At 62.2% G+C, this 56,536-nt stretch carries 53 protein-coding genes and 3 pseudogenes (1 of these 56 only partly in view); 38 read left to right on the top strand and 18 right to left on the bottom strand.

What is annotated here, in order from left to right; genetic code table 11:
* Nucleotides 1–149: 149 nt before the first annotated feature.
* The 6 genes and pseudogenes from ugpC to BKP54_RS23690 form a co-directional block, all read right to left on the bottom strand.
* Nucleotides 150–1,216 (bottom strand): annotated as a pseudogene (ugpC, locus tag BKP54_RS23715) (sn-glycerol-3-phosphate ABC transporter ATP-binding protein UgpC).
* Between the two features lie 10 nt (nt 1,217–1,226).
* The gene (locus BKP54_RS23710) at nt 1,227–2,060 is read right to left on the bottom strand and encodes a carbohydrate ABC transporter permease (RefSeq protein ID WP_025428193.1); all 834 of its coding nucleotides are present in this window, start codon (nt 2,058–2,060) and stop codon (nt 1,227–1,229) included.
* Nucleotides 2,061–2,064: 4 nt separating this feature from the next.
* A complete protein-coding gene (locus tag BKP54_RS23705) occupies nt 2,065–2,997 on the bottom strand; it encodes a sugar ABC transporter permease (protein WP_025428192.1) in 933 nt (310 codons plus the stop codon).
* A gap of 100 nt (nt 2,998–3,097) precedes the next feature.
* A complete protein-coding gene (locus BKP54_RS23700; RefSeq protein WP_025428191.1) occupies nt 3,098–4,357 on the bottom strand; it encodes a sugar ABC transporter substrate-binding protein in 1,260 nt (419 codons plus the stop codon).
* A 67-nt stretch (nt 4,358–4,424) separates the two neighbouring features.
* The gene (locus tag BKP54_RS23695) at nt 4,425–5,597 is read right to left on the bottom strand and encodes a PLP-dependent transferase (RefSeq protein WP_025428190.1); all 1,173 of its coding nucleotides are present in this window, start codon (nt 5,595–5,597) and stop codon (nt 4,425–4,427) included.
* The gene (locus BKP54_RS23690; RefSeq protein ID WP_025428189.1) at nt 5,594–6,310 is read right to left on the bottom strand and encodes a FadR/GntR family transcriptional regulator; all 717 of its coding nucleotides are present in this window, start codon (nt 6,308–6,310) and stop codon (nt 5,594–5,596) included. Before BKP54_RS23690 ends, BKP54_RS23695 begins: the two co-directional genes overlap by 4 nt.
* Nucleotides 6,311–6,455: 145 nt before the next feature.
* On the opposite strand from BKP54_RS23690, the gene BKP54_RS35345 reads away from it, so the two are divergent.
* On the top strand, nt 6,456–6,710 hold the full coding sequence (locus BKP54_RS35345; RefSeq protein WP_025428188.1) for a hypothetical protein: 255 nt from the start codon (nt 6,456–6,458) through the stop codon (nt 6,708–6,710).
* Between the two features lie 168 nt (nt 6,711–6,878).
* On the opposite strand, the gene BKP54_RS37355 is transcribed toward BKP54_RS35345, so the two are convergent.
* From BKP54_RS37355 to BKP54_RS23670, 4 genes are all read right to left on the bottom strand, one after another.
* Nucleotides 6,879–7,220 carry a M24 family metallopeptidase gene (locus BKP54_RS37355; protein WP_348626758.1) on the bottom strand — a complete coding sequence of 114 codons (342 nt, stop codon included), beginning with the start codon at nt 7,218–7,220 and terminating at the stop codon, nt 6,879–6,881.
* Nucleotides 7,133–7,981 (bottom strand): M24 family metallopeptidase, encoded by an 849-nt coding sequence (locus tag BKP54_RS23680; protein WP_348626757.1) that lies wholly within the window; start codon nt 7,979–7,981, stop codon nt 7,133–7,135. Before BKP54_RS23680 ends, BKP54_RS37355 begins: the two co-directional genes overlap by 88 nt.
* A 228-nt stretch (nt 7,982–8,209) precedes the next feature.
* Complete coding sequence (locus tag BKP54_RS23675; RefSeq protein ID WP_198956869.1) at nt 8,210–8,896, bottom strand: XRE family transcriptional regulator; 687 nt, start codon at nt 8,894–8,896, stop codon at nt 8,210–8,212.
* A gap of 192 nt (nt 8,897–9,088) precedes the next feature.
* Nucleotides 9,089–9,781, bottom strand: coding sequence for a GntR family transcriptional regulator (locus BKP54_RS23670; protein ID WP_025428185.1), 693 nt, complete (start codon nt 9,779–9,781; stop codon nt 9,089–9,091).
* 122 nt (nt 9,782–9,903) lie between these two features.
* On the opposite strand from BKP54_RS23670, the gene BKP54_RS23665 reads away from it, so the two are divergent.
* From BKP54_RS23665 to BKP54_RS36135, 4 genes are all read left to right on the top strand, one after another.
* On the top strand, nt 9,904–11,271 hold the full coding sequence (locus tag BKP54_RS23665; protein WP_025428184.1) for a glutamine synthetase family protein: 1,368 nt from the start codon (nt 9,904–9,906) through the stop codon (nt 11,269–11,271).
* Nucleotides 11,268–12,581, top strand: a complete 1,314-nt coding sequence (locus BKP54_RS23660) for an FAD-binding oxidoreductase (RefSeq protein WP_025428183.1) — start codon at nt 11,268–11,270, stop codon at nt 12,579–12,581. The genes BKP54_RS23665 and BKP54_RS23660 overlap by 4 nt, the downstream gene beginning before the upstream one ends.
* Before the next feature lie 379 nt (nt 12,582–12,960).
* Nucleotides 12,961–13,875 carry a transglutaminase family protein gene (locus BKP54_RS23655; protein WP_057206544.1) on the top strand — a complete coding sequence of 305 codons (915 nt, stop codon included), beginning with the start codon at nt 12,961–12,963 and terminating at the stop codon, nt 13,873–13,875.
* A gap of 133 nt (nt 13,876–14,008) precedes the next feature.
* The gene (locus BKP54_RS36135) at nt 14,009–14,158 is read left to right on the top strand and encodes a hypothetical protein (RefSeq protein WP_025428181.1); all 150 of its coding nucleotides are present in this window, start codon (nt 14,009–14,011) and stop codon (nt 14,156–14,158) included.
* Nucleotides 14,159–14,174: 16 nt separating this feature from the next.
* Here BKP54_RS36135 and BKP54_RS23650 read toward each other — a convergent pair whose 3' ends face one another.
* Entirely contained in the window at nt 14,175–14,567 is a 393-nt protein-coding gene (locus BKP54_RS23650; RefSeq protein WP_025428180.1) for a nuclear transport factor 2 family protein, read from the bottom strand.
* Nucleotides 14,568–14,613: 46 nt separating this feature from the next.
* Complete coding sequence (locus tag BKP54_RS23645) at nt 14,614–15,231, bottom strand: TetR/AcrR family transcriptional regulator (protein WP_025428179.1); 618 nt, start codon at nt 15,229–15,231, stop codon at nt 14,614–14,616.
* 113 nt (nt 15,232–15,344) lie between these two features.
* On the opposite strand from BKP54_RS23645, the gene BKP54_RS23640 reads away from it, so the two are divergent.
* The 7 genes and pseudogenes from BKP54_RS23640 (at nt 15,345) to BKP54_RS23610 (ending at nt 22,566) form a co-directional block, all read left to right on the top strand.
* Nucleotides 15,345–16,442, top strand: coding sequence for an extracellular solute-binding protein (locus tag BKP54_RS23640; RefSeq protein WP_107028053.1), 1,098 nt, complete (start codon nt 15,345–15,347; stop codon nt 16,440–16,442).
* A gap of 112 nt (nt 16,443–16,554) precedes the next feature.
* Nucleotides 16,555–17,418 (top strand): ABC transporter permease, encoded by an 864-nt coding sequence (locus BKP54_RS23635; protein WP_025428177.1) that lies wholly within the window; start codon nt 16,555–16,557, stop codon nt 17,416–17,418.
* Nucleotides 17,418–18,209, top strand: coding sequence for an ABC transporter permease (locus BKP54_RS23630; protein ID WP_025428176.1), 792 nt, complete (start codon nt 17,418–17,420; stop codon nt 18,207–18,209). The genes BKP54_RS23635 and BKP54_RS23630 overlap by 1 nt, the downstream gene beginning before the upstream one ends.
* On the top strand, nt 18,206–19,306 hold the full coding sequence (locus BKP54_RS23625) for an ABC transporter ATP-binding protein (RefSeq protein ID WP_025428175.1): 1,101 nt from the start codon (nt 18,206–18,208) through the stop codon (nt 19,304–19,306). Before BKP54_RS23630 ends, BKP54_RS23625 begins: the two co-directional genes overlap by 4 nt.
* Nucleotides 19,307–19,310: 4 nt before the next feature.
* A complete protein-coding gene (locus BKP54_RS23620) occupies nt 19,311–20,045 on the top strand; it encodes an MBL fold metallo-hydrolase (protein ID WP_025428174.1) in 735 nt (244 codons plus the stop codon).
* A gap of 16 nt (nt 20,046–20,061) precedes the next feature.
* Nucleotides 20,062–21,495, top strand: a complete 1,434-nt coding sequence (locus BKP54_RS23615) for an aldehyde dehydrogenase family protein (RefSeq protein ID WP_025428173.1) — start codon at nt 20,062–20,064, stop codon at nt 21,493–21,495.
* Nucleotides 21,496–21,721: 226 nt separating this feature from the next.
* Nucleotides 21,722–22,566: pseudogene (locus BKP54_RS23610) on the top strand (DMT family transporter).
* A 108-nt stretch (nt 22,567–22,674) separates the two neighbouring features.
* Here BKP54_RS23610 and BKP54_RS23605 read toward each other — a convergent pair.
* Nucleotides 22,675–23,853 (bottom strand): aminotransferase, encoded by a 1,179-nt coding sequence (locus BKP54_RS23605; protein ID WP_084815024.1) that lies wholly within the window; start codon nt 23,851–23,853, stop codon nt 22,675–22,677.
* An 18-nt stretch (nt 23,854–23,871) separates the two neighbouring features.
* Nucleotides 23,872–24,918, bottom strand: coding sequence for a LysR substrate-binding domain-containing protein (locus tag BKP54_RS23600; protein WP_025428170.1), 1,047 nt, complete (start codon nt 24,916–24,918; stop codon nt 23,872–23,874).
* Between the two features lie 222 nt (nt 24,919–25,140).
* On the opposite strand from BKP54_RS23600, the gene speB reads away from it, so the two are divergent.
* The 11 genes and pseudogenes from speB to BKP54_RS23545 all read left to right on the top strand — a co-directional run bounded on the left by speB (nt 25,141) and on the right by BKP54_RS23545 (nt 35,056).
* Entirely contained in the window at nt 25,141–26,202 is a 1,062-nt protein-coding gene (speB, locus tag BKP54_RS23595; RefSeq protein WP_025428169.1) for an agmatinase, read from the top strand.
* A gap of 111 nt (nt 26,203–26,313) precedes the next feature.
* Nucleotides 26,314–27,090 carry a transporter substrate-binding domain-containing protein gene (locus BKP54_RS23590; protein ID WP_225906283.1) on the top strand — a complete coding sequence of 259 codons (777 nt, stop codon included), beginning with the start codon at nt 26,314–26,316 and terminating at the stop codon, nt 27,088–27,090.
* Between the two features lie 64 nt (nt 27,091–27,154).
* Nucleotides 27,155–27,823: an amino acid ABC transporter permease gene (locus BKP54_RS23585; protein WP_025428167.1), complete on the top strand. Its 669-nt coding sequence runs from the start codon at nt 27,155–27,157 to the stop codon at nt 27,821–27,823.
* The gene (locus BKP54_RS23580) at nt 27,820–28,467 is read left to right on the top strand and encodes an amino acid ABC transporter permease (RefSeq protein WP_025428166.1); all 648 of its coding nucleotides are present in this window, start codon (nt 27,820–27,822) and stop codon (nt 28,465–28,467) included. The genes BKP54_RS23585 and BKP54_RS23580 overlap by 4 nt, the downstream gene beginning before the upstream one ends.
* Before the next feature lie 73 nt (nt 28,468–28,540).
* Nucleotides 28,541–29,620, top strand: coding sequence for an ABC transporter substrate-binding protein (locus BKP54_RS23575; protein ID WP_025428165.1), 1,080 nt, complete (start codon nt 28,541–28,543; stop codon nt 29,618–29,620).
* A gap of 119 nt (nt 29,621–29,739) precedes the next feature.
* The gene (locus BKP54_RS23570) at nt 29,740–30,777 is read left to right on the top strand and encodes an ABC transporter ATP-binding protein (RefSeq protein WP_084815023.1); all 1,038 of its coding nucleotides are present in this window, start codon (nt 29,740–29,742) and stop codon (nt 30,775–30,777) included.
* Nucleotides 30,774–31,628, top strand: coding sequence for an ABC transporter permease (locus tag BKP54_RS23565; protein ID WP_025428163.1), 855 nt, complete (start codon nt 30,774–30,776; stop codon nt 31,626–31,628). The genes BKP54_RS23570 and BKP54_RS23565 overlap by 4 nt, the downstream gene beginning before the upstream one ends.
* Complete coding sequence (locus tag BKP54_RS23560; protein WP_025428162.1) at nt 31,625–32,425, top strand: ABC transporter permease; 801 nt, start codon at nt 31,625–31,627, stop codon at nt 32,423–32,425. Before BKP54_RS23565 ends, BKP54_RS23560 begins: the two co-directional genes overlap by 4 nt.
* Nucleotides 32,422–33,202, top strand: a pseudogene (locus BKP54_RS23555) (carbon-nitrogen hydrolase family protein). Before BKP54_RS23560 ends, BKP54_RS23555 begins: the two are co-directional and overlap by 4 nt.
* A gap of 214 nt (nt 33,203–33,416) precedes the next feature.
* The gene (locus tag BKP54_RS23550) at nt 33,417–34,370 is read left to right on the top strand and encodes a ring-cleaving dioxygenase (protein ID WP_057216142.1); all 954 of its coding nucleotides are present in this window, start codon (nt 33,417–33,419) and stop codon (nt 34,368–34,370) included.
* 122 nt (nt 34,371–34,492) lie between these two features.
* Nucleotides 34,493–35,056 carry an NADPH-dependent FMN reductase gene (locus BKP54_RS23545; RefSeq protein ID WP_025428159.1) on the top strand — a complete coding sequence of 188 codons (564 nt, stop codon included), beginning with the start codon at nt 34,493–34,495 and terminating at the stop codon, nt 35,054–35,056.
* 248 nt (nt 35,057–35,304) lie between these two features.
* Here the strand turns inward: BKP54_RS23545 and BKP54_RS23540 are convergent, their stop codons facing one another.
* Both BKP54_RS23540 and BKP54_RS23535 read right to left on the bottom strand, forming a co-directional pair.
* Nucleotides 35,305–36,861, bottom strand: a complete 1,557-nt coding sequence (locus BKP54_RS23540) for a VOC family protein (RefSeq protein ID WP_025428158.1) — start codon at nt 36,859–36,861, stop codon at nt 35,305–35,307.
* A gap of 95 nt (nt 36,862–36,956) precedes the next feature.
* Entirely contained in the window at nt 36,957–37,814 is an 858-nt protein-coding gene (locus tag BKP54_RS23535; RefSeq protein ID WP_025428157.1) for an SDR family NAD(P)-dependent oxidoreductase, read from the bottom strand.
* Between the two features lie 212 nt (nt 37,815–38,026).
* Here BKP54_RS23535 and BKP54_RS23530 point away from each other — a divergent pair, with 212 nt between their 5' ends.
* Nucleotides 38,027–38,782, top strand: coding sequence for a Crp/Fnr family transcriptional regulator (locus BKP54_RS23530; protein ID WP_057220857.1), 756 nt, complete (start codon nt 38,027–38,029; stop codon nt 38,780–38,782).
* A gap of 71 nt (nt 38,783–38,853) precedes the next feature.
* Here BKP54_RS23530 and BKP54_RS23525 read toward each other — a convergent pair whose 3' ends face one another.
* On the bottom strand, nt 38,854–39,366 hold the full coding sequence (locus BKP54_RS23525; RefSeq protein WP_025428155.1) for a DNA starvation/stationary phase protection protein: 513 nt from the start codon (nt 39,364–39,366) through the stop codon (nt 38,854–38,856).
* Between the two features lie 271 nt (nt 39,367–39,637).
* Here BKP54_RS23525 and BKP54_RS23520 point away from each other — a divergent pair, with 271 nt between their 5' ends.
* The gene (locus BKP54_RS23520; RefSeq protein ID WP_025428154.1) at nt 39,638–40,015 is read left to right on the top strand and encodes a response regulator; all 378 of its coding nucleotides are present in this window, start codon (nt 39,638–39,640) and stop codon (nt 40,013–40,015) included.
* 163 nt (nt 40,016–40,178) lie between these two features.
* On the opposite strand, the gene cysQ is transcribed toward BKP54_RS23520, so the two are convergent.
* The gene (gene cysQ / locus BKP54_RS23515; protein WP_025428153.1) at nt 40,179–40,955 is read right to left on the bottom strand and encodes a 3'(2'),5'-bisphosphate nucleotidase CysQ; all 777 of its coding nucleotides are present in this window, start codon (nt 40,953–40,955) and stop codon (nt 40,179–40,181) included.
* Nucleotides 40,956–41,183: 228 nt separating this feature from the next.
* Between cysQ and BKP54_RS23510 the strand changes: the two genes are divergently transcribed.
* The 13 genes from BKP54_RS23510 to BKP54_RS23450 form a co-directional block, all read left to right on the top strand.
* On the top strand, nt 41,184–42,434 hold the full coding sequence (locus BKP54_RS23510; RefSeq protein WP_025428152.1) for a sarcosine oxidase subunit beta family protein: 1,251 nt from the start codon (nt 41,184–41,186) through the stop codon (nt 42,432–42,434).
* A 185-nt stretch (nt 42,435–42,619) separates the two neighbouring features.
* Nucleotides 42,620–42,898: a sarcosine oxidase subunit delta gene (locus BKP54_RS23505; RefSeq protein ID WP_025428151.1), complete on the top strand. Its 279-nt coding sequence runs from the start codon at nt 42,620–42,622 to the stop codon at nt 42,896–42,898.
* Entirely contained in the window at nt 42,895–45,852 is a 2,958-nt protein-coding gene (locus tag BKP54_RS23500) for a sarcosine oxidase subunit alpha family protein (RefSeq protein WP_025428150.1), read from the top strand. Before BKP54_RS23505 ends, BKP54_RS23500 begins: the two co-directional genes overlap by 4 nt.
* 10 nt (nt 45,853–45,862) lie before the next feature.
* The gene (locus BKP54_RS23495) at nt 45,863–46,417 is read left to right on the top strand and encodes a sarcosine oxidase subunit gamma family protein (protein WP_025428149.1); all 555 of its coding nucleotides are present in this window, start codon (nt 45,863–45,865) and stop codon (nt 46,415–46,417) included.
* A gap of 243 nt (nt 46,418–46,660) precedes the next feature.
* Nucleotides 46,661–49,087, top strand: a complete 2,427-nt coding sequence (locus BKP54_RS23490; protein ID WP_084815022.1) for an FAD-dependent oxidoreductase — start codon at nt 46,661–46,663, stop codon at nt 49,085–49,087.
* A 291-nt stretch (nt 49,088–49,378) separates the two neighbouring features.
* A complete protein-coding gene (locus BKP54_RS23485; protein ID WP_057206532.1) occupies nt 49,379–50,281 on the top strand; it encodes a branched-chain amino acid ABC transporter permease in 903 nt (300 codons plus the stop codon).
* Between the two features lie 4 nt (nt 50,282–50,285).
* Complete coding sequence (livM, locus tag BKP54_RS23480) at nt 50,286–51,671, top strand: high-affinity branched-chain amino acid ABC transporter permease LivM (protein WP_084815021.1); 1,386 nt, start codon at nt 50,286–50,288, stop codon at nt 51,669–51,671.
* Nucleotides 51,671–52,558: an ABC transporter ATP-binding protein gene (locus BKP54_RS23475; protein WP_025428145.1), complete on the top strand. Its 888-nt coding sequence runs from the start codon at nt 51,671–51,673 to the stop codon at nt 52,556–52,558. Before livM ends, BKP54_RS23475 begins: the two co-directional genes overlap by 1 nt.
* A complete protein-coding gene (locus BKP54_RS23470) occupies nt 52,555–53,280 on the top strand; it encodes an ABC transporter ATP-binding protein (RefSeq protein ID WP_025428144.1) in 726 nt (241 codons plus the stop codon). The genes BKP54_RS23475 and BKP54_RS23470 overlap by 4 nt, the downstream gene beginning before the upstream one ends.
* A 24-nt stretch (nt 53,281–53,304) precedes the next feature.
* Nucleotides 53,305–53,649 (top strand): DUF6867 family protein, encoded by a 345-nt coding sequence (locus BKP54_RS23465; RefSeq protein WP_025428143.1) that lies wholly within the window; start codon nt 53,305–53,307, stop codon nt 53,647–53,649.
* A 115-nt stretch (nt 53,650–53,764) separates the two neighbouring features.
* Nucleotides 53,765–54,883 carry a branched-chain amino acid ABC transporter substrate-binding protein gene (locus tag BKP54_RS23460; protein ID WP_025428142.1) on the top strand — a complete coding sequence of 373 codons (1,119 nt, stop codon included), beginning with the start codon at nt 53,765–53,767 and terminating at the stop codon, nt 54,881–54,883.
* 226 nt (nt 54,884–55,109) lie between these two features.
* Nucleotides 55,110–56,084 carry a D-glycerate dehydrogenase gene (locus BKP54_RS23455; RefSeq protein ID WP_057206530.1) on the top strand — a complete coding sequence of 325 codons (975 nt, stop codon included), beginning with the start codon at nt 55,110–55,112 and terminating at the stop codon, nt 56,082–56,084.
* Nucleotides 56,085–56,201: 117 nt separating this feature from the next.
* Nucleotides 56,202–56,536, top strand: partial view of an urease accessory protein UreD gene (locus BKP54_RS23450; protein ID WP_025428140.1) — the 5' portion only. Its footprint extends 499 nt past the window's final position; 335 of the gene's 834 nt are visible here — the first part of the coding sequence; it begins with the start codon at nt 56,202–56,204; its stop codon lies off the right edge, out of view.

Genomic DNA, 56,536 nt, shown 5'->3' with positions numbered 1-56,536 from the left:
TACTTGCTTCTCTCAATTGGGCGCCACGGGCGGTTGATACTTGCGACGGCATGACGGTACGCCTCGTCCGGAAGATGTCAATCTCCGGTCTTGGGCGATATCGCTCGCGCCGCGTCACTTTCCGCCAGCCGCTACGGCCGGCGCGGCAATCAGACCCGATTGCCGGCGGCGTCGAAGAAATGCAGTCGCTCGGGCGCAGTCGTACCGGGATTTCGCCGGCTGCATTGAGGAAAGTGCGGTCGTTGGTAAAGGCCTTGAAGCTGGCCTTGCCGAAGGACAAATGCAGGATGATGCCGAAGCCGGTTGGTTCGACCAGGTCGACCGTTGCCTTCAGCGCATCCGGCGCCGTGGTGCCGAGCTCGACATGTTCCGGCCGAATGCCGAGCGTCGTGCTGGCCCCGTCAATCAGTTCCGCATGCACTTGCGCCGGAATGGTTACGCCGCCCGCAGTCTCGAAACGTGGCGCTTCGCCGTTTCGGTAGGTGCCTTCGAAGAAGTTCATGCCGGGCGAGCCGATGAAGCCGGCAACGAAGAGGTTTGCCGGACGGTCGTAGAGATCGAGCGGGCTGCCGACCTGCTGCACGAAACCGCCGTTCATGGCGACGATCCGGTCGGCAAGTGTCATCGCCTCGATCTGGTCGTGGGTGACGTAGATCGAGGTGGCGCCCAGATCCTTGTGCAGCTTCTTGATCTCGGCGCGCATCTGTTCGCGCAGGCGCGCGTCGAGGTTTGACAGCGGCTCGTCGAAGAGAAAGGCCTTGGGTTCGCGCACGATGGCGCGGCCCATGGCGACGCGCTGGCGCTGGCCACCGGAAAGGGCGCGCGGGCGACGCTCGAGCAGCGGGTCGAGACCGAGCTTCGACGCAGCACCGGAGACGACGCTGGCGATCTTTTCCTTGGCCGTCTTCCGGAGCCTTAGGCTGTAGCTCATGTTGTTGGCGACCGACATATGCGGATAGAGCGCATAGGACTGGAACACCATGGCGATGTCGCGGTCCTTCGGGGCCAGTTCGTTGACGCGTTTTCCGGCGATGCGGATTTCGCCTGACGTCACGCTTTCAAGGCCGGCGATCATGCGCAGCAGGGTGGACTTGCCGCAGCCGGACGGGCCGACCAGCACGACGAATTCGCCGTCGCCGATCTTCAGGTCCACATCGTGCAGGACCGGGTGGATGCCGTAGGATTTACGGATGTTGGCGATATCGATGGAAGCCATGGTGGTATCCTCAGCCTTTGACCGCGCCGGCCGTCAGGCCCTGGACGAGATAGCGTTGAATGAGCAGGAAGAAGAGGCAGGCCGGGATCAGCGCCAGCACGCCGGCGGCCATCATCTGGCCGAAGTCGACCGAGAATTTCGACACGAAGGACAGCAGCCCGACCGGAAAAGTCGCCTGGTCGTTGCCCGAGATCAGCATCAGCGAAAACAGAAGCTCGCTCCAGGCAGCGGTGAAGACGAAGCCGAGGGTTGCGGCAATGCCCGGAAGCGTCAGCGGCAGGATGATCTGGCGGAAGGCCACGAACTGGGTTGCGCCGTCGATCATCGCCGCCTCTTCGAGATCCTTCGGAATACCGTCGAAGAAGGACTGCATCAGGAAGGTGGCAAACGGCACGTTGAAAGCGGTGTAGACGATGACGAGGCCGGTCAGGCTGTTGGTGAGGCCGAGCGGCGACAGGATCTTGAAGATCGGTGCGACGAGCATGACGAGCGGGAACATCTGCGTCAGCAGCATCAGCGCCACCAGCCAGTACTTTCCGCGGAAGTTGAAGCGCGACAGCGCGTATCCCGAGAGCGAGGCAAGGATGGTGACGATGATCGCCGTCGAGCCCGAAACGATCAGGCTGTTTTTGAAGAACACCGGGAAGGCGCTGTGGCGCAGCACGAAATCGAAATGCTCGAGGCTGGCGCGCGAAGGCCACATCCGAATGCCTTCGGAGTAGAGCAGGTCGTTGGGCGTGACTGCGACCTTCAGCAGCCAGTAGAGCGGGAAGAGCGCGAAGGCGATATAGGCGAGGATCGCCAGTCGATGTGCGGCTACGAGAAGGATGGGTTTGGCGCGCATGGTCTCAATCCTTGCTCAGCAGCCATTGGCGCAGGATGACAATCAGCATGGAGTAGGCGAGCAGCAGTGCCAGAAGCACCAGCGCGATCGCCGAAGCGTAGCCGAAGTCGAGCCGCTTGAAGGCCTGGGTGAAGATGTAGCTGGCGACGATCTGGGTGCGATCGGCCGGACCGCCATTGGTCATGACGATGATCAGGTCGGCGAAATTCGAGATCCAAACGGTGCGCAGGAGAATGGTGATGGCGATCGTCGGCGCCAGGAAGGGCAGGGTGATCGACAGGAACCGCTGCACCGGGCCGGCGCCGTCGATGCTGGCGGCTTCATAGAGATCACGCGGGATCGCCTGGAGGGCGGCAAGCAGGGTGATGGCGAAGAACGGGATGCCCCACCAGACATTGGCGATGATCGGCCCCCACATCGCCAGATGCGGATCGGAAAGGATGTTGGACGGCTCGCTCATGATGCCGAGCGCGTAGAACCAGTGTGGCAACGGTCCGACGACCGGATTGAACAGCCAGGACCAGTTGAGACCGGCCAGGAAGCTCGGCACCGCCCAGGGCAGGAAGACGAGCGCCTGCGCCAGGCCTCGGCCGTAAAACGGCTTGTCGAGCAGCAAAGCGAGGATCAGCCCGAGGAAAAACTGCAGGAAGACCGAGGCGCCCGTCCACCACAGCGTGTTGCGCAGCGCCCGGTAGAAAGCCTGGTCCTGCGACAGCGCCCGGAAGTGGTCGAGGCCGATGAAGGCGCCGGAGAATGGATTGAGCAGCTGAATATCGCGGAAGGCGTAGGAGACGCCGAGCGCCAACGGCACCAGCATGACGGTGACGATCAGGATCAGCGCCGGCGCGCTATAGAGATAGGGCGCAGCACCATCGGTGATACGCTTCATCAGCGGCCGGCGTGCGGGCAGGCCGTCATGGCGGGCGGCATAGGCCATCGGTCGAAATTTCCCCTGTGCGGCCGCCGGTTTTTTGGCGTGCCCTGTTCTCAACATATCGAGTGACCGGCGGCGGTGAGGTCCGCCGCCGGTCGAAGGCTCACTTCTTGGCGAGGTGCTTCTGCTGCGCCTTGGTGAGGTACTCGGCCCACTGGTTGGCGAGATCCGTCGGCGTGATGTCGCCGAGTAGGGCTTCCTGCGTCGTCTTGATCGCCAGCGAATCCTTGAAGAAGGCGAATTCTTCGAGGTAGGTCGGCATGACCGTCAAAACGACGTCCTTGTCGGCAAGCTCGTCGAACCAGCCCTTGAACTGCGGGCTCGCATAGAACGGATCCTTTTCCGCCGCCTTGTGGACGGGCAAGGCACCGGTGCGCTTGTTCCACTCGATGTTGCCTTCGGGCCCTTCGAGCGTTTCGATCAGCTTCCAGGAGAGGTCCTTGTTCTGGCTCGCCGCAAGCATCGACCAGCCGGCAAAGCCGATGGTGGTGAAGGCCTTGCCGCTCGGTCCCTTCGGCATGGTGGTGACGCCGAAATCTTCCGACTTCATCCGCTCGGCAATGGCGATCAGCGCGTCCGGGTCCTGGTCGAGGAAGGCGCAGGTGCCGCTATAGAAGCCGGCGACGATTTCGTTGAAGCCCCAGTTGACGCTGTCCTTCGGCGCCAGCCCCTTCTTGTAGAGGTCGATCACCCAGGTGAGACCGTTGACCCAGCCTTCGCTGTTCATGGTCGACGTGCCGTCCTCATTGAAGAATTTGTTGCTGCCGGCCATGGTCGCGCCGAACATCACCCAGCCGTTGAGGCCACCAGGACCGCCGCGCAGGCAGTAGCCGGATTTGCCCGGCAGCTTGGAGACGGCTTCCGATGCCTTGACGAAATCGTCCATGGTCTTCGGCGGTTCGCTGACGCCGGCCTCCGACAAGAGCTTCTTGTTGTAGAACATGGCGCGCAGATAGAAGCCGTAGGGCAGCATGTAGGCGGTGTTCTTGATGTCGCGGCCGAGCTCGAGCGTACGCTCGGTCAGGCCCGGCGTGTGCTCCCACTTTTCGAGATAGGGCTCGAGGCTTTCAAGCATGCCGTTGTTGGCATAGAGCGAAAGCCAGGTGTCGGGCATTTCCATCACGTCGGGCAGCTCGCCGGCCGAAACCATGGTCGCGAACTTCTGGAAGGCTTCGCCCCAGGGCAGTGAGATGATCTCGACCGTGGTGCCCGGATTTGCGGCTTCAAACTTGGCGACGATCGATTTCAGCGTTTCGGTGCGCTCGGGGCTGGTGATGACCTCGACCAGCTTCAGCTTGGTATCGGCCAGTGCACTTCCTGCCATCAGGGTGGCAAGCAGAGTGGCGGTAATCAGTTTCCTCATTTTTGTTCCCTTTGTTTTTTGATGGTTGATCCACATGCAATGAGCGGGATGCGGCATCCCGCTCCTGTCAGCCTGACGAAGCGGCAGACATCGCCGCTTCAAGATCGCTCCAGAGGGCCTCCGTTCCCTCCAGGCCGACATGGAGCCGTACGGACCGCGGTGAGATGCCGAAGGCGGCCGCGGAATTGGGCTGGGCTTTCTGTGACAGCACGACTTCGCCCGGCACGATCAGGCTTTCGTGTCCGCCCCAGGAAACGCCGAGCTTGAACAGGTCGAGGTGGTCGGCGAAGCGTCTGACATCGACGCCGTCGCGGAAGATGAAAGAGAAGAGACCCGATGTGCCGGACAGGCCCGGCGGCAAGGTGTTGCCAAGGCCGGGATGGCAGACGGTCTCGACCAGCGGATGGGCCTGCAGGCGCTGCGCTACCGTCAGCGCCGAACGCTCGTGCGCCTTCATGCGGATCGGCAGGGTGCGAAGACCGCGGATCAGGAGCCAGGCATCGAAGGGCGAGAGCTTGCCGCCGAGATAGGGGTAGGCTTCCGAACGGATGCGGCCAATCAGGTCCTTCGAGCCGGCGACGACGCCTGCGACCACGTCGCTGTGCCCGCCGAGATATTTCGAGGCCGAATGGATGACCAGATCGACGCCGAGCGAAATCGGCTGCTGGAAGATCGGGCTCGCCCAGCTGTTGTCGATGGCGGTGAGGATGCCCTGCTGTTTTGCGAGTTTTGCCAGTGCTGCCACGTCATGGGTGTCCATGACCCAGCTTGTCGGGCTTTCCATGTAGAAGAGCTTGGCGCCGGGCAGAGCCCTGGCGACGGCCTCCTCATCGCGGCCGTCGACATAGGTCACCTCGACCTTCATGCGCTTCAGATGGGTGCCGAAGAGCCGGAAAGCGTCGGGATAGACATGGTTGACGGCGACGATGCGGTCGCCGGGCTCGACGAAGGACATCACGGTGGAGGAGATTGCCGCCATGCCGCTGGCAAAGCCGATCGCGTCCTCTGCCCCTTCCAGTTTCGCCAGCATCTCCTCGAACATGCGCACCGTCGGGTTGAGGCCGCGGGTGTAGATCGGCCGCACGCGTTCGCCCTTGTAGGTCGCGACCATGTCGTCATAGTCCTTGAAGGTGAACAGCGAGGTCTGGACGATCGGCGGCACGACGGCGTCAAAGGCATTGCCCTCGTCGTGCGCGACGATCAAAGAGGCGTGGTCGAACGGATCGAAGCCGTTGTTCATTTGGACATTTCCTTGATGTCTTCCTCGACGATTGCGAGGATTTTCAGCGTTTCTTCGCGCGCGGTATCGGGATCCTTTGCCGCGATCGCGTTGAAGAGGGTGCGGTGGAATGGGAAGGAACGGCGGGCGAAATCCGAACGGTCGAAGGGCTCTTCCCAGAAGCGTTCGAAGGCTTCCCGCATCTGTTCGAGCAACTGCCGGAACAAGGGATTGTGGGTGGCGTCGTATATCGCCAGGTGGAAGGCGAGGTCTTCCGGGCCTGAGGTGCCCTTGGCGATGTGCACCCGCTCCATCTCATTGAGCTTCACTTCGATGATCTCAAGGTCTGCGTCGGTGCGTCGGCGCGCTGCGACCATATTGGCTTCGACTTCAATGCCGCGGCGGACCTCGAGCGTCATCAAAAGCACGTCGCGAAGATGCCCGGCGTCGAGCGTCAGCGGCATATGCACGGTGCCGGCCGAGATGGCGCGCAGCAGATAGGTGCCGCTGCCCTTGCGCGCTTCGACGACGCCGAGCGCCTGGAAATGGCGGATGACTTCGCGCACGGTCGAGCGCCCGACGGCAAGCGCCATCATCAGTTCGCGCTCCGCCGGTAGGCGATCGCCGGCTTTCAGGCCAGATTGTTGGATGTAATCGGCGAGCGCGGCAATGACCTGTTGCGCCCGGTCGGCGGGCGGCAGTGGCAGAAGCGCTGCTCTTGCTTGTTCAGTCATTCAGCCTCCCCCTCGGCGCCAAATTGGTCTGACATCTGATCAATATGACCAAGGCACGGGAAGTCGTCAAGCAGGAACTTATAAACACGCGTCGGTTGACCCGGCACTCCGCACGGAGTGATATGGCGAAGCAAGGAGTTCGAAGATGAAGAAAACAGGACGTCTGCTCGTGGCCCTGGCGGCGATCGCAATCGCTGCCGGCACTGCTACGAGCGGTGCCGAGGCGCAGATGCGCACGGGCAAGGGCGAGTATTACCAGGGCATCAAGCGCGCGCCCTATGGCAGCTATCTCTGGATCTGGCCGCCAGAGTGGAGGCGGGAACCGGTCTATCAGCAACGGCCGCAGAACCAGCCTGCCAGCGGCAAATCCGACGGCCGCAAGAAGACTTACGCGCAATAGCCTACTGCATGTTTCCTTAAACCGTATTCGATTTAAGGATAAAAACATGCAGTAATTCAAAGTGCTACAGCGACCTTTGCGCGTCTAATAAGACGCGCGGCGCTGTAGCGGCCAGTGTGTGGCAGGGACAAAGAAAAGTGGCGCCCGAGGGCGCCCCAAAATTCCGTATCAGATTTGCGCGATATGGGCGTCGCGCGGCAGCGACGACAGCACTTCCGGCCCGTCCGCGCGCAGGATGACGATATCCTCGAGCCGGATGCCGAAGCGACCGGGCAGGTAGATGCCGGGTTCGATCGAGAAGACCATGCCTTCCTCCAGAACCGTTTCCGACGTTGCCGTGATGTAGGGTGGCTCGTGGCCGTCGATGCCCATGCCGTGACCTGTGCGGTGGACGAAATATTCGCCGTAGCCGGCGTCCGCGATCACCTTGCGTGCTGCATCGTCCACGGTCTTGGCGAGAACGCCTGGACGAGCCGCCTTGAGCGCTGCCTGAACGGCCCGCTCGACGATCGTGTGGATCTGGCCGTAACCTTCCGGTGCGCGGCGACGATCGCCATGCGGGTGATGTCGCTCGGGAAGCCCTGCTTGCGGCCGCCGATGTCGATAACGACGGCGTCGCCTTCGGCAATGACCCGTTCGCTGGCGGAATGATGTGGGAAAGCGCCGTTGCCGCCGGCGCCGACAATCCAGAAGGCCGGTGCCGCACCTTCGGATAAGAAGTGCGAGCGGATTTCTGCGGCCAGTTCCTTCTCGGTCATGCCGGGGCGGATCTTGGCGAAGGCCGCCTGCATGGCGCGATCGGCGATGCCGGCATTCATCTTCAGCAGCTCGTATTCGCTCCTGTCCTTGCGCATGCGCAGGGCACCGAGCGTCTCAGGTGTAAAGTCGCGGGCAGTGTCCTCGGGCAGATTGTCGATGAGCAGCAGCGCGAAATCGGCGCGCATGGTCTCGTCGATCACCACGCGGCCGGGCTTTTCCGCGCCGATCCCGGCAAGCGCCAAAGTCAGAGCCTCAACTGGTCCTTCGGCATCGGACCAGTTGTAGAAATCGATATCCGTATGTTCGCGGGTGCCCTCGGCATTGAGCGCCGGCATCAGGAAGGCTTCCTTCTGCGGGCCGATCAGCAGCAGGCAGGGGCGTTCGTCGGGATGCGGATGATAGCCGATCAACCAATCCATGTGCGATCCGGGGGCGAGTGCCACCAGCCCGCTGCCGGTTTCGTTCATCTTGGTCCGCAGGGCGGCAAGGCGTGCTTTCGTCTGTTCTTTCATGGCGTTTCCAGTTCTGGTTCCGGCAGGGTTGTGGGTGAGGTGAGGGGCCGCGCGTCGCTCTCGTGTTCGGGCGTCGATCGACGCGCGGCGGTCGCTAGACGCAGGCGTCCAGACGAAAGGCTGGTGATCTGATGGGCGCAATTGCTGACGCGTTTGCGCATGCAGCAATTCAAAGCGCTACAGCGACCTTTACGCGTCTAATTAGACGCGCGGCGCTGTAGGGCGATCCTATCCGGCGCCCTTGCCGGGGCTTGCCGAGGCACTGCGACGGTCCTCGGCGCGTGTTACCGCGAATGCGCCTTCCGGCGTCTCCATTGCCTGCGCGTCGCCGAAGACATCCATCGTGCAGGTGTGCAGGATCACCGTCGGTTCGCTGGTGTGGTTCCAGGTGAGGTGGGTCAGACCCGACAGGAAATGTGCGGAATCGCCCGTTTCCAGCACCGTCTCTTCGCCATCAATCTCGATCGTCAGTGCGCCCTGGAGAACGAAGAACATCTCTTCGCCCTCGTGGGTCATGGCTTCGCTGCGGTGGCCGGGCGGTGTGTGCACCACGGTGCTGCGCAGAACGCTGCCGGGAAAGGAAGCCGACAGGCGTTCATAGGATATGTTGTTGTCGGGCGACCCAGCGAGCGCATAGGCGCGGCGCTGATCGTGGCGGGTAAATGGCGTTGCCACCCTCGGCGAATTGAGGAATGTCCCGACCTCGACCTTCAGCACCCGACAGACCGCGACCAGCGACGTCAGCGACGGCACGGTGATGCCGCGCTCGATCTGGGAGATGAAGCCCACAGAGAAATCGGCCCGATCGGCAACTTCCTTGAGCGTCAGCTTCAGGGCCTTGCGCCGCTCGCGCAGCCGATCGCCGAGCGAAGGAAGCTCCGATGCCGGATCACCCGGCCGAGACTGCGAATCCACTGTGAAATCCCCCTCATCCCACATCCTCCCCCAAGGGAAGATCTCCTGCGTGGGTACAGACATACACGCCCGGAAATCGCTAGGATTTCAGGGCTATGCACTTGTATTTCCTGAACTTTGCTGCGGCGATCGCGGCTTGTCAATGAAAATTTTAGCCACACTAAAATTTCAGTTGATGGCGTTGGTTTAATGTCAGGCTGCAAGCTTCAGCAGGCGCGCGACGGCCTGCTGGTCGAAGCCGCCGATACCCTCGCGAATATCGGCTGCAATGGCATCGGCAACGGCATCCTCGTCGCGGCGGCGCAAGGCGTCGATCGCCTCGCGATGGCGGTCGACGACATAGAGTTCGCTCACATGCTCCATGGCGATGCCGAGGATCGGACCCAGTTGCAGCCAGACGCTTTCGATCAGCGGCATGACGATCTGGTCCGGATTGGCGGTGTAGATCGTCCGGTGGAAGGCCTGGTTGGCGATCAGCGCCGCCACCTGGTCGCCGCGTTGGATTTCGTCCTCGATGCTGTCGTCGATCGCTGAGATTCGTTCGATCTGCCGCTCCGAAAGATGGGCGACGGCTCGGCGCGCGGCATGGCTCTCGAGCGCGATGCGAAGCGATATCAGCTCTTCGAAACGGGCGGGCGTGATGCGCGGCACGACGATGCGGCGGTTTTCAAGGAATTGCAGAGCGCCGATGGAAGTGAGCTGCCGCAGGGCCTCGCGCACCGGCGTCGGGCTGCTCTCCAGCGCTTCGGCAAGCCCCCTGATCGTGACCGAAGTGCCGGGGCGGAAGCTGCCGACCATGATCGCCTGGCGAAGCCTGGCAAAGGCATAGTCATGCGTGGTCATGCCCTCTGGCCGGTCGAGAAGAGGCAGCGATGGGGTCTTCAAATCAGCAGGCTCCTTCTGCCACGCGGGAATGATCGCGGGCTGATAACATCCGTCGAGGTTGACTCCAACTTCTAAATTATGTCAACTTTCTGCAAATGTGATCACAAAATGAGATTTGCGATATGTCCCTCGACGCGGAAGACCCGAGCGCCTTCAAGGCCTGGCTGGAGCAGAACGGCCCTATCGAAAGCATCCAGGCCGTGGTCTGCGACCTGAACGGTATCATGCGCGGCAAGCGTGTACCCGTGGAGCAGGCCTCCAAGGTGCTGGGGGGCGGCATCCGCATGCCGCTGTCGATCGTCGGCGTCGACGTCTGGGGCGAAGACATCATCAACAGCGAGCAGGTGTTTGCTAGCGGCGATAGGGACGGTATCTGCGCCGTTACCGGGCGCGGCGCGTTGCCGGTCAACTGGACCTCGCGGCCAAGTGCTCTGGTGCCGCTGTGGCTGCTGCTCGAGGACGGCAAGCCGTTCCTCGCCGATCCGCGCCAGGCGCTGGCGGCGATCGTACGCGAGTATCAGGAGTTGGGGTTGCGCCCCGTGGTCGCGACCGAAATGGAATTCTATCTGATCGACCCTGAGCCCGACAGCGCCGTGCCTCCGATTTCGCCCTATACCGGCAAGCGGCTCGATTCCGATGCGATCCTGTCGATCGACGAACTCGACGATTTCGGCGAGTTCTTCTCCGACGTCTACAAGGAATGTGCCCGCCAGAACGTGCCGGCGGATGCGGCGATCGCCGAGAATGGCATCGGCCAGTTCGAGATCAACCTGCTGCACACCGACGATCCCTTGAAGGCGGCTGATGACGCGATCTTCTTCAAGCGCATCGTCAAGGGCGTCGCCCGCAAACACGGGCTGGCGGCGACCTTCATGGCCAAGCCCTATGGCACCCGCTCGGGCAACGGCATGCACATCCATTTCAGCCTGCTCGACGCTGATGGCAACAATGTCTTCAACGACGGCAGCGACGAAGGGTCGGCGGTCCTCAAGAATGCCGTCGCGGGCCTTTTGCGCGGCATGCCGGAAACGACGCTTATGTTTGCGCCGCATTTCAATTCCTACCGTCGACTGCGGCCGGATACGCACGCGCCGACGGCCGTGTGCTGGGGCTATGAAAACCGGACATCGGCGATCCGCATCCCCGGCGGCAATCCGGCAGCGCGCCGCATCGAGCACCGGGTGGCCGGCGCTGACGCTAACCCCTATCTCGTCATCGCCGCGATCCTCGGCGCGGCTCTCGTCGGTATCCGCAACAAATGGAAACCCTCGGCGCCGGTGACGGGCCGGGCCTATACGGCGGAGAAACTGCCCAAAATTCCCGCCGATTGGGGGCAGGCGGTCGATGCCTTCGAGGCAGGGCCGATTGCCGCCGAGATCTTCGATCCGACGCTGCGCTCGATGCTGATCGCCTGCAAGAGGCAGGAGATCGCCGGCTTTGCCGAGCAGGTGACGGACTATGAATTCAGCGCTTACCTGGAAATCGTGTGATGTCGAGAAACCAAAAATCCTATGCCGGCGACGGCAGCTATCCCACGAGCTACTACGCCTCCTCCCGCAACATCATCCGCACGCCGGTTTCGCTCAAAGGGCGCGTCGAGACGGATGTCTGTGTCGTCGGCGCCGGCTATTCCGGTCTGTCGACGGCAATCCATCTCGCCGAGAAAGGCTACAAGGTCGTCGTCGTCGAGGGCGCGCAGGTCGGCTGGGGCGCATCGGGGCGCAATGGCGGCCAGGTCGTCAACGGTCTCAACGCCAGCCTTGCGACCATCCAGCGCCGCTACGGCGAGGACGCAGCCCGCTTCGTCGGCGGGCTGGTGCAGGAGGGCGGCAAGATCATCCGCCGGCTCGTCAGCCAGTATCAGATCGACTGCAATCTGAAGCCGGGCAACATCTATGCGGCCTACACCCCGGCGCACATGAAGGAACTGGAAGCCAAGCAGGCGCTCTGGCGCAAGTACGGCATGGACGATCATCAGCTTCTCGACCGCGACGCGCTCAGCAAGCTGGTGAATTCCGACGCCTATTGCGGCGGCATGCTGGATACGACGGGCGGCCACATGCATCCGCTCAATCTGGTGCTCGGCGAAGCGCGCGCCTTGGAAAGCCTTGGCGGCACGATCTACGAACAGTCACCGGTCACGCGGGTCGACCATGAGGCGGCAAGGCCGACGGTCTATACCGCCGGTGGCGAAGTCACGGCGCGGATCGTTGTTCTCTGCGGCAATGCCTATCTCGGCGATGCGGTGCCGAAGCTCGTCTCGCGCGTGATGCCTGTTTCCACCCAGATGATCACCACCGCGCCGCTCGGCGAGGAGCTCGCCCATTCGCTGATCCCCAGCGACATGTGCGTCGAGGACGTGCGATACATCCTCGATTATTTCAGACTGTCGGCGGACAAGCGCATGATCTTCGGCGGCGGTACGGTCTATGGCGGCACCGACCCGGCGGACGTCGTGGCCAAGCTCAAGCCCAATCTGGAAAAGGTCTTCCCGAAGCTGAAAGGCGTGAAGATCGACTATGCCTGGAGCGGCAACTTCGCGCTCTCGTTTACCCGCGTGCCGCAGATGGGCCGCATCGGTGCCAATATCTATTTCGCTCACGGCTATAGCGGCCATGGCGTGACGGGATCGCATCTTTTCGGGCGCACGCTTGCCGAGGCGATCGACGGTGACGCAACGCGCTTCGACATGTTCGAGAAACTGCCCTGGTACCCGTTCCCGGGCGGGCGAATGTTCCGTGCGCAGTATTCGACGATCGGCTCCTGGTGGTATTCGTTCAAGGATGTCGTTGGCTGGTAGGGCGGGAACGCACCACTCGGGCCACCTTTCCGCACGGCAATGCGACCCGTCTGAAAAGCCGGAAAACCCGGCGGTGCCGTGTTCCTGCGGCGCCGGACGGCTCGCCGAATGCGGTTGTCGCCTGCCGCGTTCGGGCATAAAATCGACCGGGCAGGAAGACGGGCAGGAATGCCGCCAAGTGCCGTCGTTCTGGGGCGACTAAGGGGTGCGCTACGGCGCCTCGCCGTGGTTCGTGTGCCCTCCATTCGTACCCGGATCGAAGCGGCCGGGTGTTTCTCTTTGCGTGAGTTCACAATTGGCGACGGTAGCGCCATTTCACCGTCGATCCCGGGAACAAAAGGGTTCGCGAAACATTCCTGCCGAACGAGGGAGGTTGGAGATGTTCGTGCGCTTTGGCTATGAGATCGGCATCCGCTGCCCCCAGCCGACACCGATGATGACTTATCTTTCCGTCGCCAGCGAAAAGCGCCCTGACATCCGGCGCGAACGTGGCCCCGTAACCTCGCCGATCGTCAAGATGGAGGAGATTGTCGACCCGCACCGCAATGCGTGCCTGCGCATGATCGCGCCGGAAGGGGACTTCAAGCTCAGCTATGATGCCGTCATCGAAGACGACGGCCGGCCTGACGTTTCCGATCCGCAGGCGCAGGCCGTGCCCGTCGAGAAGCTTCCACCGAACACGCTGCCCTATCTGGCCGCCAGCCGCTATTGCGAAACCGATCGGCTGGGCGCGCTTGCCTGGAGGCTTTTCGGGGAGGTGGCGCCCGGTTGGCCGCGGGTGCAGGCGATCTGCGACTATGTGCATGCGCGCCTGGTGTTCAGCTACGGCTACGCCCAGGCGATGCGCACGGCGCTCGAAGCCCACGAGGATCGCCTCGGCGTCAGCCGTGACTATGCGCACCTTGCCATCGCATTTTGCCGCTGCATGAACATGCCGGCGCGCTACGTCAACGGCTACATGGCCGACCTTGAAACCGAGAACAGAGTGGCGCCGATGGACTTCAATGCCTGGTTCGATGTCTTTCTCGGCGATCGCTGGTACACGTTCGACGCCAAGAACAATGCGCGCCGTGCGGGGCGCATTGCCGTTGCCCGGGGCCGCGACGCCGCTGACATTCCGCTGATCCAGACCTTTGGAAAACACGAGCTGACGGGGTTTACGGTTTGGACCTGCGTCGAAGCCGATGGCGGTCTCACCCGCTCTCATCGCGATGCCAATGTGTCGCTTTTGACGCCATGGTTCAGCGAAAGCTGGTCGCGACATGTGCAGGAACGCGACCGTGATCGCCACTGAAGGCGCCGCCTGGCGGACGATTTTTTACTTTTGGGGTGGAATCGAGAAATTAATATCTATAAACTCAATCGAGAATATCGGAGAACATGGCTATTAACGGCCAAGTTCCCGGCCTGAACGACGGAGAGACGCGATGAACGCTGCGAAGCCGACAATCCAGTCCCGATATGCGTCCTACGCTGCAGCCCCGCCGCGCCGCTCACCCATCACCCTGTTTCCGCACGCGATCGCCTTTGTCGCTGCCTTCTGCTTCGTTTCCGCCGTCGTCATCGGTGCCCTCTAAACGCGTTTCGGGACTGCTATCCGGCGCGCGACAGATGCTCGTGGACCGCCAGCCAGGTTCCGGCCCCATCCCGTTCAAACACGATCGTTTCTCTTTCCTGCGACGTCAGTGCTTCACCGCCGATCTCAAGTTCGGTTCGAACGCCATGCGTGAAGACGGCAACGTTGCCGATCATTTGCACATGCCGATCGCTGGACTGGCAGCCTCGGACGCGGAAGCTGTCGCGGGTCTCCCACAACGCCCATTCCGCCTCATATTCTGCCCGGCTGCGCAGGGGTCGATCGAGATTGTGGAAGATGAAGGTCGCATTCGGCGCGAAGGCTGAAAAGTAGGCGGCGGCATCATGGCGGGCAAAGGCTGCGACGAGCCGATCGGCGGCGGCAAGCACCGACTGTTCCAAGTCTTGCATCGATACGCTCTTTATTGTGAGAGTTGGCTTCATTGTCCGGGTTGGATCATGGCGCCGCGATCAGCGTTGCGAGCGGCCGGTTCTGTCTGCTGACACGCGCCTTGAGCTCATCGAGCGGCATCGCCTCGTGCTTCGCGAATTCGATGAACATTAGATTGAGATTGTTGAACAGCATCTCGCCGACGGCGCGAATGTCGGTTCCGGGGGCGACGAGGCCCTTCACCTGCAGCTTGTGGATGAGCGTCGACACCTGGTCGCAAAGCCGGCGGTCGAGCTCGGTATAGCGCTTGCTGAAGGGGCTCTCCGGCTGCTGGATCGAAATCGCCATCGCAGTGCGCCACATCTCCTTGCTGAGATAGACGAGCGAGTGATCGTAATATTGACCGATCAGGGCCTCCAGCGCGCCTTCGACGGAGGAGGGGGGATTGTCGACGATGGTGCGCCCGGCGGCGAGAACTTCCTCCACTTCCATCGACACCGTGGCGACCAGGATGTCGCCCTTGTTTTCATAGTAATTGTAGAAGGTGCCGACCGACACTTCGGCCCGTTCGGCGATGTCCTCGATGCGGGCGCTGTCGTAGCCGACCTCGCGAAACAACTGAGCGGCGGCGTCCAGGATACGTCTGTTCCGGTCGGCTTTCTGCCGTGCGCGCAACCCTGTCATGTGGATTTCCTTGAATTCTGAATGTCTTCAAATTTGAGATTGACTTAAAAAATGAATTCATTCAATCTTTTTTTGAAGACGCCGAAACGAGCGTCAAACAAGAGGGCAACAGCATGATGCAGTCAGTTCATGACGGCGCGCACCTGCGCCGATTTTTCTCCTCGGTCGCTGCAGGCGCGATCGTCGCCGCTTCGCTTGTCTCGGTTCCGGCACCGGCTTTCGCGACCGAAGAACTCAATGCGCTCGTCTGGTGCGACCACACGGATCCGGCCCTGGTCGAGCCGTTCGAAAAGGCCAACGACGTCAAGGTCAACCTGAAGGTCTATGAAGGCACCGGTGCCGCGCTCTCGATCCTCGACCAGTCCCGTCCGGGCGACTGGGACGTCCTCGTCATCGACGGCGTCGATGTTCACCGCGCCATCGATCTCGATCTGCTCGCCGAAATGCCGGCCGATGCCTTGCCGACATCAGACCTCTTCCCCGAAGTCCGGATGGAGGCCAACAACACCAAGGACGGCAAGACTTATGCCGTCACGGAAAAGTTCGGCTACAACACCATCTCCTACGACAAGTCCAAGGTCGATCCGAAGGACATGCAGGATCTCTCGGTGATCTGGTCGGACAAGTACAAGGGGCGCATCGCGCTCTACGACTACTACCTGCCGATGATCGGCCTCGTCGGTCTCGGGCTCGGCAAGAAGACCGCAGAGCTAACCGAGGCGGACATGCCGGCGATCAAGGAAAAGCTGGCGGCAATGCGTGCGGTTTCCAAGCAGGTCAGCGATGTCGTGTCCTCCCAGACGGCGCTGGCAACCGGCGAGGTCGATATCCTGGTCGGTGGCGGCGAGTGGATCACCGCGGTGCTGTCGGCCGACAAGCCCAATCTCGACTGGACGATCCCGGAGCAGGGGGCGGTGCGCTGGGCGCAGTCGATTGGCGTGATGAAGGATTCGACCAAGCAGGATCTGGCGCTGAAATTCGTGCAGTACATCGTCAGCCCCGAAGGCCAGGCACGGCTTGCGACATCCTCCTGCTACTGGGCGATGCCGGCAAACAGCAAGGCCGGCGAGCACCTGACAGACCAGCAGAAGGCGGCGCTGCGGTTCAACGAGCAGGCCGAATACCTGAAGAAGACGCAGCTCTATCCGATCCCGTCCACCGAACTGGATCAGCAGTTCCAGGATGCCTGGACGGAAATGCTGCAGCAGTAACGCCCCGAACGGCGTTCGCCAATCCTGCAGCCGATCGCCGCCCCACCGTCCGGTGGGACGGTGAACTGCGGCCACCATCCTTGTCTGGTGGGCGCTCAGATCTGGAGCTTTCATGACCGCGACAACTCTCGAAGATGCCGACCGCCGGAAAGCCTGGGGTTTTGCTGCGCCGGCACTTTTGTGGACGTTCGCCTTCTTCGTTGTGCCTTTCCTGTTCATGGCGGCGATGAGCCTCTGGAAGCGCGAGGGACGGGAGATCGTCCGCGTCTGGAATCTCGACAACTATCTGCGCTTCTTCTCCGAGAACGCGCTGTTGCAGGGCCTGGTCAATTCGCTCGAAATCACGGTTATCGTCACGGTCCTTTCGGTGCTGCTTGCCTACCCGCTCGCCTGGATCATTGCCGAGCGCGTGCCGAAACGGTTTCAGCGCATGGCGCTGATCCTGGCGATCCTGCCGTTCTGGACCTCCTATGTCGTCCGCTCTTACTCATGGTTGCTCGTGCTGTCGAAAAACGGCGTCATCAATCAGATACTGACGGGCGTCGGGCTGATCTCCGAGCCGCTCGCGATCGCCAGCACGCGCACGGCGACGGTGATCGGTTTCGTCCACTTCTTCGTCATGCTTTTGACGCTGACAATCTATTCGAACCTGATCCAGCTCTCGCCGAACTATCGCCGCGCGGCCGCCGACCTTGGCGCCAACGCCTTCCAGACCTTCTGGCATGTGGTGCTGCCGTTGACTTTGCCCGGCATCATGACCGGCGCATTTCTCACCTTCGTGCTCTGCATTGGCGACTATGTCACGCCGCAGATCCTCGGCGGCAACAACGAGCTGGTGCTGCCGCAGATCATCATGCTGCAGCTCGGCCGGCGCGCCGATTTCCCGATGGCAGCGGCGCTGTCGATCATCCTCATGCTGGCCGTCACCGTCGCCTATGTGCTGTGTGCCCGTTGGCTGAAGATCGAGAGGGCCTGATGCTGCGCAGAATTTTCATTGGCGGTGTGTCCTGGGCCTATCTCGCTCTCGTCTACGCCTTCATCTTCCTTCCGGTCGCGGTGCTCGTGCTGTTTTCCTTCCAGGACGGGCGCCTGCCGGTGCCGCCGTTCAACGGCTTTTCCACCCAATGGTACGAGGCTGTTTTCGTCGACCGCAAGCTGATGGCAGCACTCGGCAATTCGATGCTGGTCGCCATCTCCTCGTCCTTGGTCTCCTGCGTGCTCGGCTTTCTCGCCGCCTATTCGCTGGCGCGCTACAGGCTGCCGGGCTCGGCCTTGCAAAGGGGCCTGCTGATCGCGCCGATGACGGTCAGCTATCTGATCATCGCGCTCGGACTGCTGGCGCTTCTCAATGCGCTGCACATGCCGCTCTCGTTGTTGACGGTCGGCATCGGTCACGTGGTGATCAACCTGCCGCTCTGCTTTGCGATCATCTATGCCGCGATGGGTGACCACCAGATCAACATCGAGCGGGCGGCGCGCGATCTTGGCGCCAATGATTTCAAGGTCATGGCGCTGGTGACCGCGCCGATGCTGATGCCTTCGATCCTCGCCGCCTTCTTCCTGTCGGTGACCTTCAGCTGGGACGAGTTCATCATCGCCTTCCTGCTGTCGCGTTTCGACGTGACCCTGCCCGTCGAGATCTGGAGCATGCTGCGCTCTGGCCTCAATCCCAAGACCAATGCGATCGGCTCGCTGGTCTTTCTCGCCTCGGTGGCGCTGCTGCTGATCCTCGAGTTTTCCCTGTTCGGAAGGACGAAGAAACAATGACCGCTCCCGTCTCGATCGAAAACGTCAGCAAGACGTTCGGCCACTTCACGGCGCTGGACAGGGTCTCGCTCGACATCCGGGCAGGGGAGTTCATCGTGCTGCTTGGGCCCTCGGGCTGCGGCAAGACCACGCTTCTTTCCATTCTCGGCGGGTTCCTGTCGCCAAGCTCCGGGCGCGTCGTCATCGGCGATCGCGACATGACCTTCGTCACGCCGGCCAAACGCCCGACCACGACGATGTTTCAGGACTATGCGCTCTTCCCGCATATGCGGCTCGTCGACAATGTCGGCTTCGGGCTCCGGATGCGCGGTCTCGGCAAGGCCGAGCGGGACGAAAAGGCGCTCGGCTTCCTCGACCTCGTCGGTCTCAAGGCGTCCGCCGGCAAACGGCCGCACGAGCTTTCCGGCGGCCAGCGTCAGCGCGTTGCACTTGCCCGCGCGCTTGCCGTCGATCCCGAAGTGCTGCTGCTTGACGAACCCTTGGGCGCTCTGGACCTGAAGCTTCGCCGCCAGATGCAGGATGAGCTGAAGGCGATCCAGAAGCGGGTCGGCACCACCTTCGTGCATGTGACCCACGACCAGGAAGAGGCGATGGCGATCGCCGACCGGATCGTCGTCATGAACCAGGGGCGAATCGAGGATTTCGGTCCGCCATCGCAGATCTATATGCGGCCACGATCGCTGTTTTCGGCGGGCTTCATGGGCGAGGTCAATTTTGTTCCCGGCCGGATCAAGGCCGCCGACGCTTCGTCGGCCGAGGTTGAAACCTCGCTCGGCAACTTGGCGCTTCCCGCCGCCAATTTTACTGCGAGAGCGCCCAGGGCCGGCGACGCGATCACGCTCACCATTCGGCCGGAGCATTTTCGCGGGAACGACAAATCGGACGGTCCGATGTTCGCGCTCGGCGATGCGCGGGTCGCCGGCAGCGCCTTCTTCGGTACGCACTACCGTTGCCACCTCAAGCCTTGCGCAACCGACGGCGATGCGTTGGTGGCGCATCTGCCGCAATCCTCCGACGTGCGCGACGGCGAGATCGTCCCCCTTGCGGTGCGGGCTGCCGACGTCGTAGCCTTGCCGGCGGCAAGCGGAACCCTGTAGCAAGATGCGGCGAATTGCTCCGAAAGACTGGTATGCGGCGAAGCGTCTCGACGACGATGTCACCTACATCTGCGAACCCTTTATCCAGGAGTTCTACCGCTGCAACATGTGGCACGTGCGCGGGCGCGACCGTGACATGCTTGTTGATAGCGGCATGGGCGTGGTGTCGTTGCGCGCGTGGGTGCCGCTGGTCACCGAGCGCAAACTGACCGCCGTTGCCAGCCATACGCATTTCGACCATATCGGCTGCCATCACGAATTCGATTGCCGCGCCGTGCATGCGGCCGAAGCTGAGCTGCTGGCGCATCCGACGCGCATCAACACGCTTGCCGACCCCTATGTCGCCGACGAGATTTTCGACGCGCTGCCGCCCGAGCCCTATGCCTCGACCACCTACGCGGTGAAGGCTGCGCCTGCGACGATTGTTCTTGCCGATGGCGATCATATCGATCTTGGCGATCGCGTCTTCGAGGTGATCCACACGCCCGGGCATTCGCCCGGTGGCATCGCACTCTGGGAGGAGAAGAGCGGCGTGCTCTTTTCCGGCGACATCCTCTACGACGGGCCGCTGATCGAAGATACCTACCACGCCAATGCCGACGACTATCTGGCGTCGATGGAACGGTTGCTGCGCATTCCGGCGCGTATCGTCCACGGCGGACATTTTCCGAGCTTTTCAGGCGAGCGCTACCGCGCGCTCATCAAGGACTGGCTCGCGGAGAAAGAAAACACAATCTGACGGGAAGGAGGAGCGTATGCTCGACAAAAGGAAGTTTTATATCGACGGCCAATGGGTCGATCCGATCACGCCTAACGATCTGGAGGTGCTGAACCCGGCGACCGAGAAGCCGATCGCGGTGATTTCGATGGGTTCGGCCGCCGATATCGATCGCGCCGTTGCCGCTGCGAAGAAGGCCTTCGCCACCTATAGCCGTACAAGCGTCGACGAGCGGCTGGCGCTGCTCGAAAAGCTGTTGTCGATCTACAAGCGCCGCTATGACGAGATGGTGGCCACCATCACCATGGAGCTCGGCGCTCCGACGACAATGACGCGCGAGCAGCAGGCGGATGTCGGCGTCGGCCATCTGCAGGGGTTCATCGATGCGCTGAAGCGGCTGAAGACGCGCGATACGCTGGCGAACGGCGACGTGATCCTGCGCGAGCCGATCGGCATCTGCGGCCTGATCACGCCCTGGAACTGGCCGATCAACCAGATCGCGCTCAAGGTCGTTCCCGCACTTGCGACCGGCTCGACCTGCGTGCTGAAGCCGAGCGAATTCACGCCGCTCAACGCCATGCTCTATGCCGAAATGATCGATGAGGCCGGTTTTCCAGCGGGCGTCTTCAACCTCGTCAATGGCGATGGCATCAATGCCGGTGCCGCACTGTCGAAGCATCGGGACATCGACATGATGTCGTTTACCGGTTCGACCCGCGCCGGCATCGCCGTCAGCAAGGATGCGGCCGAAACGGTCAAGCGCGTGACGCTCGAACTCGGCGGCAAGTCACCGAACATCGTCTTTGCCGATGCCGATCTCGAAGACCGAGTGAGCGGAAGCGTGCTCGAATGCTTCAACAATTCCGGCCAGTCCTGCGATGCGCCGACGCGCATGCTGGTCGAGCGTAGCGTCTACGACAAGGTCGTCGAGATCGCCGGCCGCGTCGGTCGTGGAGCCGAGGTCGGCGATCCGACCAAGGAAGGCGGCCACATCGGCCCGTTGGTGAGCGACGTCCAGTTCGGCCGCGTGCAGGCGCTGATCGAAGCGGGTATCGCCGAGGGCGCGCGTCTTGTCGTCGGCGGTGCCGGCAAGCCCGAGGGCTTCGAGACCGGCTACTTCGTCAAGCCGACCATCTTTGCCGACGTCAACAACACCATGCGCATTGCTCGCGAGGAGGTGTTCGGGCCGGTGCTGGCGATCATCCCCTTCGATACCGAGGAGGAAGCGATCGCGATCGCCAACGACACCAATTACGGGCTGGCCGCCTATGTGCAGACCGGCGATCCCAAGCGGGCGGAGCGGGTGGCGTCACGCCTGCGCGCCGGCATGGTCCACATCAACGGCGGCCCCCATCGTTATGGCAGCCCCTTCGGCGGCTACAAGCAGTCCGGCAATGGACGCGAAGGCGGCATGTTCGGGCTCGAGGATTTCCTTGAGGTCAAGACCGTGCATATTCCGGACGCGGCCTGACGACACCAAGCATTGCGCCGACGAGGCGCGATAGAACCATTGGACCGTCGCCGTGTTTGCGCATGGCGGCCGTCTTTGTTGCTGCGGGCGATTTATTGCGACTGTTGCCGATGCCGCACTTCTGCTAGCTGCCTTCTCAGGGGCGCCATGATCGCCCGCCAGCAGAGAGCCGGACATTGACGTGACCTCAGCACCCGCCGCCGCCTCTTCTCATAATCGCCTTGCCATGGCTGCCCTGCTGATCGGCGGGGCTGCGATCGGCGGCTCGCCGATCTTCGTGCGCCTGTCCGAGGTCGGACCGATGGCGACGGCCTTCTGGCGCGTGGCGCTGGCGCTGATCCCGCTTCTCGCCTGGTCCTGGTTTCGTGGGGCGCCGGCGTCCGACCGGCGGCCGAGCGGCTGTCGGAGTATGCGCTGCTGGTGCTGCCGGGTGTCTTCCTCGCAATCGACCTTGCCGCCTGGCACTATGCGCTGACCAAGACGTCGGTCGCCAATGCCACCCTGCTGGCCAACCTTGCCCCCGTTTTCGTGACGCTTGCGAGCTGGCTGCTTTTTCGCGCCCGCATCAGCACCGTGTTTGCCATCGGACTTGCGACGGCGGTCGCCGGCGTGATCATCCTCAAGGGCGGCCCGATGGCGCTTGCCGACGGCAATCTGCTGGGCGACGGCGTCGCCGTCATCGCTGCGATGTTCTATGCCGGTTACATCCTGGCAATCGGGCGGCTGCGCAGCCTGTTCAGCACCATCCGGATCATGGTTTGGAGCACGGCATCCGCCGCCATCTGCATGCTGCCGATCGTGCTTCTGTCCGAGCCCACGCTATTGCCGCCGACGCTCTTCGGCTGGTCGATGCTGTTCGGCCTCGCCTTCGTCAGCCATGCGGGCGGGCAGGTGGCGATCACCTATGCGCTCGCCTATCTGCCGCCGGCGTTTTCGTCGCTGACGCTTTTGCTGCAGCCGGTGGTCGCGGCGATCCTCGCCTGGATACTGCTCTCCGAGCCGGTCGGGCTGATGCAGGCAATCGGCGGGGCGATCGTGCTTGTCGGCATCCTGATCGCCCGCCGCGGTTAGAGCATTTCCAGGAAAGGTGCGAACGCGGTCTTCCGTCAGGAAATGTGTAAAAACATGGAGCAAGAGCGTTTCCGCGGCTGCGTCGAAACCGGATACGCTCTTGCCCTGTTACAGGCCGGGAAGGTTGAAGCCGGCGAGCCGCTCTTCCAGTTGGCGGATCGTGCCCGCGTCGGCATTGGCAAAGGCAAAGCGCAGGTAGTTTTCCTGGCCTTCGCCGAAGTAGTCGCCCGGCAGGCAGATGACACCGGCGAGTTTCGCCAGCTTCTCGGCCACGAACTGCGAATCGATGTCCGCGAAGGGATGCCGGATATAGGCGAAGTAGGCGCCGATCGCCTGCAACTTCCATTGCGGCAGCCGGCCCATGACATCGCGCAGCGCGTCTGTACGCGCAGCGATCTCGGCGCGATTGCCGAGACGCCAATCGGCAAGTGCTGGAATAGCCTTGGCGACCGCGGCCTGCGCCGAACGGGGCGCGCAGATCTGCAGGTTGTCCATGATCTTGGTGACCTGCTCGACCAGCGCCGGCCCGGCGGTGATTGCGCCGAGGCGATGGCCCGGAATGCAGAAGGATTTGGAGAAGCTGTAGAGGCCGATGAAGCTGTCCTGCCATCCCTCCGTCTGCAGCAGGCCGTGCGGTGTAGCGCCGGCATCGGGCAGGAAGTCGCGATAGGTTTCGTCGAGGATCAGCCAGGTGCCGTTGGCGCGGCAAACTTCGTAGATGCGCGACAGAAGCTCGGGCGGATAGATCGCGCCGGTCGGATTGTTCGGCGATACCAGCGCGAGCGCCCGGATACCCGGCCGCAGCGCAGCAGTGATTGCGTCGATCTCCGGCAGGAAGCCGGCGCCGGCGTCGCAGGGCACCAGCTCGACATTGATGCCGAGCATGGCGAGCGTCGTTTCCTGGTTGAAGTAATAGGGGTTGGTCATCAGGATCGTATCACCGGCTGAGGCGATCGCCATCGCGGTGCAGATGAATGCCTGGTTGCAACCAGAGGTGATGTGGATGTTGTCGGCCGTGATCGCGGCGCGATAAAGGCCTGCCACATGCGCGGCATAGGCCTCGCGCAGCGCCGCTTCACCCTCGATCGCGCCATAGCCGGTATAGGCAGTCGACGCCGCGGCTTCGCCCAGCCATGCCAGCATGTCCGGGTGCGCCGGATAGCCGGGCACCGCCTGCGAGAGGTCGATCAGCGGCCCGCGGGAGCCATCATAGCTTTTCGCCCAGGCGAGCACCGACGGCACGGGCGGCGACGAGAGCTTTTCGACGAGCGGATTGAAATGCGGCATGGCAGGTGTTCCTATGGCTCAGGCTTTGTTCTTGCGTTTCTGTGGGCGTTCCGTGCGCCGGCCGCGGGCCGGAGCTGAAACCGGCTGAAAACCGTCCTTCACCGATTTACGGTCTGTCGGCTCGGATTTCGAGGCTCGGCTGCGAATAATCGTGCGCGCGGAGGTCTGCAGTTCCGGCATCGGGTCGTTTTCCAGCGCCGAGAACATCCAGTCGATGAAGATACGCACGATCGGGGCGGCCAGCACTTCATTGCGGCAGGCGACGTAAAAGGCGTCGTTGGCCGGAACCGTCAGGTCGAAGGGAGCGATCAACTCGCCGCGCGCGATCAGGCTGCCGGCGGTGATGGTGTCGCCAAGCGCGACACCCTGATTGTGCAGCGCCGCTTCGGTCGAAAGCCGCGCATCGCTCATGAAATGTTGGCGACCGCGCTGCAGGTCGCTGGCATCGGCCGCTGCCAGCCACGTGTTCCATTCGCGCCCGTCGTCGCCATGCAGCATCACATGGTCGCGCAGGTCGCGCACGGAGCGCAACGGCCGCATATTCAGCAATGTCGGGCTGACGACCGGGAACAGTTCCAGCCGGCTCCAGAGCTTCGACCAGCAGCCCGGCCAGTTGCCGTCGCCATAGATCAGGCAGACGTCGACATCGGACGCATCGAGATAGGCGGCATCATTGGAGGCGATCAGCGTCAGCCGCACATCGGGAAACTGCTCGGTGAAGAGGTGCAGGCGCGGGATCAGCCAGAAGGAGAGCAGGGCGGGGACGCAGGTGATGCGCAACTCGCCGCTGGTGGTCGGGCGCGTCATGGCGGCTGTTGCGGCGGCGATTTCGGCAAAGGCGTGGGTAACCGCCGGAAGTAGCAGCGCGCCCTGCGGCGTCAGCTTCAGCCGCTTTCCGCCGCGCACGAATAGCGTGGCGTTGATCGAGAGTTCGAGCGCGCGGATCTGGTGGCTGATGGCGCCGTGCGTCACGTTCAGTTCGCGCGCGGCAGCCGACACGGAGCCACGGCGCGCCGTCGCCTCGAAGGCGCGCAAGGGGTTCAGGGGCGGCAGGCGGCTGGACAAAAAGCTTGGTTCCGGCGGGCTGTTGTCATGTGAATTTTTCTCACACGAAACGCTATAACAATGTCAATTGATTTTCCAGAGGATTTGTCACCTAATGGAACTCAACAGGGCAAAAAGCCTGGGGAACTTGATTGAGCCGGAGAGAACCGGCCCCATCCGCAGATGCTGATCTGTGGCGCCTTTGTGCGCATTCCCCGGCTGACATGACGGAGGTTTGAGCGGATGGCCTGGGACGAAAAGAAGCTTGGCGAACTCAAGGCGAAATACGGTGAAAGCCATGGCGGCGAGCTGTTCGACCCGACCTTCCGCCGCGTCGCCGACAAGATCTTCACCAAGAGCGGCACGCGCCTTGCGCCCTATTCCGGCATCCCGACCTTCCTGACGGCGCCGCACATGGCTGTTGATGCGGACGAGCCCGATTTCGGCAATCTGCAGGTCGCGATCGTCGGCATCCCCATGGATCTTGGCGTCACCAACCGTCCTGGTTCGCGCTTCGGACCGCGGGCGCTGCGTTCGATCGAGCGCATCGGCCCTTACAACCATGTGCTCGGTTGCGCGCCGGTTCACGAACTGCGTGTCGCCGACATCGGCGACGTGCCGTTCCAGAGCCGCTACCGGCTGGAGCTTAGCCACGACGATATCGAAAAGCGCATCAACCAGATCGTCGATGCCGGCGTCATTCCGCTGTCTGTTGGCGGCGACCATTCGATCACCCATCCGATCCTGAAAGCCGTCGGCAAGAAGAAGCCGGTCGGCATGATCCACATCGATGCCCATTGCGACACCGGCGGCGCCTACGACCTCACCAAGTTCCACCATGGCGGCCCGTTCCGCAACGCGGTGCTCGACGGTGTGCTCGATCCGACCCGTGTCGTGCAGATCGGCATCCGCGGCTCGGCCGAATATCTCTGGGAGTTCTCCTACGAGTCCGGCATGACCGTCATCCATGCGGAGGAAGTCACCGGTCTCGGCATTCCCGCGATCATCGAGAAGGCCAAGAAGATCGTTGGCGACGGCCCGACCTATCTCTCCTTCGACATCGACAGCGTTGATCCGAGCTTTGCACCGGGCACCGGCACGCCTGAAATCGGTGGTCTCACCACCCGCGAAGTGCTGGAACTGATCCGCGGCCTCAAGGGCATCAACCTTGTCGGCGGCGACGTCGTCGAGGTCGCGCCGCAATATGACGCGACGACCAACACGGCGCATGCCGGCGCCCAGGTTCTGTTCGAGATCCTCAGCCTCATGGTGTTCAGCCCGGCCGTTACCGGCAAGTCCGCCTGACGCCTGAAAGAAAGATTGTCGGCTGCCGGACTGGAAGCGGCGGCCGACCAGCAAATGCCACAACCAACAATGCTTCCGGACAGGGGAACGACAATGACACTTCACAAGACGATGAAAGCAGCATTCGCCGCCGCTCTGATGCTGGGCGCGGCAACCGGTATCGCACGTGCCGACGCGCTCGCCGACATCAAGTCGGCCGGCCAGATCAATGTCGGCATCTTCTCGGACTTCCCGCCCTTCTCCTCGGCCAGTGCCGACATGAGCATCAAGGGTTATGACGTCGATGTCGCCCAGCAGATCGCCGACGGCCTCGGCGTCAAGCTCAACCTGGTCAGCGTCACCGGCCAGAACCGCATTCCCTATCTCAACGACAAGCGCGTCGACATCCTGATGAGCGTCGGCTTCTCCAAGGAACGTGCCGAGGTGATCGACTTCGCCGCGGCCTACGCACCTTACTACATCGCGGTCATCGGTCCGGCTGAGCTCAAGGTTGCCGGCAAGGACGACCTTGCGGACAAGACGATCGCCGTCAACCGCGGCACGCTGGAAGATACGTCGCTGACCGAGGCAGCGCCGTCGACCGCCGCGATCCAGCGCTTCGACAACTACAATGCCGTGATCCAGGCGTTCATCTCCGGCCAGACCCAGCTGATGGTCGTCGGCAACGACGTCGGTGCGCAGGTGCTGGCCCGCCAGGAGGCGCTGAAGCCGGAACAGAAGTTCCAGCTCCTGACCTCGCCGTCGCATATCGGCCTCAACAAGAACGAGGAAGCCCTGAAGACGGCCGTCAACGACGCGGTTGCTAAGATGCTTGCCGATGGCAAGCTGAATGCCAGCTCCGAGGCCTGGCTGAAGACGCCGCTCAACCCCGAAAACCTGAAAGACTAATCAGCACTTGACGCCCACGGGGACATGCGTCTCCGTGGGTGCCTTTCGGGGAAAGGTTGCGACGATGGGTTACAGCCTCGATTTCGGGTGGCTTCGGGATGCCGCGGGCGCGATCGCCCATGGCGCTGCGATGACGCTCTTTCTGATCGCCTGCACCATGGTGCTCGGCATTCTGATCAGCATTGTCTTTGCAGCCGCCCGCCGCAGCCGTTACGGCGTGCTGCGCAAGGCGGTTGCCGTCTATGTCGAAGTGATCCGCAACACGCCGTTCCTGGTGCAGTTGTTCTTCATCTACTTCGGTCTGCCGAGCCTCGGCATCCGGCTCGATCCGATCGTCGCGGCGATCCTGGCGATGACGCTCAACATGGCGGCCTACACCACGGAGATCGTCGGTGCCGGCCTTGACGCCGTGCCGAAGGGCCAGGGCGAGGCAGCCTTTGCACTCGGGCTGAGGCCACGGCAGGTGTTCGTCAAGATCATTCTGCCGCAGGCTCTGAAGGTCATCTTTCCGGCGCTGATCAGCCAGGTGATCATCATGATGCTGGAATCGGCGGTCGTGTCGCAGATCGCCGTGCGGGAACTCGCCCATGAGGCGGACCTGCTGCAGGCGCGGACCTTCCGATCCTTCGAAACCTATTTTGTCGTCACGCTGATCTATCTCGCGTTGTCGATGATGATCCGCCGTCTGTTCGTGGCGGGCGGCCGGCGCATGCTTGGGGCGGGCGTGTCATGATCGAGTTCACCTTCTGGGACATCCTGCGCAATCTGGTATTTGCGACCCGCTGGACGCTGCTTCTATCGCTTGTCGCCTTTGCCGGTGGGGCTGCCGTCGGCCTGATGATCCTGTTTGCGCGCATATCGAAACAGAAGTGGCTGCGTCGGTTCGGCTCGGGCTACATCGCTCTGTTTCAGGGCACGCCGTTGTTGATGCAACTGTTCCTGATGTTCTTCGGTCTGCCGATGCTTGGCTTTCGCATCGAGCCATGGACCGCGGCAGCATTGGGGTTGACCTTCTATGCCAGCGCCTATCTTGCCGAGATCTGGCGCGGCGGCGTCGAAGCCCTGCCGGCCGGCCAGTGGGATGCCGGCGCCAGCCTCGGGCTGCATCGCCTGCAGGAACTGCGCCTGGTGATCCTGCCGCAGGCGTTCGCGATCACCCGGCCGCCGGCTGTCGGCTTCCTCGTCCAGCTCATCAAGAGCACGGCGCTGACGTCGATCATCGGCTTCGAGGAGCTTCTCAGAACCGCCAATGCGATCAATAATGCAACCTTCGAACCTTTCACGGTCTATGGGCTGGTCGCGGTGATCTTCTTCGTGCTGTGTTATCCGCTGACACAATATGCACGCATGCTGGAACGCAAAATGCCCGCGCACTGAGACCGAAAATGTGCAAGAAATCAAAGAGAACAGGGAACAAGGCGGATCACCGCCGAAACAAAGGAGAAAGATGATGATCACCACTTCCATCAAGCGCCGCACGCTGCTCGGCGCGGGTCTTGCCGGCGCTTCGATGCTGGCGATGCCCTCGGTACTGCGCGCCCAGGACAAGTCGCTGAAGGTCGGCGTTTACGGCGGCTATTTCAAAACCTCGTTCGACAAGAACATCTTCCCGGAATTCACCAAGGCGACGGGCATTGCGATCGAATCGATCGCCGAGCCGACCGGCGAAGCCTGGCTCGTTCAGCTGGAGCAGGCCGCACGCGCCGGCCAGGCGCCGGCCGACGTTTCGATGATGTCGCAGGTGGCGATGCTCAAGGGACAGTCGACCGAGCTGTGGACGCCGATCGACATGGCGAAGATCAAGAACAGCTCGAACCTGCTCGACCGCTTCGTCAACAAATATCCGGATGGCCGCGTTGCCGGCATCGGGGCCGTGTCCTGGTACATCACGCTGGTCACCAACACCGATGTCTACAAGGAAGCGCCGACCTCCTGGTCCGCGTTCTGGGATCCGGCAAATGCCGACAAGCTGGGCCTGCTGGCGCTGGTTTCCAACTCCTTCCTACTGGAAGTGACCGCCAAGACCTACTTCGGCGGCACCAATGCGCTTGATACCGAAGAGGGCATCCTCAAGGTCTTCGAAAAGCTCGCCGAGGTTAAGCCGAACGTCCGGCTCTGGTACCGCGACGAGGCACAGTTCGAGCAGTCGCTGAAGTCGGGTGAAATCCCGATGGGCCAGTACTATCACGACGTGACCGGCCTTGCGGCCGCCGACGGCAATCCGGTGCGCTCGACCTTCCCGAAGGAAGGCGGCATCCAGGATTCCGGTTGCTGGGCACTGTCGCGCGCCTCGCAGAAGTCCGAGGAAGCCCATGTCTTCATCGACTACATGTGCCAGCCTTCGATCCAGGCGACCCTGTCGCGCAAGGTCGGCACGTCGCCGACCGTCAAGCGCGAAGTCACCGATCTGACGGATAAGGAATTTGCAGCCGTTTCGTCTGACATCGAGCCGATCGTGCCGCGCTACGACCTTTATCAGTCCAAGTCCGATTGGCTCAACCAGAAGTGGACCGAGCTGATCGTCGGCTGATGACAAGACGTTGGCCCTCCGCTTTTTTAAAGGGGAGGGCCGGAGCTTAAACGAAAGGGGGCATCGTCTCCCTTGCCACCCCTCCCGCAGACGGGAGGGGACTATCCCGCGGAGAGACAATGTCCGGACTCGCCCTTCAAAACGTCGTCAAGGAATTCGGATCCTTCAGAGCCGTCAACAATGTCGACCTCAACGTGCCGCACGGGACGTTCGTCTGCATGCTCGGCCCGTCCGGTTGCGGCAAGACCACGCTTTTGCGCATGATCGCCGGCCTTGACCTGCCGACCGGCGGGGCGATCCAACTTGATGGCGACGACATCACCCATGTGCCGACGCACAAGCGCAATCTCGGCATGGTGTTTCAGTCGCTGGCGCTTTTCCCGCATCTGACCGTCGGCGAGAACATCGCCTACCCCTTGCGCATCCGCGGTGCGGCAAAGGAAGACCAGAAGAAGCGCGTCGACGAACTGCTGTCGATGATCCATCTGACCGGTTATGCCGACAGGCCCGTTGCCAAACTTTCAGGCGGCCAGCGCCAGCGTGTCGCGATCGCGCGCGCACTGGCGATCTCGCCCAAACTTTTCCTTCTCGATGAGCCGCTGTCGGCACTCGACGCCAAGCTGCGCGAGGCGATGCAGGTGGAATTGCGCCAGCTGCAGCAGAAGCTCGGCATCACCACCATCGTCGTTACCCACGACCAGCGCGAAGCGATGACCATGGCCGACACGGTCGTCGTGATGAACGGTGGCGAGATCCGCCAGGCCGCGTCGCCGATCGAGATCTATCGCCGCCCCGCCGACAGCTTCGTCGCCGACTTCATCGGCCAGACCAATCTTCTCGAGGTGCAGGCCGACAGTGCCGGCCGCGTCGAGGTGCTGGGGCAGCCGATTGCCGGCCTTGCATTGCCTGCAGGCGCTTCCAAGGGAACGCTGTCGGTTCGTCCTGAAGATGTGCACCTGACCGCACCCGATGCCGGCGCACTCACTGGCAAGGTCACCTTTGTGCGCGATCTCGGCGGCACGATCGAAACCTTCGTCGACATTGCCGGCCGGCAGATCGTCGCGGTCTCGACGCCGCGCGGCCGGCCAGACGTCACCGTCGGCCAGGAGGTCGGCATTGCGCTTACCCCCGACGTTTGCGTGGTGTTGAAGAAATGAGACGCGAACCGCCCCAGACCCTTGGCGATTACGCGCCGCTCCTCTTTCCCGCGGCGATGCTGACGATCTTCTTCGTCGTGCCCTTCGGCACCATGATCGCCGTCAGCTTCTTCCAGCGCCAGCAGGGCGGCTTCTACACGCCGGCCTTCGTCTTCGACAATTATGCGCGCTTCCTCTCCGCCTTCTTCGGCGGTGTGCTCGGCTTTTCGCTGCTGCTCGCCATCACCGTGGCGATCTGCTGCGTCGTGCTGGCGCTGCCCTTTACCTACATGCTGACCCGCATGGGACGAAAGGTGCAGGTGCTCTGGCTCGTGGCGCTCCTGTCGATCCTGTCGCTGTCGGAAGTCATCATCGGCTTTGCCTGGTCGACGCTGTTCTCTCGCACGGCCGGCATTACCAACATTCTGGTGGCGCTCGGCATCATGAGCGAGGCGAAGGCACTGACCCCGAGTTTCGGCGCGGTGCTGACCGGCATGGTCTACCAGGCTTTCCCCTATACGGTGCTGGTGCTTTTCCCGGCACTTGTGCGGCTTGACCCGACCCTGACGGAGGCTGCCCGGACGCTTGGCGCATCGCCGCTCAAAGCCTTCTTCACCGTCGTCGTGCCGGCGCTCAGAAACACCATCACTGCAACGCTGATCATGGTGTTCATCTTCGCGCTCGGTTCCTACCTGCTGCCGCAGCTGCTCGGCCGGCCGCAGCATTGGACCCTGTCGGTGCTGATCACCGACCAGGCGATCTACCAGTCGAACATGCCTTTTGCCGCGGCCATGGCGGTGTTCCTGGTGCTGGTGACGCTCGGGCTCGTGGCGCTGACCGTGATTGCCGGACGCAAGGGAGAAGCGGTATGACCTCGATCTTCCGCAAGGCCTACTTCTTCCTGATCGGGCTCTTCCTGGCGCTGCCGCTGATCGTCGTTGCCGGTGTATCGGTCAATGCCAAGCAGACGCTGGCTTTCCCGCCACAGGGCTTTTCGCTGTCCTGGTACGGCGAGATCTTCCTCAATCCGGAATGGCGCAGCGCGCTTTTCGCCTCCGTCACGCTGGCGTTGCTGTCGGCGGCCCTTGCCGTTGCGATAGCGTTGCCGCTGGCCTGGTTCCTCTGGCGCCGGATCGCGCCCTGGGCCAATATCTTCCAGTTGCTCGGCGTCGCGCCCTTTACGCTGCCGCCCGTGATCACCGCGCTTGGCATGCTCACCTTCTGGGCAACGGTCGGCTTCTACGGCCAGCCCTGGACGGCGGTCGTCAGCCACGCGATCTTCTTCGTGACGCTGCCGCTGGTGACGTTGTCGCTCGGCTTCACCGCGATCGACCGATCGCTGGTCGAGGCAGCCGCGACCATGGGGGCCGATGAGCGCACGATCTTTCGCACCATCGTCCTGCCGCTGATCCTGCCCTATATCGTCTCGGGCTACGCGTTCGCCTTCGTGCTTTCGCTCAACGAATACATCGTTGCCTACATGACCGTCGGCTTCACCATGGAAACGCTGCCGATCAAGATCTTCAATGCGCTTCGCTACGGCTACACGCCGACCATGGCGTCGGTGACGATCCTGTTCGTCACTACGGCCGCCGTGATCTTCGGTCTCGTTGCCCGTTTCGGCGACCTGCCGAAGCTTTTGGGCGCCATGTCGTCGGACGGAAAATGATGAAGCTCGCCGCGCTCCAGATGCAATCGGCCTGCGGCGATGTCGCCACCAATCTCGACCGCCTTGCGCGGGCGGCGAAGGAGGCGGCTGCGAGAGAAGCGACGCTGCTGATGACGCCGGAACTCGGCCTTACCGGGTATGGCGCGGGGGGGGGCGATCCGCGATCTCGCCGAGCCGGCGGATGGACTGATCGTCCGGCGCCTGGCGCAGATTTCGCGGGAAAGCGGCATCGCGCTGATCGCCGGTTTCGCCGAACTCGATGGCAACGACATCTATAACAGCGCCGTCTATGTCGATGGCGATGCGACGCCGACCGTTTACCGCAAATCGCATCTCTACGGCGACTACGAGCGGTCGCTGTTTAGGGCCGAAAAACCGTCGACACGGCTGTTCGCCCACCGTGGCGTCACCTGTGGCATGCTGATCTGCTACGATGTCGAGTTTCCTGAGAATGTGCGCAGGCTGGCATTGGCGGGTGCCGAAGCGGTGCTGGTGCCGACGGCGCTGCCGGCCGGATGGTCGGGCACCTTCATCACCGACCACATGATCCAGACGCGCGCCTTCGAGAACCAGGTCTTCGTTGCCTATATCAACCATTGCGGCTCGGACCCGATGTTCTCCTTTGCCGGCCTCTCGCGCATCGCATCGCCGGACGGACAGGTGCTGGCCAAGGGTGACGCCGGCCACGAGGCGCTGATTTTTGCCGACATCAATCCGGCGAGCTTCGCGATCTCGCGGCTGGAAAATACCTATCTCGGTGATCTCAATCGCACGTAGGCTTCTCCGGTTTGGACGATCGTGGAAACGCTCTGTCTCCTAGTTTTACGCATTTCCTGACGAAGAACTGCTTCGCGCTTTTCCTGGAAAGGCTCCGAGGTTGTGCGGAGATCGTTCACTCCAGAAGAACATTGCGTTCTACATTGTCCACTTTCGCAATCGCCGTGCCGCCCCATATTGTGCTCAACAGAAAAGCCACGCATTGGAGGCAATCATGAGTTTGCAACTGACGGGTATTCACCATCTGACGGCAATCACGGCGAACGCGCCGGAGAACCTGCACTTCTACACCAAGGTTCTCGGGCTGCGCCTGGTCAAGAAAACCGTCAACCAGGACGATACAACCGCCTATCACCTGTTTTACGCCGACGGCAAAGCGAGCCCGGGAACGGACCTGACCTTCTTCGACTGGCCGGTCGGACGCGAAGGCCGCGGCACGCACAGCATCTCGCGCACCGGCCTGCGGGTCGGCAGTGCCGATAGTGTTCGCTGGTGGAAGGGTCGCCTCGACGAGATGAAGGTGACCGCCGGCGATGTGCGCGAAATCGACGGCCGCATCTCTCTCGACTTCGAAGACGGCGAAGGCCAGCGTTTCCGGTTGATCGACGACGGCGGACTTTCACCCTCGCACCCCTGGGAAAAGAGCCCGGTTCCGGCCGAGCACCAGATCAAGGGTCTTGGGGCCATCACCATCAGCGTGCCTGATATCACCAACACCGAGCTGGTGCTGACGCAGGTGATGAACATGACCGAGGCAAGACGCTATCCGTCGCCGGATGGCGAGGGCCAGGTGCATGTGTTCTCGATGGGCGAAGGTGGTCCCGCAGCCGAACTGCATGTGGCCGTTCAGCCCGGCCTGCCGCCCGCCCGCCAGGGTGCCGGCGCGGTGCATCACGTCGCCTTCCGGGCGCCGGATACAGATGCGCTGACGGCGTGGACGGAGCGCCTGCAGGGCTTCCGCCTGCCGTCGAGCGGTGAGGTCGAACGCTACTATTTCCGCTCGCTCTATTTCCGCGAGCCGAACGGCGTGCTGTTCGAGATCGCCACCGACGGGCCGGGGTTTGCCGTCGACGAACCGATGGAAACGCTTGGCGAAAGCCTGTCGCTGCCGCCGTTCCTGGAGCCGAAGCGGGCCCAGATCGAGGCACGGCTGAAGCCGCTGGAATAACGATCAAAAGCAGAAAGCCGGGGCTCGTCCCCGGCTTTTTCGGTTTTACATCCCCCTGATCCCATTGGCTTTCCCGTCGCATCGACCCATGATGGCGGCAACAAGCAGCAAAGGGTCAGATCATGGTGAAAATCCTCGGCATTTCAGGAAGCCTCAGGAAGGCGTCGTTCAACACAGGCCTGATGAAGGCTGCCGCGTCAGCCTCGCCCGATGGTGTCGAATTCGGAACCGCGACGCTGCATGGCATTCCGCTCTATGACGGCGATGTCGAGGCCAGGGACGGCATCCCCGAGGCCGTTACCGCGCTGAAACAGAAGATCATGGCAGCCGACGGCGTGATCCTGTTCACACCCGAATACAACAATTCGATGCCGGGGGTTTTCAAGAACGCGATCGATTGGTTGAGCCGGCCATCGGCCGATATCGCCAAGGTGTTTCGTGGGCGACATTTTGCGCTCGCAGGTGCGTCGCCGGGCAATTTCGGCACGATCCTCAGCCAAAACGCCTGGCTGCCGGTCATGCGTACGCTCGGCGCCGAGCTGTGGTCGGGCAAGCGGCTGATGCTGCCGCGCGCGGAAAGCCTGTTCGATCAGGACGGGCTGCTGACGGACACGGACGCGAGCGACCGTCTGCGCGCCTTCGTCAAGGCTTTCGCAGACTTTGCTGCGGCAAAGAGTGGGAATTAAGGGCTTCAGTCCTGAGGGGACACTTGTCTAGCCTCCCACGAGGTGGCGAAAGACCGAATTTTGTCATCCTCTGGCTTGACCCGAGGATCCATCTGCGCGCGCACCGTCGGTGCAACGTGGCTCAAAGCCTTGAGGCCGTGGATGCTCGGGTCAAGCCTGATGCTCGGGTCAAGCCCGAGCATGACGGAGAGAATGGAGGGTGCGCCTGCTACGCTGCCAACGCGAACTCTTCCTTCGTCCGCGAGCCCTCAGACGCTGTTTTCTGTCAGCCATTGCTGGATGGCAGCGATATCGGGAGCGCCGATTTCATGCCCCATGTCGAGATCGATGGCCGTGAGCCTGGCGCCGGTCTTCTCCAGCTCAGTTTTGAGGCGCGGCGCAAACTGGCCGTAGCCGTCGCTCTTGCCCGTCAAAAGCAGGATGTTCGTGCCGGCGAGATCGGGCGTCGGCATATCGTCGAGAACCACCATCGAGCGCATCAACACCACCTGCCGGATCAGGCCTGGATGCAAGGTCATCAGCGCGCCCAGCAGGTTGGCGCCGTTGGAATAGCCGATGAAAACGGCCTTTGAGAGATCGATACCGTAGCCATCGCGCGCGCCTTCAAGAAAGGCCGCAAAGGCGTCGGCCTCCGAGCGCGCATCCCTCTGGTCGAAGGTGGTCGAGGAATAGCGCCGGAACCAGCGCGGCGAGCCTTCTTCGGTGGAGCGACCGCGAACGCCGAGCAGCGTGGCGTCGTGATCCACCTGATGGGCGAGGTGCAGAAGCTGCGTCTCGTTGCCGCCGCTGCCGTGCAGGAGCACGAAGGTGCGGTCGTCGGGCGTCTCCGGATGATAGAAGCGATGAACGAAGGGCAGGTCCCGCTCCGCCAGGCGCGGCTCCCCCGGCAGCGCGAACTGCGGCAAGCTGACCAGCGTTTCCGCAGTGCGGTCGGCAAAATGGGCGGGGATGAACAGCTCCGTGCCGAGCGTCTCCTTCGGCTCGTCGACGGTGAAGCCGGGCTTGTCGGTTGCAAACTCGTAGAGCGAGCCGCCGGGTTCGCGGACATAAAGCGAATAGAAGTATTTGCGGTCGTGGGCGTTGATGACGCCGGCATCGTCACGTTTGAGGTCGTCGCGGACCTTCAGAACGGTTTCCTTGTCCGGGGCGCGAAAGGCGATATGGTCGATCGTGCCGGTGCCGGGTGCCGATGTCCAGAAACCGGTGGCGTCGCGCACGTCGATGATGTCGCCCGATTGCGAGGTGAAGCGGCGGATCGTGTCGGTGGCGCCGGTTTCGCTATAGCCGAAGTGCTCCGCGAGAAAACGGGCGGAGTCGGCCGGCTGCTCCGTCAGGATCGTCGCTCCGCGCAGGCGCCGGATCGCGTCTGCCTGGGGAATGTCGCGCGTGCTCCATGGTGCCGCTGCCGAAAGCGCATTGGTTCCCACGAGCTTGACGATGACGCCGTCGGGATCCTTGAGCCGCAGCACCGGTTCGCCGAATTCCTGGGCAGGACCGGAAATCTTGATGTTGTACTGGAGCGCCCGCGTCAGCCAGAAGCCGATGCTTTCCGGCGCGATGGCAAAGGCGATCTCGCTTGGCTGGCCGTGGCCAACGCGGCCGGGTGCGCCGTCCTCCCACATCAGGAAGGTCACAAGCGAGCCGGGGGAGCCCTCAGCGTCGCCGTAGAAGAGATGGAGCTGGGTGGCATCCTCGTAGCCGCCGGTTCGCTTTACCAGGCGCAGGCCGAGGAAGCCGACGTAGAAATCGACGTTCGCTTGCACCTTGCGAGCAATCAGCGTGATGTGGTGGATGCCGCTCGTCATTTTTCGTCTCCCGATATGATGCGCTCACAAACCACATGCGGATCGCTGGCGCCAGAACCGCGGCGGAGAACGCTGTGTTCACGTGGGCGGAAAAGTCAGCTCCGCTCCTTGGCGAGGAAGGCCTTGAAGGCGTCGGCATAATCCGGGTGCCAGCGCGACAGCGGCGGCCGGTTCTCGACGATGTCGCCGGCTGCCCACAGAATACGTTTCTCGTCAGTCGACCGGATCACGTCGTTGTCCGGGCAGAGGATGTAGAAGTCGCCGCGCTCAAGGCTTTCCATCATGAAGTCTACTGTCTGATCCGGCGTCCAGGCGCCTTCCGGTTTTTCCGTGCGGCCACTTGCGGTCAGCGACGTGTAGACGAAGCCGGGGATGAGCAGATGGGCGTGGACCTGGCCGCCGGCGATGTTGCGCAATTCATGTTCCAGCGCCTCGGTGAACGCCTTCACGCCGGCTTTTGAAACATTGTAGGCGGGGTCGCCGGGAGGCGTGGTGATGCCCTGCTTCGAGCCGGTGTTGATGATGACGCCCGGCTGGCCATGGGCGGTCATGTGCGAGGCGAAGACGCGTGAACCGTTGATGACGCCCCAGAGATTGACGGCGAGTACCGCCTCCCAGTTTGCCTGCGGGCCGAATATCGCGCTGCCGGGCTGAATGCCGGCATTGTTCATCAGCACATGGACTGGCCCGAAGCGCGCGCGGGCGTCGCGCTCCAGCGCTTCGATCTCTTCAAGGCGAGAAACGTCCGCCGGGATGGCTGCAACATAGTCCGTGCCCTGCGACGACAACTCTGCGACCTCGGCTGCAGCTCGCGTCAGGCGCTCGCCGTCGAGATCGGCGAGTACGACACGCATGCCGAGCCGCGCGAAACGGCGGGCGCTGGCAAGGCCGATGCCGGAAGCGGCGCCGGTGACGACGGCAAGGTGATCGGGGGCAAAGGCGGGGTGAGACATGGCGGAAGCTCCAGCGGTCAGGATCGAACGCAAGAGATAGGGCGCAAGGAGGCGCCTGTCCATCACTGTGGTCCGTTGCGCCTAGCGTTGAAGCGCCTGAAATCTATCCGTTTTCAGCACGCCAAACCTTGTCACCCCGACCGGGCACACTAGTTCCGATAAGAACCATCGGTAGCCAGAGTGGCCTGCCGCAACAGGTATCGGATGGATTGATGGCAGGAACGGCAACCCGCAACGACAAACGCATCCCATGCGAAAGCTGTCCCTTGCGCAAGCTCGATCATTTCCGGGCATTCACCGCGGACGAGCTGGCCTTCGTCTCACAGTTCAAGACAGGGGAACTCGCAGTCGACGGCGGGGCGACGATCCTGGTGGAAGGCGCACACAGCGCCCATCTCTTTACCGTGCTGAGCGGTTGGGGATTTCGCTACAAGATGCTCGACGACGGGCGCCGGCAGATCCTCAACTACATCATGCCCGGCGATCTCGTTGGACTACAGGGCAGCCTCATGGGGGAGATGCAGCATTCGATCGAGGCCCTCTCGCCTGTCACGCTCTGCGTCTTCGAACGCGGCAAGCTCAATCGGCTCTATAGCAGCTATCCTGATCTCGCCTATGACCTGACCTGGATCGCCGCGCGCGAAGAGCGCATCCTCGACGAGAACCTCTTGAGCATCGGCCGCCGGTCGGCGCTGGAACGTGCCGCCTATCTCATCGCCTTTCTCTATCAGCGTGCCAAGGCGTTGGACCTCTTCAACGGCAGCCGCGTGGCGATCCCGATTACGCAGCAGCACGTGGCCGATACGCTCGGCCTCTCGATCGTCCATACCAACAAGACACTGAAGAAGCTGGCCGAGCGTGGCATGATCCGCTGGGCGGACAAGGGCTGCAACGTTCGCGATATCGACGGCCTGCTGACGATCGCCGGCTGGGAAGGTTTCAGCGAGGCCAAGCGGCCGCTGATCTGACGCTTCGGTCTGGACTGATATGCAAGAAGCCCCGCCGGACGGCGGGGCTCGGTGACACCGTTCATCGGTCGTCAGGCGGCGACGATCGCTCTCAACATCCACAGCGCCTTCTCATGGAAATTGAGCCGGTCGGTCAGCATGTCCGTCGTCACCAGGTCGCCGTTGTCGTCGGCCTTGGTGCCGGCGTCGCGCATGCGTCGGGCCGCAGCCTCGTGGTCGGCAATGAGGTCGGCGACCATCTCGGCGGCGGTCGTGTGGTTCACCGAGGCGCTGGTCGGCGCAAACTGATTGGCCTCGCCAAGCTTTGCCGGCGCCAGGTGCCCCAGCGCGCGGATGCGCTCGGCGATGATGTCGGTGGCCTTGAACAGTGTGTTGTAGTGTTCCTCGGTCAGTTCATGCAGCGGCTTGAACAGCGGACCGACGACATTCCAGTGATAGATGTGGCTCTTGATGACAAGCTTGTACGTGTCGGCGAGAATGTCGGAGAGCGCGGCCGCCATCTGCTGGCGATAGGCCTTCTTCAGCCCGATGTCGAATTCCTCGTCCTTGACCTTCGGTTTCAGCACGGAGGCTGCCTGTGCCATGATCTTTCTCCAATCCGTTTCGGAAATTCATCCTGAGTATCGAGACGCGGCCGCGAATGCAGCTTTCAGCCGGCGATGCGCCGCTTCCTATTGAACGCCCCCCAGCGCGCCTTGTTCCTTCGCTGGCGCGGGTAGAGATGCGACAAAATCGCTGGGGGTGCCCGACATGTCTTTTTTAAATGCCGGGTGGGTTCGCGGGGTCTATAGATCAAGGTTGAATGCGGCGACCGCTTCTGCGGCCGGCGCATGGTTCTCGCGAAAGGTGGACCGAATGCCAACGATCGAGATTCCACCGTCGATCAGAACAGTGCTCGTTCTGGAAGACAATTTCATCATCGCGATGGATGCCGAAGAAATCCTGAAATCGATGGGTATCAGCGATGTCCAGATCGCCGCCAACGCCGATCAGGCGATGAAGCTGATTGCCGCCCAGTCGTTCGATTTCATCATCCTCGACGTCAATCTCGAGGATGAGACCAGCTTTGCGGTAGCGGATGCGATCCTCGCCCGCGGCTTGTGTTTCGGCTTTACCAGCGGCTACGGCGACGCGGAGATCTTCCCGGCGCATCTGCGGGGTATCCCAAGGATCGACAAGCCATTCAACGAGAGTTCGATCGGCAACCTGATCGCCACGGCCACCAGGCGGTGAGGCGGCTAGAGCCGTAGCCTCGGTCTCTTAATCTCGCCGGGTTCTGCATCAAGCCACCGGCTGAGAGCGGCGGTGGCGATGGTGAAATGACATCGCGTGGCGGCGAGGCGTTACCGGTCTCACGTCCATATCGTAATGACGCTCGTTCTGGCCGATTCCGGCCTCAGGTCTTGCCGCGGGAGACGAACCAGGGATTGGCAAAATCGCTGTCGCTCGTCTGATTGCGTTTGCCATAGGTGAGCGGCGTGCCTTCCATCGTCAGCGTCTCGCCGCCGGCCGCGCGCAGGATGGCATCGCCGGCGGCCGTGTCCCACTCCATCGTACGGCTGAAGCGCGGGTAGACGTCGGCAAGGCCGTCGGCCAGCAGGCAGAACTTGAGCGAGGAGCCGACGGCCTCGTAGTCGGTGATCCCATGTTCGGCGAGATAGGCAACGGTCTCGGCACTGTTGTGCGAGCGGCTCGCAAGCGCCACCAGCCGATCGCCGCGACTGCGACAGCCGATCACGGTTTCAGGTCCGACGTGAAAGGCTTCGGAGACCACTGCTTTCAGTGCCTTGCCGCCGGCGGCGGCGTAGAGGATGCCGAGTGCCGGAGCGTAGACGACGCCGGCAACTGGCGCGCCGTTTTCGATCAACGCGATGTTGACGGTGAAGTCGTTGTGGCGGCCGATGAATTCCTTGGTGCCGTCGAGCGGGTCGACGAGAAAGAATGACTTGCCTGAGATGTCGGGGATGGAGCCGGCCGCGACCGATTCCTCAGCCACGACGGGAATGTCAGGAAAGGCGGCGGCAAGATCGGCCAGGATGATGCGCTCCGCACACGCGTCGGCGTCCGTCACGGGCGAACAGTCGGGCTTGTAGGTCACTGCCGGGCCGGCGTTGTAGATGTCGAGGATGGCGCGCCCGGCGGCGATCGCGGATTTTTGCAGAATGTCGAGCATTGCCTGTCGTCTTTCGGGCCTTTGTCGGGCCATACCACACTCAACGACAGAAGTTGCCCATAGTTTTAGACGGTTCCTACGAAATGTCGTGTCGCAGGCGCCGGTTACGCGAGTTTTCGTGCCTTGCGGCAAATGGCCGGCTTGATTTTTGCAGCTGCGAGAAGCTTGCATCTTTGCTCCTCGCGCCGGCTGTGCAAATGTGCCGACGCAACTGAACTGGATGACTTCATGCGTTATTCCGCATACTCGATCGTCAGGAACGCCCTTTCCGGAAACCTGAACTGGAAACCGCAATGGCGACAGCCTCAGCCGAAATCCCATTATGACGTAATCATTGTCGGTGGCGGCGGCCATGGTCTTGCGACCGCCTACTATCTCGCCAAGGAATTCGGCGTGAAGAACGTCGCGGTGCTCGAAAAGGGCTATCTCGGATCGGGCAATGTCGGCCGCAACACCACGATCGTGCGCTCCAATTACATGCTGCCCGGCAACGAACCCTTCTACGAATTCTCGATGAAGCTCTGGGAAGGGCTTGAGCAGGACCTGAACTACAACGTCATGCTCTCCCAGCGCGGCGTCATCATGCTTTACCACAGCGACGCCCAGCGCGACGCCTATGTCAGGCGCGGCAACGCGATGTGGATGGAAGGGGTTGCGGCCGAGTTGATCGAGCGCGAACAACTGAAGAAGATGATCCCCTTCCTCAATTATGATCATGCGCGCTACCCGATCCTCGGGGGCCTCCTGCAGCGGCGCGCGGGCACCGCCCGCCATGACGCCGTCGCCTGGGGTTATGCGCGCGGGGCGGACCAGCACGGCGTCGACATCATCGAGCATTGCGAGGTGACCGGCATTCGCCGCGAGAATGGCGTCGTCACCGGGGTGGAAACGTCAAAGGGCTTCATCGGTTGCGGCAAGCTGGCGCTGGCAGCGGCCGGCAACTCCTCGCGCGTCGGCGAGATGGCCGACCTGAAGCTGCCGCTCGAAAGCCACGTGCTGCAGGCCTTCGTGACCGAGGGGCTGAAGCCGTGCATCGATCACGTGATCGTCTATGGCGGCGGACACTTCTATATCTCGCAGTCGGACAAGGGCGGACTGGTCTTCGGCGCCGAGATCGACGGTTACTCCTCCTATGCCCAGCGCGGTAATCTAGCGACGGCCGAACATGTGATGGAGGAGGGGGTGTCGATGATCCCCGGCCTGTCGCGCGTCCGGGTGCTGCGCGCCTGGGGCGGTGTCATGGACATGAGCATGGATGGATCGCCGATCATCGACCGCACCTCGATCGACAACCTCTACCTCAATTGCGGTTGGTGCTACGGCGGCTTCAAGGCGACGCCGGCCTCGGGCTACTGTTTCGCGCATCTCATCGCCAGGAACGACACCCACCCGGTGGCGCGCGCCCTGCGGCTCGATCGTTTCGCGCGGGGCTATGCGGTCGACGAGGCAGGGGCCGGGCCGCAGCCCAATCTTCACTAGAGCATCCCGCTTTCAAGTGGAATCACTGAAAGCGGATAAGATGCTCTAGAATCAAAGTGCTAGAGCGTCCTTTGTGCGTTCATCTGAACGCACGGCGCTCTAGATCGGCGCGAGCCGGATGACGACCATCCGGCTGACCAGGAATATTGAGGGAGCTGTGTTGAGGCTCCAGGATACGGAAGACAATGGCAAGCCTGATCACCTGTCCCCATTGCGGGGTCCGCCCGAAGGAAGAGTTCGCAATCCGTGGCGATGCGTCGGTCATTCGGCCGGCGCCTTCAGCCTCGGATGAAGCCTGGCATGACTATGTCTATGTGCGCGCCAACCCACGCGGCCGAACGGTAGAACATTGGCATCATGTTGCCGGCTGTCGCCGGTTCCTGGTTGTCGAACGCGACACGGTCACCCATGAGGTCTATTCGGCTGTCGACGGTGCGGCCGCGGCGCGTGAGGCGCAGCGATGACCGCTTATCGCCTGTCCGCCGGCGGTCTTGTCGATCGCAGCAAAGTGCTGAGCTTCACCTTCGACGGCAACCCGCTGCGCGGCTTTGCCGGCGATACGCTTGCCTCTGCCTTGCTTGCCAACGACCAGATGCTGGTCGGCCGCAGCTTCAAGTACCACCGGCCGCGCGGCATCGTCAGTGCCGGGCCGTCGGAGCCGAACGCGCTCGTGACCCTTGGTTCGGGCGCCCGCAGCGATCCGAATACCAAGGCGACGGTCGCCGAGCTCTATGCCGGGTTGACGGCGAAGAGCCAGAACCGCTGGCCATCGCTCGGGTTCGATGTCTGCGCGGTCAACGGCCTGCTTTCGCCGTTTCTCGGCGCCGGCTTCTACTACAAGACCTTCATGTGGCCCCGCCAGCTCTGGGAAAAGCTTTATGAGCCGGTGATCCGGCGGGCCGCCGGTCTCGGGCGGGCGGTGCTGGAACGCGACCCCGAGAGCTATGAAAAATCCTGGGCCTTCTGCGATTTGCTCGTCGTCGGCGGCGGACCGGCGGGTCTGATGGCCGCCTTGACGGCCGGTCGCGCCGGGCTTCGCGTTATCCTGGCGGATGAGGATTTTCGCCTCGGCGGATCGCTGCTGTCGGAAACCGAAACGGTTGACGGTGCGTCGGCGCCCGCGTTTGCAGATCGTGCCGTCGCTGAACTGAAGTCACTCGAAAACGTCACGCTTCTGCCGCGCACCACGGTCTTCGGCTGGTATGACGACAATGTCTTCGGTGCGGTCGAGCGCGTGCAGAAACATGTGGCCGAGCCATCGACCAAGCTGCCGACCGAACGCGTGTGGCGCATTGCCGCCAAGCGCGCTCTGCTGGCGACCGGCGCTGAAGAGCGGCCGCTGGTGTTTGGCGGCAATGATCGCCCCGGCGTGATGATGGCCGGCGCCGTTTCGACCTACGCTAAGCGTTATGGCGTTTCTGCCGGCAAGTCGGTTGCAATCTTCACCAGCGGCAGCAGCGGCTATCGCACGGCTCGCGACCTGTCGGCGAAGGGCGTTGCGGTTTCGACTATCATCGACAGCCGACCGGAGACCAACGATGTCGCACCCGATGGCGTGCGGGTGATCCGCTCCGGCTCGATCGTCGACACCAGGGGCAGGAGGCGGCTGTCGGGCATCGTCGTCGAGCGCTCGGGCTTTGAGGAACTGATCGCCTGCGATGCGCTTGGCATGTCCGGTGGTTGGAGCCCGGTCATTCATCTCGCCTGCCAGCGCGGCGCTCGGCCGGTGTGGTCGGATACCCTTAAGGCATTCGCAGCACCCGATGTCGGCAATGCCCTTCGGGTCGCTGGAGCGGCCAATGGTGTCTACACGCTTGCCGGCTGCCTGCGCGACGGTGCCGAGAAGGCGACTGCGATTGCCTCAGAGCTTGGCTTCAACGCGGCCGCAGCACTGCTGCCGGTGACTGAGCCCGAGGTTGAACCTTCGTTTGCTGCTGTATGGTATGTGCCCGGCGCCAAGTCGAAGGCCTTCGTGGATTTCCAGAACGATGTGCACGCGAAGGATCTCGGTCTCGCGCTGCGCGAGGGTTTCGGCCATGTGGAGCACGCCAAACGCTATACCACCAGCGGCATGGCGACCGACCAGGGCAAGCTTTCCAATATCAATGCGGTCGGCATTCTCGCCGGCATGCGTGGGGTGAGTCCGGCCGAGGTCGGCACGACCACGTTCCGGCCGTTCTACACGCCGGTCTCCTTCGGTGCGCTGGCGGGGACATCCCGCGACAGCCACGCGACGCCGACCCGCAAGTCGCCGCTACACGAATGGGCGAAGAAGCACGGCGCGACCTTCGTCGATTCCGGCCTCTGGTTCCGCTCGGCCTGGTTCCCGCGCGCCGGCGAAAAGACCTGGCGCGAAAGCGTCGACCGCGAGGTCCTCAATGTTCGCGCCAATGTCGGGCTCTGCGATGTGTCGACGCTCGGCAAGATCGAGGTTTTCGGAGCTGACGCGGCGGAGTTTCTCAACCGGCTCTATTGCAACGCCATGCTGAAGCTGCCGGTCGGCAAGGCCCGTTACGGATTGATGCTGCGCGAGGACGGCTTCGTCTTCGACGACGGCACCGTGAGCCGGCTGGCGGAGGACCACTTCTTCGTGACGACGACCACTGCCATGGCCGGCGCGGTCATGTCCCACATCGATTATTGCGCGCAGGTGCTGTGGCCCGATCTCAAGGTCAGGTTCTGCTCGTCAAGCGATCAGTGGGCGCAGATGGCGATTGCCGGCCCGAAGGCGCGCGATGTGCTGCAGCAACTGGTCGACGAGGATATCTCGGAAACGGCTTTCCCGTTCCTGTCGGCACGCGCAACGGCGCTTCGCGGCGGCATCCACGCCCGGCTGTTCCGCATCTCATTTTCCGGCGAATTGGCCTTCGAACTTGCCGTTCCCGCCGGTTACGGTGAAGCGGTTGCCGAGCAGATCATGGAGGCCGGGCGAGCGCATGATATCTGCGCCTACGGTGTCGAGGCATTGAACGTGCTGCGGCTTGAAAAGGGGCTTCTGACTCATGCGGAATTCGACGGCCGCGTGACACCCGACGATGCCGGGCTTGGGCGCATGTTTTCGGCGCAGAAACCCGATTTTATCGGCAAACATCTGTCCGCACGCTACGGCCTGACGGCGGCAGACCGTATGCAGCTTGTCGGGCTGAGGCCGGTGGACAAGGACAAGGACATGCGTGCCGGCGCTCATCTTCTGAAAGAAGGCATGAAGCCGTCGACGCTCAACGATCAGGGCTGGGTCAGCTCCGCCGGCTATTCGCCGGTTTTGGGGCAGCACATCGCGCTTGCCTTCCTCAAGTCCGGGCGCGAGCGCTACGGCGAAAAGATCGTCGTCTGGGACAAGCTGCGCGATCACGAGGTCATCGCCGAGGTCTGCGACCCGGCGTTCGTCGATCCCGAAAACAAGAAGCTGAAAGCCTGAGGAGGCGGTGATGGTTCGCGACTACAACAACCGCCATGCGCTCGACCAGAAGCTGCGCGGCACCCCGAAGCCCGCGAATGCGGATCACCTCGAGGTCGGCCATTGGCAGGCAATCGCGACTGTGCTCGCCCATGTCGGACTTGAAGCGGCGGTACAACGGGCGCTTTCGTCGACACCCGACCTGTCGTTGCGTTATTGCGGACCCGGCGAGTGGCTGGTGGTGTCGCAGGTCGATACGCCAGTCGGGCTCATGCGCCGTCTCGATATGCTGTGTGGCACGCAGGCGCATGTCGTCGACCAGAGCGACGGCCGCGTTCTGTTGCGCCTCTCCGGGCCGTCCGTGCGGCAGATCCTGGCCAAGGGCATCGGCGTCGATCTCCACCCTGCGGCCTTCGCACTGGGTGGCAGCACCAATGTGCTTTGCGGCCATATCGGCATCAACCTGGCGCGCACCGGCGAGAACGCATTCGAGTTGATCGTTTCGCGCAGCTTTGCCGAATCGCTCTTCGACGACCTGATGGCGATGGGCCGCGCGTTCGACCTTTCGGCCGCTTTTTCCGACTAAAATCAAATGCGGCATCGAATGCCGCATTTGGGTCGCCAACCCGCCAGCAGATGGCGGAAACGGACAAGCGTTCTTCGCAGCCACGTCTTTAACGCGGCCATCTTTCTGACTAGGCTTTGCCCTGCTCGCCGCACGCTGTTCCCGTGCCTGAACAGACCGGGTGGGCGGTAGTCGTGCCTGACCCTTTCTTCCTGAAAACTGAGCCGCGCTTCGCCCGGATGCGCGGGAAAGCGGAGTGTGCGCATGAAAAGCCATGCCAGAGTCGTCGTGATCGGTGGCGGCGTTGTCGGTTGCTCGATCCTCTACCATCTCACGAAGTTCGGCTGGACCGACGTGGTGCTGCTGGAGCGATCGGAGCTGACCTCCGGTTCGACCTGGCATGCCGCCGGTGGCATGCACACGATCAACGGCGACCCCAACGTCGCCAAGCTGCAGAAATACACCGTCGAACTCTACAAGGAGATCGAGGAATATTCCGGCCAGGACATCGGCCTGCACATGACGTCGGGCATGATGCTGGCCGCGACCAAGGAGCGTTTGGACTGGATGAAGTCGATCCTCGCCAAGGGCCGCTACATGGGGCTCGAGGCCGAGCTGCTGACGCCCAAGGAAGCGCACGACCTGATGCCGCTGCTGGATCCAGATCAGTTCGTTGGCGCGGTGTTCGACCCGGTCGAGGGCCATCTCGATCCCTATGGAACGACCCATGCCTATGCCAAGTCGGCCAAGAAGAATGGGGCCGAGATCTATCTGCACACAAAGGTCGAGGATCTCGTGCAGCGCGAGGACGGATCCTGGCGCGTCATCACCAATCAGGGCGAAATCATTGCAGAGCATGTGGTCAACGCCGCGGGCCTCTGGGCGCGCGAGGTCGGCCGCATGGTCGGGCTGGAGCTGCCCGTTCTGGCGATGGAGCATATGTATCTCATCACCGAAGATATGCCCGAGGTCATCGAGTTCAACCAGACGCGCGGCAAGGAGCTGATGCACTGTGTCGATTTCGATGGCGAGATTTACTTGCGCCAAGAGCGCAATGGCATGTTGATGGGCACCTATGAGAAAGCCTGCCGCCCCTGGTCGCCGGTGACGACACCCTGGGATTTCGGCCATGAGCTGCTGGCCGAGGACATCGACCGCATCTCGCCGGAACTCGAGGTCGGCTTCCGGCATTTCCCGGCCTTCAACAGAGCCGGCATCAAGAAGGTCATCAACGGGCCCTTCACCTTTTCGCCGGATGGAAACCCGCTGGTCGGGCCGGTGCGGGGGCTGCGCAATTTCTGGTCGGCTTGTGCCGTCATGGCCGGCTTCAGCCAGGGCGGCGGCGTCGGCCTGGCGCTTGCCAACTGGATGATAGACGGCGATCCCGGCTTCGACGTCTTTGCCATGGACGTGGCGCGTTATGGCGATTTCGCCACGCTTGCCTATACCAACGCCAAGGTGCGCGAGAACTATTCGCGCCGTTTTTCCATCCGTTATCCGAACGAGGAGCTGCCGGCCGCACGGCCGCTGCTCACGACGCCGATCTATGACCGGTTGAAGGCGGCCGGTGCCGTGTTCGGTGCTTCCTATGGCCTGGAAACGCCGCTGTGGTTTGCACCTGCCGGTGTCGAGGATCACTTCTCCTGGCGCCGCTCGACCGATTTCGACACGGTCGGCGACGAAGCCCGCGCGGTGCGCGCCGCTGTCGGGCTGATGGAAACCTCCGGCTTTGCCAAATACGAGATCAAGGGGGCGGGGGCGGAAGCCTGGCTCGATGGGATGCTCGCCTGCCGTATCCCGGCTGTGGGGTGGATGTCGCTGGCGCCGATGCTGAAAGACGATGGCAAGCTGATCGGCGACTTCACGCTCGCCAAGCTCGGTGAACAGGATTTCCTCCTCATCGGCTCCGGCATCGCCGAGGATTATCATATGCGCTGGTTCGAGGCGCACCTGCCAGAGAATGGCTCGGTCTCGATCCGTCCGTTGAAGCTGGAGCTTGTCGGGCTGTCGATCGCCGGGCCGAAGGCGCGGGACGTGCTGGCGGCGCTGACCCATCTCGACGTCGGTGATAAGGCCTTTGCGTTCATGGATATTCGCCGGATGAATCTCGGTATGGCGCCGGCGATCGTCGGTCGGGTCAGCTATACCGGTGACGTCGGCTACGAGATCTGGATGAAGCCGGAATACCAGCGCTACCTGTTCGATCTGATCCTGGAAAAGGGTGCGGCCTTCGGCATCCGGCTGTTTGGCCTTCGCGCCCTCAATGCCCTCAGGGTCGAAAAATCGTTCGGCAGCTGGTCGCGCGAGTTTCGGCCGCTCTACGGTCCGCTGGAGGCCGGCCTTGGCAGGTTTGTGGCGCTCGGTAAACCGGCGGGTTTCATCGGAAAGGCGGCGGCAATGCGCGAGAAGGCAGAAGGCGGACAGCTTCGTCTGCGCACCTTCCTGCTCGAGACGCGCGATGCCGATGTCATCGGCGACGAACCGATCTATTTCGACGGCGCGGTGCGCGGTTGGGTGACATCCGGCGGCTATGCCCACGCCAGCGGGGTGTCGGTGGCGCTTGGTTACGTGCCCAAGGAGATCGCTGATGAAGAGGCAGGCTGGGCGATCGAACTGCTCGGCGAGATCCTGCCGGCGCGGTTGCAACCCTACCCATTGTTCGACGCAAACGGTGAGCGCATGCGTGGTTGACGGGAGGCAAATCGGCGAGCTGGTCTTGTTGCTTGCCGATTCATCCACAGGCCGGATTGCACGCGGTTTTAGACTAAAGTTGACTATTCCCCAGGCGAGACGTGCATTTTTTTTGTTTTTTATGACTTCAAAAGCGTCAAATCGATTTTATAGGCGAAGATTTTGCCGCTCCCACGTTTTTTAGCTTTTCTTTTCGTTTGAAAGAGGTATGGAATCGATCAACAGAACGCTCAACAATGAGCTCAAAAAACAAGAGACCGGACCTTATGGATCTGGTCCAGGGGAAGATTGATGGAGTATTTCGTCCAGCAGCTCGTCAATGGGCTGACTCTTGGGTCTATTTATGGTATGATCGCAATTGGTTATACCATGGTCTACGGCATCATTGGCATGATCAACTTCGCCCACGGCGATATCTTCATGCTCGGCGGTTTTGCCGCTTTGATTGTCTTTCTGCTTCTCACAACATTCATGGCTGGCATACCGGTTGTACTTGCCCTGTTGCTGATGATGATCGTCGGCATGCTGACGGCGGCGCTCTGGAACTGGACCATCGAGCGGGTGGCTTACCGGCCGCTACGCGGTTCGTTCCGCCTGGCTCCGCTAATCACGGCAATCGGCATGTCGATCGCCCTGTCGAACTTCATCCAGGTGACGCAGGGACCGCGCAACAAGCCGATCCCGCCGCTCGTTTCCTCGGTTTACGAGGTGTTGGGCATCACGATCTCGCTGAAGCAGATCATCATCATCATCATCACGGCGATCCTGTTGTCCGTGTTCTGGTACATCGTCAACAAGACGCCGCTCGGGCGCGCTCAGCGCGCAACGGAACAGGACCGCAAGATGGCGGCCCTCCTGGGTGTTGACGTCGACCGTACCATCTCGGTGACCTTCATCATGGGCGCAGCGCTCGCTGCTGTCGCCGGCACCATGTACTTGATGTATTATGGTGTGGTCGTCTTCACCGACGGATTTGTTCCGGGGGTCAAGGCCTTTACTGCAGCTGTTCTTGGCGGCATCGGCTCCTTGCCGGGCGCTGTTCTCGGCGGGTTGCTGATCGGCCTCATCGAGTCCCTCTGGTCCGCTTATTTCACCATCGACTACAAGGATGTTGCGACGTTCTCCATTCTCGCAATCGTCCTGATCTTCAAGCCGTCTGGCATACTCGGACGACCGGAAGTCGAGAAGGTATAAATCAATGGCAAACATTGCTTCTACATCTGCAAGCGCCGGCAGTGATCTGACGGCGCGGGCCCTGCGCGAGGCTGTCTTCGCGGGCCTTATCTCTCTCGGCCTCTTCGTCTTGTTCGTCGGCCTGAAGAGCGACCAGAACATTCGCAACGAGCTGGTCCTCAACCAGCGCTGGGGTCTGCTTGCGATCTTCGTGATCGTCGCCGCCGTCGGCCGGTTCCTGATGGTCGCCTATATCCAGCCGGCAATGGCGCGCCGCAAGGCCGCCAAGGCCGAAGCGGAGGAGGTCGTTAGGGAAGAGAGCTTCTTCAAGTGCAATTTCTCGAAGATCGCGATCATTGCGCTCGTTCTCTATCCGCCTGTGATCGTGGCGCTCGTCGGTGCGCAGGGCTCGCTGAAGTGGGTCGACAATTTCGGCGTCCAGATCCTGATCTACGTGATGCTCGCCTGGGGCCTCAACATCGTCGTCGGCCTGGCAGGTCTGCTGGACCTCGGCTATGTCGCCTTCTACGCGGTGGGTGCCTATTCCTACGCGCTGCTGTCGACTTATTTCGGGCTCTCCTTCTGGGTTCTGCTGCCGGTTGCCGGTATTCTCTCGGCCTGCTGGGGCATGGTCCTCGGATTCCCGGTCTTGCGGCTAAGGGGTGACTACCTGGCGATCGTCACGCTCGCCTTCGGGGAAATCATACGGCTTGTCCTCATAAACTGGACCGAAGTGACCAAGGGAACGTTCGGCGTCTCCGGCATCGCCAAGGCGACCCTGTTCGGCATCAAGTTCGACGCTTCCAAGGATGGTTTTGCAGCGATGATGGGGCTCCCCATGTCGTCGGCCTACTACAAGATCTTCCTGTTCTATTTGATCCTTGGCCTTTGCATGCTGACGGCCTTCGTCACCATCCGCCTTCGCCGGATGCCGATCGGCCGCGCCTGGGAAGCGCTGCGCGAGGACGAGATCGCCTGCCGCTCGCTCGGCATCAACACGGTCACGACAAAGCTTACCGCCTTTGCAACGGGCGCCATGTTCGGCGGCATCGCAGGTTCGTTCTTCGCCGTGCGCCAGGGTTTCGTCTCGCCGGAATCCTTCGTGTTCCTCGAATCCGCGGTCATTCTGGCGATCGTTGTTCTCGGTGGCATGGGTTCGCTCACCGGTATCGCCATCGCCGCGGTGGCGATGATCGGCGGCACGGAAATCCTGCGCGAGCTTTCCTTCCTGAAGGCGATCTTCGGACCGGACTTCACGCCTGAACTCTACCGTATGCTGATCTTCGGCCTGGCGATGGTCGTCGTGATGGTCTGGAAGCCGCGCGGTTTTGTCGGCTCGCGTGAGCCGACAGCGTTCCTGCGCGAACGCAAGGCGATCTCCGGCAGCTTCACCAAGGAAGGGCATGGCTGATGGCCCTCGAGACAACGACAATGACAAAAGATCCCATTCTCTCGGTTGAGCACCTGTCGATGCGCTTCGGCGGTCTCATGGCCATCAACGACTTCTCCTTCGAAGCCTATCGCGGTGACATCACCGCGCTGATCGGCCCGAACGGAGCCGGCAAGACCACGGTGTTCAACTGCATCACCGGCTTCTACAAGCCGACCATGGGCATGATCACCATGAAGCAGAAGTCCGGTAAGGAATATCTGCTGGAGCGCCTGCCGGATTTCGAGATCACCAAGCACGCCAAGGTCGCGCGCACCTTCCAGAACATCCGGATGTTCTCCGGCCTGACGGTGCTGGAAAACCTGCTGGTCGCACAGCACAACAAGCTGATGCAGGCGTCGGGCTATACCTTCCTCGGACTGCTCGGCTTTCCCGCCTACAAGCAGGCCTCGAAAGAATCGATCGAATTTGCCCGCCATTGGCTGGAAAAGGCGTCGCTGGTCGATCGTGCCGACGACCCGGCCGGCGATCTGCCCTATGGCGCCCAGCGGCGGCTCGAAATCGCCCGCGCCATGTGCACCGGACCGGAACTCCTATGCCTTGACGAGCCGGCAGCCGGTCTCAATCCGCGTGAATCGCTGGCGCTCAACGAGTTGCTGCAGGGTATCCGCGGCGAAACCGGCACCTCGATCCTGTTGATCGAGCACGACATGTCGGTGGTGATGGAGATTTCCGACCACGTGGTCGTTTTGGAATACGGCCAGAAGATTTCCGACGGCAACCCGGATTTCGTGAAGAACGATCCGAGGGTCATTGCGGCCTATCTGGGTGTCGAGGATGAAGAGGTTGAAGAGGTGATCGAAGAAATCGAGGAAATCGAAGGCGGACAGGGAGGATCCAAGCCATGAGCGCGCCTCTGCTGCAAGTAAAGGCCGTCGAGACCTACTACGGCAATATCCGGGCGCTGAACGGCGTCGACGTCGAAGTGCATCGCGGTGAAATCGTCTGCCTGATCGGCGCCAACGGCGCTGGCAAGTCGACGCTGATGATGACGATCTGCGGCAGCCCGCAGGCGCGCACCGGCGCGGTCATGTTCGAAGGTGAGGAAATTACCCGCATGCCGACGCACGAGATCGCGCGTCTTCGCATCGCGCAGTCGCCGGAAGGCCGTCGCATTTTTCCGCGCATGACCGTATTCGAAAACCTGCAGATGGGCGCAAGCCTCGACAACCTCAAACATTTCAACGAGGACGCCGAGAAGGTGTTCTCGCTGTTCCCGCGACTTAAGGAGCGCCAGGCTCAACGCGGCGGTACGCTTTCGGGCGGCGAGCAGCAGATGCTGTCGATCGCCCGCGCGCTGATGGCGCGCCCGAAGCTCCTTTTGCTGGACGAGCCATCGCTCGGCCTGGCGCCGCTGATCGTTAAGGGCATCTTCGAAGCCATCAAGAAGCTGAACAAGGAAGAGGGACTGACCGTGTTCCTCGTCGAGCAGAATGCGTTCGGCGCCTTGAAGCTTTCCGACCGCGGTTACGTGATGGTCAACGGCCGCGTGACGATGAGCGGCTCGGGCAAGGAACTGCTCGCCAATCCGGAAGTCCGCGCGGCCTATCTCGAAGGCGGCCGCCATTGATGCGCCGCATCTGGAGTTTGTGACATGCAGGGTATTCTCTACGAAGAAGTGTCGGTCTGGCAGTTTCTTTTCATCACCTGTGTTCTGGGCGGCTGGACCGCGTGGAGAACGGGAAAGAGCGTCGCCGAGGGCTGGGAGGAGCTTCCGCGCCTCTTCGTCTATGTGGCGCTGCTGGGGCTTGGGATCCGCTTCGTGCACCACGCCCTGTTCGGAGGTACGATGTTCAGTCTGCATTACTATATCGTGGACACGGTCGTACTTTTGTTGTTTGCTACCGCAGGTTTCCGGTACTACCGGACCAAGCAAATGACCAATAACTACTATTGGCTCTATGAGAAGGCTTCGCCTTTCTCCTGGAAAGCCAAATAATGGGAACAGCGCGCGCCGGCCGCCGCGGCCGGTGCGAAAGAAATACCGGCGCGAATTACGGTGGGCATTGCGCAGGTTGGTAACGAGACCCGCTCGGATAATTGGGAGTAACAAAATGAAAAAGTCTCTTCTGTCGGCCGTTGCGCTGTCGGCAATGGTCGCTTTCAGCGGCACCGCATGGGCTGATATTCTCGTTGGCGTTGCTGGCCCGCTGACCGGCCCGAACGCTGCGTTCGGTGCACAGCTGCAGAAAGGTGCCGAACAGGCTGCTGCAGACATCAATGCTGCCGGCGGTATCAATGGGGAACAGATCAAGGTTGTACTCGGCGACGACGTTTCCGACGCCAAGCAGGGCGTTTCGGTCGCCAACAAGTTCGTCGCTGACGGCGTGAAGTTCGTTGTCGGCCACTTCAACTCGGGCGTGTCCATCCCGGCTTCGGAAGTCTATGCCGAAAACGGCATTCTCCAGGTAACGCCGGCTTCCACCAACCCGCAGTTCACCGAGCGCGGCCTCTGGAACACCTTCCGCACTTGCGGTCGTGACGACCAGCAGGGCGCAGTTGCCGGCGCCTTCCTTGCCGCCAACCACAAGGACGCCAAGATCGCCGTCATTCACGACAAGACCCCTTATGGTCAGGGCCTTGCCGACGAAACCAAGAAGTCGATGAACGAAGCCGGCCTCAATGAAGCCCTCTATGAAGGCATCAACACCGGCGACAAGGACTTCTCGGCCCTCATCGCCAAGATGAAGGAAGCCGGCGTCTCGATCGTCTACTACGGCGGTCTGCACACCGAAGCTGGCCTGATCATGCGCCAGATGAAGGACCAGGGCCTCAAGGCTACCCTGATGTCGGGCGACGGTATCGTTTCGAACGAACTGGCCTCGATCGCAGGCGACGCTGTTGACGGCACGCTGATGACGTTTGCTCCGGATCCGCGCAAGAACCCGGCTGCCAAGGAACTCGTCGAGAAGTTCCGCGCCGCCGGCTTCGAACCGGAAGCCTACACGCTCTACGCCTACGCTGCTCTGCAGGTTGTCGCCGAAGCTGCCAAGGCTGGCGGCACGACCGATCCGCAGGCCGTTGCCGAAGCGATCAAGGCCAAAGGCCCGTTCAAGACCGCAATTGGCGAACTCGGCTATGACGAAAAGGGCGACATCACCCGTCCGGACTACGTCATGTACACCTGGAAGAAGGGTGAAGACGGCAAGTACAGCTACTTCGAAAACGAGTAAATCTCGCTTCGAGGTTCGTTGAACCACGTCAGAACTTCGAAAGCCCGGCGAGCGATCGCCGGGCTTTTTGTTTCTGGACGGGTGTTAACGGGGATGGCGATGATTCTCGTCGGACTTCGCCTCGGCAAGGCATTGCACCGGGCCTCTTTCGTTGGGCCGCGCGGGCTGTCTCTCGCCGTCATTTCGTGCACTATCGCCGAACGATTCTGTTTTTAGAGGTTGTCCCATGAGTTCCAAGCCGCGCATTCTCGTCACCCGCCGTTGGCCCGAAGCGGTGGAGCGCGTGCTGGCCGAGCGGTTTGATGTCGTCTTGAACGAGAGCGACGTACCGATGTCGGCCGATCAGCTGGCAAAGGCGCTGCGCGACTTTGACGCGGTGCTGCCGACGGTCTCCGACCGCCTGCCGGCAAGCCTGTTCGACGGCGGCGACATCAGGGCAAAGATCCTCGGCAACTATGGTGTCGGTTACAACCACATCGATGTTGCCGCCGCCAAGGCCGCAAACATCGCCGTTACCAACACGCCCGGCGTTCTGACCGATTGCACTGCCGATATCGCCATGACGCTGCTGCTTGCCGTCGCGCGGCGTGCGGGCGAAGGGGAGCGTCAGATCAGGGCCGGCGAATGGACCGGCTGGCGGCCGACCCACATGATTGGCAGCAAGGTGACCGGCAAGACGCTGGGGATCATCGGTTTCGGCCGCATCGGCAAGGCGATGGCAAAACGCTGCCATTTCGGGTTCGACATGGAGGTGGTGTTCTACAACCGCTCGCGTGTCGATGCGGCGGAAGCCGCACGCTATGGCGCGCGCCAGCTCGGTACCGTCGACGAGGTGCTTGCGATTGCGGATTTCGTCTCGTTGCACTGCCCCGGCGGTGGCGAGAACCGGCACCTCATCAATGCCGAGCGGCTGGCGATGATGAAAAAGGGCGCCTATCTCGTCAACACCGCGCGCGGCGATGTGGTCGACGAGCCGGCGTTGATCGAGGCGCTGAAGAACGGAGTGATCAAAGGCGCCGGCCTCGATGTTTTCGAGGCGGAACCGAATGTGCCGGAGGGCCTGCGGGCGCTCGAAAATGTCGTTCTGCTGCCGCATCTCGGCAGCGCGACCGAGGAGACACGCGTCGCGATGGGCATGAAGGTGGTCGACAACATCACCGCCTTCTTCGAGGGGCGAGAGCCGCCGGATAGGGTCGCCTGAGATGGTGGCTGTTTGATGGGCAAACGCTGCCCATAAAGCAATCACCTTGCCGATTTTCTTTGCAAAACAATAGCTTGACTTGGCGCCTCGGGATGCCGACGATGTCGGCCGATGAACATGAGCAATGCGGCTATCATCGCCCCGCAGCGGGCGTTCGGAAAAGGACGACTGGTCGCGAAAGTGGCCGTCGGTCAAACGCGCGTTGCCGAGCTTTACCAGGAAGGCTGCGCAAAGATTCGGCTGCCGAAAACCTTCGATACTTCGATGGAAGCCGTGCTGATCAACTCGTCGGGTGGGCTCACCGGCGGCGACCGCATGCTCTGGGAGATCGAGGCCGGTGCGGCGACCGAGCTCACCGTCACCACGCAGGCCTGCGAGAAGATCTACAAGGCGAGTGCCGGCACGGTCGATGTCACGACACGCATCGACGTGGCGGCTGGCGCACGCGTCGA

It is taken from the genome of Ensifer sp. 1H6 (assembly GCF_001976035.1).
Classification (GTDB): domain Bacteria; phylum Pseudomonadota; class Alphaproteobacteria; order Rhizobiales; family Rhizobiaceae; genus Ensifer; species Ensifer canadensis.
The sequence above is the reverse complement of the archived record's forward strand: the minus strand, read 5'-3'. Positions and strand labels throughout refer to the sequence as shown.

Bases quoted from the DNA above. Each gene is read 5' to 3' on its own strand.
- BKP54_RS23690 (WP_025428189.1), bottom strand. From the start codon at position 6,310: ATGACTGAACAAGCAAGAGCAGCGCTTCTGCCACTGCCGCCCGCCGAC.
- BKP54_RS23650 (WP_025428180.1), bottom strand. From the start codon at position 14,567: ATGCAAGACTTGGAACAGTCGGTGCTTGCCGCCGCCGATCGGCTCGTC.
- BKP54_RS23490 (WP_084815022.1), top strand. From the start codon at position 46,661: ATGAAAAGCCATGCCAGAGTCGTCGTGATCGGTGGCGGCGTTGTCGGT.
- BKP54_RS23475 (WP_025428145.1), top strand. From the start codon at position 51,671: ATGGCCCTCGAGACAACGACAATGACAAAAGATCCCATTCTCTCGGTT.
- BKP54_RS23560 (WP_025428162.1), top strand. From the start codon at position 31,625: ATGACCTCGATCTTCCGCAAGGCCTACTTCTTCCTGATCGGGCTCTTC.
- BKP54_RS23640 (WP_107028053.1), top strand. From the start codon at position 15,345: ATGATGCAGTCAGTTCATGACGGCGCGCACCTGCGCCGATTTTTCTCC.
- BKP54_RS23620 (WP_025428174.1), top strand. From the start codon at position 19,311: ATGCGGCGAATTGCTCCGAAAGACTGGTATGCGGCGAAGCGTCTCGAC.
- BKP54_RS23550 (WP_057216142.1), top strand. From the start codon at position 33,417: ATGAGTTTGCAACTGACGGGTATTCACCATCTGACGGCAATCACGGCG.
- BKP54_RS23575 (WP_025428165.1), top strand. From the start codon at position 28,541: ATGATCACCACTTCCATCAAGCGCCGCACGCTGCTCGGCGCGGGTCTT.
- BKP54_RS23485 (WP_057206532.1), top strand. From the start codon at position 49,379: ATGGAGTATTTCGTCCAGCAGCTCGTCAATGGGCTGACTCTTGGGTCT.
- BKP54_RS23500 (WP_025428150.1), top strand. From the start codon at position 42,895: ATGACCGCTTATCGCCTGTCCGCCGGCGGTCTTGTCGATCGCAGCAAA.
- BKP54_RS23630 (WP_025428176.1), top strand. From the start codon at position 17,418: ATGCTGCGCAGAATTTTCATTGGCGGTGTGTCCTGGGCCTATCTCGCT.
- BKP54_RS36135 (WP_025428181.1), top strand. From the start codon at position 14,009: ATGAACGCTGCGAAGCCGACAATCCAGTCCCGATATGCGTCCTACGCT.
- livM (WP_084815021.1), top strand. From the start codon at position 50,286: ATGGCAAACATTGCTTCTACATCTGCAAGCGCCGGCAGTGATCTGACG.
- BKP54_RS23590 (WP_225906283.1), top strand. From the start codon at position 26,314: ATGAAAGCAGCATTCGCCGCCGCTCTGATGCTGGGCGCGGCAACCGGT.
- BKP54_RS23665 (WP_025428184.1), top strand. From the start codon at position 9,904: ATGTCCCTCGACGCGGAAGACCCGAGCGCCTTCAAGGCCTGGCTGGAG.
- BKP54_RS23615 (WP_025428173.1), top strand. From the start codon at position 20,062: ATGCTCGACAAAAGGAAGTTTTATATCGACGGCCAATGGGTCGATCCG.
- BKP54_RS23455 (WP_057206530.1), top strand. From the start codon at position 55,110: ATGAGTTCCAAGCCGCGCATTCTCGTCACCCGCCGTTGGCCCGAAGCG.
- BKP54_RS23605 (WP_084815024.1), bottom strand. From the start codon at position 23,853: ATGCCGCATTTCAATCCGCTCGTCGAAAAGCTCTCGTCGCCGCCCGTG.
- BKP54_RS23645 (WP_025428179.1), bottom strand. From the start codon at position 15,231: ATGACAGGGTTGCGCGCACGGCAGAAAGCCGACCGGAACAGACGTATC.
- BKP54_RS23655 (WP_057206544.1), top strand. From the start codon at position 12,961: ATGTTCGTGCGCTTTGGCTATGAGATCGGCATCCGCTGCCCCCAGCCG.
- BKP54_RS23510 (WP_025428152.1), top strand. From the start codon at position 41,184: ATGCGTTATTCCGCATACTCGATCGTCAGGAACGCCCTTTCCGGAAAC.
- BKP54_RS23635 (WP_025428177.1), top strand. From the start codon at position 16,555: ATGACCGCGACAACTCTCGAAGATGCCGACCGCCGGAAAGCCTGGGGT.
- BKP54_RS23505 (WP_025428151.1), top strand. From the start codon at position 42,620: ATGGCAAGCCTGATCACCTGTCCCCATTGCGGGGTCCGCCCGAAGGAA.
- BKP54_RS23540 (WP_025428158.1), bottom strand. From the start codon at position 36,861: ATGACGAGCGGCATCCACCACATCACGCTGATTGCTCGCAAGGTGCAA.
- BKP54_RS23700 (WP_025428191.1), bottom strand. From the start codon at position 4,357: ATGAGGAAACTGATTACCGCCACTCTGCTTGCCACCCTGATGGCAGGA.
- BKP54_RS35345 (WP_025428188.1), top strand. From the start codon at position 6,456: ATGAAGAAAACAGGACGTCTGCTCGTGGCCCTGGCGGCGATCGCAATC.
- BKP54_RS23520 (WP_025428154.1), top strand. From the start codon at position 39,638: ATGCCAACGATCGAGATTCCACCGTCGATCAGAACAGTGCTCGTTCTG.
- BKP54_RS23460 (WP_025428142.1), top strand. From the start codon at position 53,765: ATGAAAAAGTCTCTTCTGTCGGCCGTTGCGCTGTCGGCAATGGTCGCT.
- BKP54_RS23565 (WP_025428163.1), top strand. From the start codon at position 30,774: ATGAGACGCGAACCGCCCCAGACCCTTGGCGATTACGCGCCGCTCCTC.
- BKP54_RS23495 (WP_025428149.1), top strand. From the start codon at position 45,863: ATGGTTCGCGACTACAACAACCGCCATGCGCTCGACCAGAAGCTGCGC.
- BKP54_RS23465 (WP_025428143.1), top strand. From the start codon at position 53,305: ATGCAGGGTATTCTCTACGAAGAAGTGTCGGTCTGGCAGTTTCTTTTC.
- BKP54_RS23535 (WP_025428157.1), bottom strand. From the start codon at position 37,814: ATGTCTCACCCCGCCTTTGCCCCCGATCACCTTGCCGTCGTCACCGGC.
- BKP54_RS23530 (WP_057220857.1), top strand. From the start codon at position 38,027: ATGGCAGGAACGGCAACCCGCAACGACAAACGCATCCCATGCGAAAGC.
- speB (WP_025428169.1), top strand. From the start codon at position 25,141: ATGGCCTGGGACGAAAAGAAGCTTGGCGAACTCAAGGCGAAATACGGT.
- BKP54_RS23680 (WP_348626757.1), bottom strand. From the start codon at position 7,981: ATGAAAGAACAGACGAAAGCACGCCTTGCCGCCCTGCGGACCAAGATG.
- BKP54_RS23625 (WP_025428175.1), top strand. From the start codon at position 18,206: ATGACCGCTCCCGTCTCGATCGAAAACGTCAGCAAGACGTTCGGCCAC.
- BKP54_RS23470 (WP_025428144.1), top strand. From the start codon at position 52,555: ATGAGCGCGCCTCTGCTGCAAGTAAAGGCCGTCGAGACCTACTACGGC.
- BKP54_RS23580 (WP_025428166.1), top strand. From the start codon at position 27,820: ATGATCGAGTTCACCTTCTGGGACATCCTGCGCAATCTGGTATTTGCG.
- BKP54_RS23695 (WP_025428190.1), bottom strand. From the start codon at position 5,597: ATGAACAACGGCTTCGATCCGTTCGACCACGCCTCTTTGATCGTCGCG.
- BKP54_RS23545 (WP_025428159.1), top strand. From the start codon at position 34,493: ATGGTGAAAATCCTCGGCATTTCAGGAAGCCTCAGGAAGGCGTCGTTC.
- BKP54_RS23585 (WP_025428167.1), top strand. From the start codon at position 27,155: ATGGGTTACAGCCTCGATTTCGGGTGGCTTCGGGATGCCGCGGGCGCG.
- BKP54_RS23570 (WP_084815023.1), top strand. From the start codon at position 29,740: ATGTCCGGACTCGCCCTTCAAAACGTCGTCAAGGAATTCGGATCCTTC.
- cysQ (WP_025428153.1), bottom strand. From the start codon at position 40,955: ATGCTCGACATTCTGCAAAAATCCGCGATCGCCGCCGGGCGCGCCATC.
- BKP54_RS23705 (WP_025428192.1), bottom strand. From the start codon at position 2,997: ATGGCCTATGCCGCCCGCCATGACGGCCTGCCCGCACGCCGGCCGCTG.
- BKP54_RS23710 (WP_025428193.1), bottom strand. From the start codon at position 2,060: ATGCGCGCCAAACCCATCCTTCTCGTAGCCGCACATCGACTGGCGATC.
- BKP54_RS23525 (WP_025428155.1), bottom strand. From the start codon at position 39,366: ATGGCACAGGCAGCCTCCGTGCTGAAACCGAAGGTCAAGGACGAGGAA.